This window comes from Companilactobacillus miaonis (genome assembly GCF_036913615.1).
Classification (GTDB): Bacteria; Bacillota; Bacilli; order Lactobacillales; family Lactobacillaceae; genus Companilactobacillus.
This window is the reverse complement of the sequence record NZ_JAYKTX010000016.1, coordinates 1-54,010: the sequence shown is the minus strand read 5'-3', so window position 1 is coordinate 54,010 and position 54,010 is coordinate 1. Positions and strand designations below refer to the sequence as shown.

Sequence of the window (54,010 nt, the reverse complement as noted above, 5' to 3'; positions counted from 1 at the left end):
ACTTTTGCTTTCAAATCAAAACTATATTTAACCATACAAAAAGTGCTCCATAATCATTAGATTTCTTGTCTAACAATTATGAAGCACTTCACTAATCGAAAAGATATTATAAAAAGCCCTGCCATTATTAATTAAATGACAGAGCTTTTTATAATATTTTTTATTGGAAGTCTACTCCCACTCGATCGTTGCTGGCGGCTTAGAAGTAATATCATAAACTACACGATTGACATGATCTACTTCGTTTACGATTCTTGTTGAGATCTTTTGAAGTACATCCCAAGGAATCTTAGCAAAGTCGGCTGTCATTCCATCAATAGATGTAACGGCACGGATACCGATTGTGTAATCATATGTTCTTCCATCACCCATAACACCAACTGAACGAATTCCTGGTAAGACTGTGAAGTATTGCCAGATTTCTTCGTCTAGGCCATTCTTGGCGATTTCGTCACGGAGAATCCAGTCACTATCGCGGACGATTTGTAACTTGTCTTCGGTAACTTCACCGATAACACGGATTCCAAGACCTGGACCTGGGAATGGTTGGCGCCATACTAATTCGTGTGGCATACCTAGTTTTTCACCTAATTCACGGGTTTCATCCTTGAACAATGTACGAAGTGGTTCAATCAACTTGAAGTGCATGTCCTTTGGAAGTCCACCTACGTTATGGTGAGATTTAATTGTTTGAGCAGTACTTGTACCACTTTCGATAACGTCAGTATAAAGTGTACCTTGTGCTAAGAAGTCAATACCATCAAGCTTTTGAGCTTCATCGTTAAACACTTGGATAAACTCGTTACCGATAATCTTACGTTTCTTTTCTGGATCACTTACACCAGCAAGTTTGTCTAGGAAACGTTTTTGAGCATCAACTTTGATAATGTTCAAACCAAACTTACCTTCCAAGCTGTCCATAACTTGTTGAGCTTCGTTCTTTCTCAAAAGTCCATGATCAACGAAGATACTTGTTAATTGTGTACCAATAGCTTTGTGTAGTAAAACACCAACAACAGAAGAGTCAACACCACCTGACAAACCAAGTAGGACCTTCTTGTCACCAACGGTTTCACGAATCTTTTGAATTTGTTGATCGATGAAATCATCCATTGACCAGTTAGCTTTTGCTTCACACACATCAAAAGCAAAATGCTTCAAAATTTCTGAACCGAATTCAGTGTTTCTAACTTCGGTATGGAATTGCACACCATACATCTTGCGTTCGTCGTCAGCAATTGATGAAATAGGCGCATTCTTACTTGTGGCAACTACTTTGAAACCTTCTGGAGCTTCTTTAACGAGGTCCCCATGACTCATCCAAACGTATTGCTTTTCAGGTAAGTCTTTGAATAATACAGCGTCTTTATCAGTTACTTCGATATCAGCGTGACCATATTCACGGTTACTTGCTGATTCGACTTTACCGCCGAGGTTGTAAGACATCAATTGCATACCGTAACAAATACCTAAGATAGGAATACCTAGCTTGTAAATGTCTTGGTCGATTGAAAAGGCACCCTTGTCGTAGACACTATCTGGTCCACCAGAAAGGATAATACCTTTAGGATTGATTTCTTTAACTTCTTTAGCAGTAATAGTATTTGGTAGTAATTCAGAGTATATACCGATATCTCTGATTCTACGCGTAATCAATTGATTGTATTGACTACCGTAGTCTAGAACAATGATGCTATCAGCATCAGGCCATTGCTTGCTCAAATCAATTTCCCCCACTTTTTTTATTTATTCTATTGTATACGAAATTTGGTTCCATGTCATATATTGTATACGCTTAATATTTTCTTAGATAAATTTTATCGATCTGATGGTCACTCGACTTGTGCAAAATCAAATCAGCTCGGTTCATCGTCGGCTTGATGTAATCACGCAAATTGGGATAGTTGATCGTTTCCCAAACATTTTTCGCCATCTCCATCGCTTCAGATTCCGGCATTCGAGTGAATTGATAATAATAACTGTTGGGGTCGTTGTGCGCCAAGTCTAGTAGCGTTTCAAAACGATCCAAGAACCACTCTTCAATATCAGACACTTTGGCATCAATATAGATAGAGAAATCAAAGAAATCACTCACATAAATTTGCTCATTATGCGGCAACTGTAAAACGTTGATCCCTTCCACAATTAAAATATCCGGATCATCTAGTTCCTCGTATTTATCGGGAATAATATCGTAAATATTATGGGAATAGAGCGGATACTTAATTTTGCCACCTTTAGTTTTGACTTCACCCAAGAAATCTAACAGTTTTTGCATGTCATAAGTTTCCGGAAAACCTTTTTTACCCATTAAATTACGTTCCTTTAAAATTTTACTAGGGTACAAAAAACCGTCAGTCGTCATCTGAGAAACTTTGTATTGTGGATAAGCTCTTTCTAGCATAATTTTCAACAGTCTGGCTGTGGTACTTTTGCCGACTGCCACTGAGCCAGAGACTCCAATAATGAAGGGAACTTTTCTGGTTTCGTTATTTAAAAATTCATTCTTTAATTTGGTTAATTTACGATAATTTTTTAAGTAAATATGTAAAAGATGACGAATCGGTGCATAGATCGAACGCACGTCGTCAATTGAAATTTCGTCATCTAATGATTTGATCTTACGCAATTCTCCATCCGTGATGGCTTGTTTCTTATATTCGCCATGAAAATTTTCCCATTCTTTTCTTGAGAACTCGTCATAGTTAGTTAAACTCTGCATATGTTAAACCTACCTAATATAGTAATTAACTTTTATTTATTTTCTGGTATTCTAGTATAGTATAGAACTTTTTTATAAAGGACAAAATATGAAAAGAATAGTATTATTTGGTGACTTCACTCTGATGGGTCTGATCGATGGCAAAGCTTACGATACGTTGGCTAAGCGGATTCGCAAGGACTTTCCCGGATATGAAGTTATTAATATGTCGATTGCTGACTACAAGACCAATAATGCTATGACACGTGTCGATCGTGTAAAAAAACTGCATCCTAAAGTGGTTATTTTAGGATTCGGTGTCAATGATATTTCGATAAACGATGAAATCAAGCCTGGTAAATTTGCGGCTAATCTAACCCACATGATTGAAACACTCGGTCATCAAAAGGTTATTTTACTCTCTCCTCCATTCACTGATTGGAAGAAAAATCCCACCAAACCGTGGACGCGCCAACTGCAATTTGAGTTAGTGTGCGAGCACTTAAGTAAACAACTAGACGTATCGTATATCGATTTGCTTCATATTATGGCAAACTGTAATAATCTGGACAAATTACTACAGGCAGACGGTTTGCACTTTAGTAAACTAGGTTATAATCTTTTAGAAGACGAATTAATACCAGAAATTAAAGCAACACTGGCCAATGAGTTAGTGTCGAATTAAAGGAGCACTTTATGGATTTAAATATTCCTCAAAAATATTTTATTTTATCGTGTAATGAAAAAGGTAGTATCCGGATCTTTAAGAATACCAGACGTCGCGCATATTTGGCTGAGAGCTCATTTTTCGACTTAGCAATCAACGATATCATCGACCTAACCGACAATAGTGTCATCATTAACAAGGTTTTACCGGAAGACAAGGCATATTTAAATGAGTTTTTCCAAATCATCAACAAGAACCAAGGTAAAAGTGTTACTCACGTTTTAAGAGCCATGGCTACGAACGAAAAAATCACGCGGATCATCTACAATGAAATAGGTGACTCACTAGTCAACAAAGTCGATGTGACCAAAGCAGTGACCGGCCTAGTTTTCAAAACTAACAACTATTTACCAAATCGTCGGATCAAACGTGAATTGGTTGCAGATCTGAGAAAAGAAATCCTGACTTCGGACAAGATTTCTCCTGAATCATTTGCACTACTGGCAACACTTTACGGAAATCACGACCTAAAATTTTATTTCTCCCAGTTCGAACAAAAACAACTGAAAGATAAAATTTTGATGTACCAAAAAGATCCAACTTATCAAAAATTATTCGAGCTATCAAAACGCTTGAACAGAGTAACTTTGACATTGCTCAGCTAAAAAAAGATGGTTTAGTAATCTGTAATAGATTGCTAAGCCATCTTTTTATTTTTGATGTTATTCTGCCGTCTTCCGCAACATTAGTACTCGTGATTTTCTATTTTTGTGATTACTTTTCTTGCATCATCAGTTGTCTTTGTTTGCATCAAATCGTTTCTAATCTCAGCTGCGTGCTTCATTCCTCGAACGTAAATTTTGAAAAATCTTTGTAGTGGTGCGAAATGTCCAGGAATTCCTTTGGCGACGAACTCATCGTACAAATCTAGTTGATAGCGTAACAAGTTTAAAAGTTCTTCACTAGAATGTTCTTTAGGTTCTTTTTCGAAAGCAAACGGATTTGAGAAAATTCCCCTGCCAATCATAATTCCGTCAACACCAGGGTGTTCTTTGACCAGTTTGATTCCTTGTTGATAATTCATGATGTCACCGTTAATTTGTAGCAGCGTATCGGGAGCAATTTCGTCACGCATCTTGACTAAATCATCGATCAATTCGTAGTGAGCTGGTACTTTACTCATTTCTTCTTTAGTCCGAACGTGGACAGTTAGAACAGGGATATCTTGTTCTAATAAAAATGGTATCCATTCTTTATATTCAGAGATTTCACTGAATCCTAAGCGAGTTTTGACACTGACTGGTAGTCCGGCAGTACGAGCGCCTTCAATGACTTCTTTAGCCGTATCAAAATGACGGATCAAATCACTTCCACTATGATTCTTAATTACCGCAATATCAGGACAGCCGGTGTTGATGTCGATTGCTTGATAACCTTGTTTTTTCACCTCAACGGCAGCTTTGGCAAAGTCCTCACCTGAATTTCCCCACAATTGGACTATTGGTTTCGGGTCTTCTTTGGGATCAATGTACAAGCGACCTTTGGTTGATTCTTTAGCTAACGGATGTGTGATGGCTAAAGCGTTGGTGAATTCTGTATAAAAAATATCTGGGGCGCTAGCTTTCATTACGACACGACGAAACACTGAACCGGTGACAGCTTCCATTGGTGCCAAACTAAAGAATGGACGTCCCTCTTTTTTTGCTTTTTGAGCAATGCGATTCCAGTAAGTTGACTGGGTCACAATCTCATCTCCAATCTTTTTAATTTCTCTTCAATTTGATTACAATACTCTCAACTATAGCTATTTTGATAACTTAATTGCAAGTTTTAGGTCGTTTCCACTAGAAAATGTTATAATGAAAGCGTTAACAAAGTAGACTGTGTTTAACATTTAGGGAGGAGAAACGGCATGAAAAGTAAAGAAACCACATCAGAAAAAATTACACGGCTAGTAATCACGTATATCTTTGTTTTCGTGGCCGTATTCCTAGGATTATTTGCACTTTACTTCCACATGACAACTTCCATGTCGGTTACATGGATGCTTGATCTATTATTTGTGGATCTAGTTCTATTGGGATTGGCTATTTTGAAGCCACTTTTCGATATGACAGTGGATTTCTTCAAAGATATTTTAAATTAGTCGTAAAAAAACTCTCATGCAAAATTGCGTGGGAGTTTTTTAGTATGCATTCAAAGTATTTGCCAACATATAATCGAAACTCTCTTTGGCGGATACCAATTCATCACTAAAGCGACCATTACCAACGTGAATAACTTCTCCCGTAATTAAATTACGTAAAGTCCTTGCTAAAATCAATCTGATTTTTTCATTAGCTTCCAAAGGTGTTAGTAATTTTATTAAAATATCGTGAACATCTAAGGCACTTCGGTCCAATTCCTTAGAATTTATTTTTCCTGAAGGAATACTAAAAACTTCTTGAGTTACTAAATACTTACTCAATTGAAAGCTGACACTAGTTTCACAAAATTTGATAACGGCCTCCTTACCTGACAAGCCTAATAAATCTGTTTGTAACTTGTATTTTAAGTCATGATAAAAAGAGATGGCAACTGCGATTTTCACCGCTAAAACATCTGGATAGTAGTTATAGATCGACTGTGATTTAGTTCCTAACTTCTTACCTAGATTGGTAAAAGTTAGATTATTTTGCTCATTAATCAGTTCGATTGCCGCTGCAATTATCTTTTCTTTTGATAATGTTCTTGAAGTCAAAAATTAACCCCCTACTTGAAATTTACAACTTGTAATTATATATTACTAATTGTAACGAATTTTTACAAATTTTATAATTCTTATCTTTAAAATAAACCACATGCTTATTATTAGACAAGTAATTATTTTGATATAGGGGTAATTAAATGACCACACTTTTATTAATTATTTTAGGAACTTTAATAGGTACGATTGTCATCGCTTTAGGTGGCGGTGGAGCTGCTTTTTACTTGGGAATTTTAACTTCTCTTTTTCATTTAGCCCCGGCTACTGCAGCAACTACATCCATCGTAACAGCCTTACCATCGTTATTAATTGGAACTATCATTTACATCAAACAAGGTCGAGTCAACTTCCATTATGGGAATAGAATGCTTGTTTCGTCTTTACCTGCTGTTATTGTTGGTTCTTTGCTTTCACCATTTATTCCTCAATTACTTTATACTTGGTTAATTGCCATTATTTTAGTCATGTTAGGAATTCAAATTATTATCAAACAAAGATCAACTAAAAAAGCCAAAATGCACGGTAAAAATTCAGCCATAGTCTATGGAATAATTGCCGGTTTGATGGTTGGAGTTGCCGGTCTAAGTGGCGGTGGAGCAACATTAGCTGGCCTACTTATTTTAGGTTTAAATACTTTCGACGCCACTGCCACATCTTCATACGTTTTAGTCGGAATGAGTGCTTTAGGCGGTTTAGTTCATATGACCAATGGAACTATTTATTGGCAAGCGGGTATCCCTCTAATTATCGGTGCTATTATTGGTGCTTTTATAGCTCCCTTATTAGTTAACCGTTTAGCTAAAAGCCGTCATGCTTACTTAGTTCAGTATTTTATTGCTCTTCTACTAATCATAATGGGAATAAAAACAGTCTTATAGCAAAATAGACAAAATCTGCCACTTAAGCAAATTTTGTCTATTTTTTATTTAACATAGTATTTTTCCGGTACTCGTTGCAATAGTTGTGATAATTCGCCAATCGAAGTGATAGTCAATTTGTGCATCGCTCTAGAAGCTATCGTATAGACTAATTGTTGCTCATCCATGTCAAACTTGTCTTTGGAAGCATCCCACATGATAACCGCATCGAATTCCAATCCTTTAGCCAAGAATGATGGCAAAACAATTGTCCCTGTGGCCAAACGCTGATTCTCGGAACGAATTAAGGTAGTTTTCACGCCACTATTTTGAAGTAATTTATTCAACTTCGTCGCATCTTCCAAAGTCTTGGCAATGATAGCCGTCGTATAATTACGCTGATCATTTTTCTTTAATTGACCAATAACTTGTTGAACCGAATCCGTTACGTTATCAGCTTGCAACAAATTAGGTAGATCACCGTCACGATTGAATGGTTCAATTTTTTGACCATTAGTCAAAATAGCTTTAGTAAAGTCAGTGATCTGTTTAGTTGAACGATATGAGTGGACTAATTGAACCACTCGTGTTTCGTCCGCTTCGAATAAACTTTGAGCTTCAGAAAGTAAGGTTTGACTGTTCTTTTTCGTGAAGATCGACTGATTCAAGTCTCCTAACATCGTGTAACGTGCTCGAGGGAATTTGTATTTCATGTAAGCTAATTGGAATGGCGTGTAGTCTTGAATTTCATCGATAAAGACAAACTTCATATCGAGTTCTCCATGACGTCCAGTAACTAAATCATATAGGTAAAGATAAGGACTCAAATTATTCATTGAGATCTGTTTGTTATTGAAATTCTTGATAAAACTATCTACGTACTGTTGCCATTGCGTGACAGTTATTGAATATTTTTCTAGTTCAACAATTTTTGGCACAGCCTTGAGGAAATTCAAATAATTGCTAGCGACATTTAAGAAGCGCAGGCGTTTGATGTGCTTGTAAACTCCTTGCATCGTGGCAGCAACAATTTTCCGAGCTAAGAACCTCTTCTCTTCGTCACCATTCTTGAATTCTTGGTCGGCGGCGTTATAAAGGGCCTGTAATTGTTCTTTATCTAAGTTTTCGATTCGTTCAGAAACCCACTTGGAACGCATTTCTGCTCCCATTTTACGATGTAACATCTTGATCAAGCGGTCAACGGTCGCATCGAGTCGATTTCCGAGGTTGTATTGAGGCCCATAACTATAATAGATTTCTTGAATCTTTTCTTTTGGAATGAAGACTTTGCCTTGGAATTTAATGTCTTTGAAGGCCATCCCACTTTGATTCAACAACTTGCTATAATTCGTCAAAACTTTGAAAAATTCAATATCAGAGACGAATTTGGCGACAGCTTTATTATCAGCATCGACGACTGTTTCGAATTGTTCCGACAAACTTTCAACTTTTAAATTAGGCAAACGACGAGCTAAAAACTGTTTGTAAGTCATCTGCACCATATTTTGTTCACCCATTTCAGGCAAAACATCTTTGATGTAATCGTTGAACAATGAGTTTGGTGAGAACATAACCACTTGACTAGATGTCAATGTCCCACGGTATCTATATAGTAGAAAGGCAATTCGTTGTAAAATAGCCGAAGTCTTCCCGGAACCGGCGGCCCCTTGAACAAATAAGAGCTTGGACTTCGTGTCACGAATGATTTTATTTTGTTCCTTTTGAATTGTCTTAACGATTCCCTTCATATGGGTCGAAGATTTACCGTCTAAGACTTCCAAAAGCATTTGGTCACCAATGGTCTCTTGGGTATCAAAGTAGGCTCTGATTTTCCCATTTTCGACTAAAAATTGACGTTTCAAATAAAGGTTAACTTCTTGTTCACCGTCTGGTGTCATATAAGTGACTTCGCCTAATTTTCCATCATAGTAAATAGAAGAAATTGGTGCTCGCCAATCATAAACCAAGAAGTGGTCATTTTTATCCGTGAACGAACTCAAACCAATGTAGACTGTTTCCTTCTTTGGTTCGCCTTTCTCTTGAAAATCGAGTCTGGCAAAGAAAGGATTCTTCTCCAATTTCCGCAAAATTCCTAGTCGTTGCTTGGATTGTTGCCAACTATTATTACGTTCATCCAACATTTGCTGCTGCTGATGAATTGAAAGTGCTGCATCCATTGAAATAGAATCTCCGTCCATTCCCAGATGAATGTCATCAAAAGCATTATTGATAACTTTTAAATCTTCTTCGGCAACTTCCATGTGTTCTTGGAGTTGGCCCTCAGACTTTTTAATCTTCTCAACCACATCGTCTAAATGTGCTTGTTCAATCTTCTTTTCGTCTAGTTCATTAATCTTCGATTTATCTGTCATAATAACCTCTTAAATTAAAGTTATATAATGTTACCACTATTTTTTACTGATTTCAAAAAAGTACATTTATTATATAGAAATTATTATATAAGGGGTTTATAAAAATATTTAACTGGGTGCTAGATGCCGTCTTCCGCAACAGCTCTGGGAAACGCTGGAACGCTCTGGGCACAACTTGACGCCAATTCCAAAAGCGGGAATTGTCTTCAAGATTGGCCTTCCACTAGGCGCTGAAAGCGCCAAGAGGAATTTCAGGGCTGAGCATTTCCCAGAACTGTTGCTCCAGACTAGATCTGATTCTTTGCGGCTACTGTTATAAATTCTGAAATGGATACGATTCATAACTGTCTGGATACGTTTTAACCTACTGTTCTTTAATTATTTTAATTTGATATAAGACCCTACAAAACTACTTTTCGACAATATCATCTGTCTACTTCGGAGCAAATGTTTGTATAAAATTATTAAATTGATTACCGTTTAATTGTAAATAAGTTTTACAGGAGGAATTTATTAATGTCAGATATAAACGCAAAAAATGCTGGTACTTTTGAATTTGATAAAGATTTCGTCGTCAACCGTCTCGGCTACGGCACTATGCAACTCACTGGTAAAGGTGTTTGGGGGGCATACAAAGATCCTGATCACGCAGTTGATTTGATCAAACATGCTTTTGACCTTGGTGTAAACTTTGTTGATACGGCTGATTCATACGGCCCTTGGACAGCTGACTCATATTTGGCTAAGGCTTTAAGTGAATATTCTGATTCAGACAAAATTTTTATTTCTGATAAAGTCGGTCAAGTTAGAACTGGTGAAAATGAATGGATTCCTGTTGGTGTTCCGGCTTATCTTCGCCAAGAAGTTGAATTATCACTAAGAATGTTCAATCGTGACCATGAAGACCTACTATTCTTACATCGAATCGATTCTCACGTTCCTATCGAAGATCAAATCGGTGAATTAAAGAAGATGCAAGATGAGGGTAAAATCAAGCACATTGGTATCAGTCAAGTTTCACTAGATGAACTAAAGGCTGCTCAAAAGGTAGCTAAAATTGATGCCGTTGAAAATATGTACAACGTCGGTCATCACAAAAATGACGATGCCATCGTCGACTATACAGCCGAAAATAACATCGCCTTTCTACCATGGTTCCCACTAGATACTGGTAATTTAGCCAAGAGCAACAGTCCTCTAGAAGACATTGCTAAGAAGTACAATGCAAGTCCTGCCCAGATTGCTTTAGCTTGGTTATTGAAACGTTCAAAGAATATCCTACCAATTCCTGGAACAAGCTCAGTCGATCACTTGAAAGACAACTTAAACGCTGCCAACGTAAGTTTGAGTGACGAAGACTTCAAGAAACTATCAAATTTGGAAGATTAAAATTTTCCCAACTTTAAAATTTATACTGAATCCAAAAAGACAGATATCAATAGGACAAATGCTCCTAATAAATACCTGTCTTTTTTTATAATTCTATTAACAAATAGAACCACTATCTAATCCTTAATAAAATCACGAACTTGCGAAACAAAGTACAACGAACCAGTCACAAACAAAACGTCTGCTTCTCCCATTTGGTCTTGTTTGTCTTCTAAAACTTGTTGCCAATTTGAATCGATTGTAATTCCGTCAAAATTTTGATAATCAGTTAACGTCAACGCATTTGGATAATCGAAGGTTGTTAATGTGAAATCCAACTGAGGTATGGTGAGGAGGTCTTTTAACATTGAATCGATATTCTTCGTCGTAATGGCTGAAAAGAGAATATGGATTCGTTTATCTTGATACTCGGTCAAGATATTGTCTTTGAGGCGTTTTATGGCATGTGGGTTGTGCGCTCCGTCCATAATTATCAAAGGATTTTGACTGACTACTTCCATTCTGGCTGGCCAAAAGACTTTTGACAGTCCTTGTTGTATCTGCGATTCGTCGAAAGAATATTTGTGGCTTTGACAGTATAGGTAGAATAATTCCAAAGCTACGGCCGCATTTTCAACTTGTTGATGTCCGGTGAGAGGAGTTTTTAAATTTTGGAGTTTAATGTATTGGTTTTGAAAGTTGAACATCTCAAATTGATCTTTGAAGCCTAAATATTCCGTTTTGTAATCCGTTTTCCAAACAAAGCTTGGAGCGTGCACTTTTTTAGCTGCTGTTTGAATCACTGTTTGGGCATTATTTGGGATATTTCCGGAAACTATTGGAATGTTTTGTTTGATAATGCCCGCTTTTTGTTCAGCGATTTTTTCTAAAGTGTCTCCTAAAATGTCAACGTGGTCTAAGCCAACGGTGGTGATGGCACAAAGTTCTGGTTTTACTACGTTAGTACTGTCTAACAAGCCACCAATTCCGGTTTCAATGATGGCAATATCGACGCGATCTTTGAAGTAATCAAACGCCATTGCGGTCAGGATCTCAAATTGCGTGATGCCAGAAAAGCTATCTTCTCTATCCATTTTTTCTACCAGTGGGGCGAATTTATTGGTTAAGTTGACGAAATCTTGTTCTGGTATCGGTTGACCATTGATGGCGATTCGTTCATAAAAACTTTCGATATAAGGTGATGTGAAGGTTCCGACGGTTAGATTTTTTTGTTCCAATAAAACTCGCAAATACATAACGGTCGACCCTTTGCCATTAGTTCCAGCAATGTGAATACTTTTGACATCATCTTCGGGATTACCTACTAATCTCAATAACTCTTTAACTCGAATCAATCCGGGACGAGATCCGTGTTTGGTCCGTGAATCGATCCACCCGATTGCTTCATCACCTGTCTGATACATCTTTATCCCCCCTATCTAGCAATGTATCTGTGAGCAATTGATTTGAATGGAACAGCTTTTCCAAAGAAAACAATTACACCGGTTTGAACTACTAGCATAACAATGGCTTTCACAATTCTGATGGCCCATAATTTTGGATCGGTAAATGGGATATTGTACATAATTGACAGCCAAAGTGGGGTGAGGAACAGACTGATGATAACGGTGTTGAGCAGAACACAGGTGAAGGCACTCTTTAACGTAATTTCCTTTTTATAGAAGAATTTTCCATACAACCACCCGGAAATAAATGAATTCAATGTGAATCCAATGAAGAAGGCACCCTTACCTAAAAGGGTTGAACCGATCAAGTCAGCTACGACGGCACACATTCCTGTCCAGAAAGGTCCAAATAAACTAGCTAAAACTAACTGTGGAATAAAATCGAAGGTGATTTTGATCAATTGCGTTTCAAAGCCAAATACTTGTGACAACACAATCATCAAAGCAACTAATAATCCCATTGTTGAAATCGAGTAAACACTAATCTTTTTTTCCATTTTGAGCATCTCCTTTTAGAGCTGCCACATGTGTCATGCAGCGAATGCGAAAACAAAACCGCGGATAAAGTTCCCTTCGTCCAAAAGCAACATCCCATCTTTTGACACTTGACGCTTTGTTTCCTACTCTGAATTTTTAACTGAAACTAAACAATATCGTTGTCCTTGAATTCACTCAAGATCAAAATGTCTTGAGAAACACTGACAAAGGCCTTGGGGTCGACTTGCTTCATAATCTCATCCAAGATTTCCATCTCATAGAACGTTATAACGGTGATCAAAACATTTTGTGAAGCATTTTTATACGCTCCATAAGCTGGCATAACGGTAATTCCCCGTGTAAGTTTCTCTTGCAAGGCAGTCGCCACTTCTTCAGGTTTTTGCGTGATGATCATCACCTGAACCTTGCGGTGCTTGACGTAGACTAAATCGGTAACTTTGCCACTGACGAAAATCGAAACTAAACTGTAAAAGGCATATGGCCAACCGAATAAATATCCGGCAGCAAGCATAATAACGCCGTTTAGTATCATCGAAATCACGCCGACACTTTGCCCGGTCAACTGCCTTAAAGTAACGACTAACGCATCCATTCCCCCAGTAGAAATACCATTTTTTAACGCTAATCCTAACGAATAGCCATTAATGACCCCACCAAAGACCGCACAGATGATTGGATCCTCGATCAGCACCATGTGCGGCATGATCGAAGTTGAAATCGAGGCAAAAGTTACGGCGACAATCGTGAAAATAACGAATTTGTGATTGATCTTAAACCAAGCTAATAAGATCATCGGAATATTCAACAAATAATAGATGATTGAAAATGAAAGATTGATCGATCCTGCTTTGTCCAATAAAGTAACTATTATTTGGGAAATACCCGTCAATCCACCGGCATAGATGTGTCCTGGTTGCCAAAAGAAATTTAGTGCTATGGCGTACAGGATGGCGTAAATCAAACAAACTGTTAATTTGGAGATGATGTCTTGCCATTGAATTTGGAGCTTTGACATTGATTTCACCTCTCTTTTTTGGGGGTAGTTTGAGGGTAGTTGTGGTGGTAGTTGAGAAGGTTTTGATTCCTTTTTCGATAGCCTTGTTCTTTTTTTGGGGATAACCATGGTTCTTTTTGGAATAACGGTTGTTCTTTTTTTTATAACCATGGTTCTATGCAATATAGTCAAAACGCGTTCCACAGGGGCAACTCCCTCCGAGATAACAAAATTTCCCAAATCGCCCGCAAAGTACAGCGTGCAATTCGTGAAATTACGTTATCCTCCGGGAGCTGACCGCCCCTGTTACACGCTCTGCCTTCGGCTCTTAGAATTCAATATCCAAACTAACTTCTTTCTCCACAGCTTCTAACAAAGTATTATCTGTCAATGTTTCTGTAGCTTTATTCAATTCGTCGTAAATTTCGATATCTTTATCATGTTCGATAAAGTCTACGGCTTTTCTGAATGTTTCATAAGCTGGTTTGGTTCCTTTTCCTAAGCCGTTTGTTCTTTCACTTAGGTCTAGTGCTTGGCAAGCTGCCATGATTTCTGTGGCTACGATTCTCTTGGAGTTGTCCACGATGTCTCTGGCTGTTCTTGCGGCTGTTGTTCCCATACTTACGAAGTCTTCTTGATTTTCACATGATGGGATTGAGTCGACACTGGCTGGATGTGCCAGGATCTTGTTTTCTGAGGCTAATGAAGCACAAGCATATTGTGTGATCATAAAGCCTGAGTTTAGTCCTGGATACTTAACCAAGAATGATGGCAATTTACTCAATTGGGTATTTACTAGGCGTTCAACACGTCTTTCAGATACGTTACCAATTTCTGAGGCAGCGATTCCTAAGAAATCAAATGGTTGAGCCATTGGTTCACCGTGGAAGTTACCACCTGAAATAACTTTGCCTTCGTGAGTGATGATTGGGTTATCAGTTACGGAGTTGATTTCAATTTCAACTTTCTTCTTAACGTATGCGACTGTATCCTTACTTGCACCGTGAATTTGTGGAATACAACGAAGGGTATATGGATCTTGAACGTGATCTGGTGTGGCTTCACCGATCAAGGTACTGCCTTCAATTAGGCGACGAATATTTCTAGCAGTTGCTAGTTGTCCACTTTGTGGGCGAATCGTGTGCAAGTTTTCTTCAAATGGACTAGAAATTCCTTGGTGAACTTCTAGTGACAAAGCTCCGGCAATATCTGATAATTTCAATAATTGAATTGAGTCATAAGTTGCTAAAGCACCGATAGCTGTTAGGACAGTTGTTCCGTTGATGAAAGCTAGTCCTTCTTTAGCACTGAGGCGAATTACTTCTAGGCCAGCACGTTCCATGGCAGTTTTACCTGGTAGTAATTCTCCTTTGTAATAAGCTTTACCTAAACCTAATAGTGGCAAGACCATATGTGCCAATGGTGCTAAATCTCCAGATGCTCCAAGTGAACCCTTTTCAGGAATGAATGGGTGAACCCCAGCATTTAGCATCCCTAGTAGAGCTTTAACTGTACTTAAACGAATTCCGGAATAACCTTTAACTAATGAGTTAACACGAATCAATATGATGGCACGAACCGTTTCTTCTGACAGTGGGTCACCGTAACCTGAAGAGTGAGTTCTGATCAAATTTTCTTGTAATTGTTCGGTATCTTCTTGAGAAATACTTACATTACAAAGTGAACCGAATCCAGTGTTAACACCATAAACAACGCGTTTTTCTTTAACAATATCATCAATAATTTTACGTGAAGCATTGATAGCTTCTTCAGCTTCTGGAGCGATTGAGACTGGAGCATTCTTTCTTGCGACTGCAACAACATCCTCTAGAGTCAAACTGTTCCCATCTAATACAATATTTTTAGTCATTTCTCATTTCCCCCGTACTGAATTTTTTATAAATTAATCTTCTGAAACAGAAGTTCTTGAACGATTCATTAAGAAATACAATCCACTAGCAACAATGACACCAATCACGCCGGCAATAAGGTTGATTGGATTTGCTGCGGCGACCATCCAAATACTTACGATAACTGAAATTATTGGAATAACTGGTCCCAGTGGTAATTTGAAAGCCGGTACGTTTTCCATTTTCTTTCTGCGCAAAACGATTACAGCAATAGCTGTTGGAATGTATTGGAAGAATCTGAAAACAACACTTAATTCAGCTAATTGTTCAAATGAACCACTTAATAGAAAGGCAATTGTAACTAAACCTGAGAAAATAATCGCTACGATTGGAGCACCTTTCTTGTTCTTCTTACCAATAGCTTTTGGCAACAAGCCCTCATCAGAAATGGAAGCTCCGTATCTTGGAATCATCATTGAATCACCCATGTTAAGACCGGCGATGGAAATTAAAGCACCGATGGAGATAATCCATTTACCAGCTGGTCCAATCATGTCAACAAAAGCATCTTGAACTGGCGCATTACTCTGTAAAATTCCTGTACCAAGCATGGCAATTGTCCCGGCGATAATCATGAAGTATAAGAATGAAACGATACTGATTGAACCCATAATAGCCTTAGGAACGTTTTTCTTAGGATTTCTCATTTCACCAGCGACGATTGGCAAAGCTTCAAATCCAATAAAAGCATAGAAAACAGTTAGTGAAGTTGAAGCCATCGCTTTAGATAGTGACATACCAGGGCTCAACTGGAGGAATGGTGTAAAGTTTCCACCGTTGATTCCGTGTTTGATGAAGAAAATCCCAAAGAGTGTAAAGGCAACGATTGGGATCAATTTGGCAATCGTAATTGTAATTGTGAAGATTTTTGAAGTCTTAATACCAGTACTGTTAATAATTGATAAAAGTAAAACCAAGGTAATACTGATCAGCGTGTTCTTCCCTTCGAGTGATGGGAATGTTTGGATTAATAATTTGGCAAAACCGGCTGCCATCGCTGCCCAGGCAACGATTGTTACAAACCAACCGAGTATTCCGACGTTGAACCCGACGAAATCACCAAAAGCGGTCTTGGAATATTGGAAAGCTCCTCCGTTTTTGGAGAAGTAACCTGAAACTTCCGCGAAACAGACGGCTAACATCAAAACTAATAACACATCAACGATCATTGCAAGTAATGAAGCTGGTCCCAGATCCTTATAAATATCACGGGGCAACAGGAAAATTCCTGAACCGATTACGGCGTTGATTCCGTATAGCGTGGCTCCACTGAGACTAAACTTGTCTTTTTCTAGCTCTGTTCCTACTTTATCTAACTCAGATGCACTAGCATCTGTGGTCCCGAGAACTTTTTCTTCAGCGTCCATTTATACGCACCTCTTTTTTTTAAGAACTCAAGTAACAGTCTTATCATTTTTGTCAATTAAAACTAACAGTGCCAATACTTCCGTGGTGTCTGTTTCATTTTTTGAAATAGTTAGCTTTGCTTTCTGTTTGACTGAATTAACTATTAAGGTTTCATTTTCATGAAGTTCTTTTTGAAGAGATTCAACTGGATCACGATATTCAAATGTGCAGTCAGTTAAGAAATAACAAACGATATCTATTCCTTTATCTAACTCAAATGACTGTTGATGGCGAATCGGGATTATTTCCCCATGGAAATTGCGACGGTAGATCAGATTAAAATCAATACACTTTCCATAGCTTTTTGTTTCGGTACCGCCATCAAAAGCATGTTGTTGATAAGGTACTAGACTAACTCGTTTTTGTTCATGTTCTAAAGCTAACTCCCCTTTTAACGGCAGAATAATCCGTTTATATCCTGGCAAGGAAGTAAAGGTGGTCGAATCTTGTTCGACTGTGGCACTGGAAATCCGGTAATCGAAATCATTAATTAAATACTTGCTGGTCTGTGGACGTAAGTACAATTCTTTAGTTTTACCTCCACTCCAGTCCGACACAAGATAATCATTTTCTGTTAATGTAATTAAATTAACGCTAGAAGAGACCTGTGATATTTCCTTCTTCATCAACGTCGATTCTTTCTGCAGCTGGTGATTTTGGTAATCCTGGCATTGTCATAACAGCACCTGTTAAGGCCACGATAAAGCCAGCACCGGCTGAAACTTTCAATTCATTGATGGTTACAGTGAAGTCTTTTGGAGCGCCAAGCAATTTTGCATTATCAGAGAATGAGTATTGTGTCTTTGCCATACAAATTGGGTAATCTGAAAATCCTAAATCGGCTAATTGTTTTATTTGTTTCTTAGCTTTTGGTGAGAATTCGACGCCAGATCCTCCATAAACCTTTTGAACGATCTTATTCAATTTTTCTTCGATTGAATCTTCTAGGTCGTAAACAAATTGGAAATTATTGTCTTGTTCAGCTAAATCAACGACCATATCTGCTAATTCCAGACCACCGTCGCCGCCTTTAGCCCAAACATCACAGAGTGACACACCAACGCCAAGTTTCTCACAGGCTGCTTTAACTGCATTGATTTCTGCATCAGTATCAGTTGGGAACTTGTTGATAGCTACTACTGCTGGCAAGCCGTAAACATTTTGGATATTATCAAGATGTTTTTCTAAGTTTGGCAAGCCTTTAATAACTGCCTCAACATTTTCTGGTCCTAAATCTTTCTTGTTAACGCCACCGTGCATCTTCAAAGCGCGAACAGTGGCAACTAAAACGACTGCACTAGGACGAAGGCCTGATTTACGGCATTTGATGTCAATGAATTTTTCAGCTCCTAAATCAGCTCCGAATCCAGCTTCAGTAACGGCATAGTCGGCATGTGTCAAAGCTAATTTAGTAGCGAGTACACTGTTGCAACCGTGGGCAATATTAGCGAAAGGTCCACCATGAATGAAAGCTGGTGTGTGTGCTAATGTTTGGACGATATTTGGTTGGATAGCATTTTTGAGTAAAGCTGTCATTGCGCCTTCAGCCTTCAAATCTCCAGCAGTAACAGGTTCATTGTCAACGTTGTAAGCAACGATAATTTTACGTAATTTATCTTTTAGTTCAGTAATATTGTTAGCGAGACATAAAATAGCCATAACTTCTGAAGCAACCGTAATGTCGTAACCATCTTCACGAGGAACTCCGTTGACACGACCTTGCAAACCGTTAACAATATGGCGCAGTTGACGATCATTCATATCAACAACTCGTTTCCAAGTGATGCGGCGAGTATCGATTCTCAAAGCGTTGCCTTGATGAATGTGATTGTCTAGTAAAGCGGCCAAAAGGTTATTTGCGGCACCAATAGCGTGGAAATCACCCGTGAAATGTAGGTTAATATCTTCCATTGGTACTACTTGAGCATGTCCACCACCGGCAGCTCCACCTTTGATACCGAAGACTGGTCCAAGGGATGGTTCACGAACAGCGATTGCTGCTTTCTTACCTTTTTTAGTAAGGGCATCGACTAAACCAACAGAAACAGTCGTCTTACCTTCACCAGCTGGTGTTGGTGTGATAGCTGTAACTAAAATCAATTTACCTTTCTTAGCATTCTCAAGTTTTTCATTGTCAATCTTGATCTTGGCTTTGTAATCCCCATACAATGAAAGATCCTTGCGTTCGATACCAATCTTGTTAGCAACTTTTTCGATTGGTTCCATTTCTACTTGATTTGCAATTTCAATATCTGATAATGCCATAGTGTCTCCTCCTCTAGATTGTTTTGACTACTTCGTTGTAGATATCATCAGCTAATTGACAACCTACTTCTAATAAGTCAGTTCCCTTTTTACGATATTCACTCACAAAAACTAAATCTTTAATACTTCCCAAATTGATCAAGACGTTCAGCCATGACCCTTGCAAAGCTGATTTTAGATTTAAGGCCGCAACTCCTAAGTCACTAGCGGCGTTAGTATTTGATTTACCAACGATTTTCTTCGTAACTGTTAAAGCCCGGACACAAGTTTCCATCATTTCGTATGGTGAAACAGCTGCTCCTTGCAATGCTTCTTGTAGGGCTCGCGTTCTAGCTGTTTTTTCTTCTGGTGTTGATTTTGGCATTGAAAAGACAGCTGATACTTTATTAAAAGCTTCTGTATCTTTATCAATTGCCATAAGTAATTCTTTTTGTAAAACTTGGGCTTGTTCTTGGGTTTCTTGAGCTAATTCTTCATGTTCAGCGTATTTTTTCTTGCCGATAGTTAGTTCAGTTACCATCTTGGTCAAAGAAATTCCCATTGCACCGGCTAAAGCAGAAGCTGACCCGCCACCTGGTGCTGGTTCATCTGAACCTAAAACACTCATAAATTCTGATACTTTCATGTCTGTCAGTTTCATATCTTTCTCCTTAACCTAATAAGTGATTTTCGAGAACTTGTTTTTGATAATCGAAGTCTTCGATTTGTAAGTAATATTCAGCACAGTCAACTAAAGCCTTAGCTGGTGTTAAACCGATAACTTCACTACCAATAATGTTTACGCCGTATCTCTTAGCTTCAAATTTAATAGTTTCAAAAGTTCGATATAATGGTGTTCCTTCGTAATTGACCATATTCATGGAAACTTGAGCGATGTTACGATCTTCTAACATGACACCGATAGCTTTGCAATACTTGTACCCGCCACTTGAACCACGGAGAACTTTAGCAATTTTCTTAGCAATTGAAAGATCACTTGTATCTAAGTTAACGTTAAAAGCAACTAATGGCATACGTGCGCCGACTGCTGTTACCCCGGCTGTTGGGTGAATCTTTCTTTCGCCGTAGTCTGGAGCCCAATCTTTTTCTTGAAGTTTTTCAGGCATTCCTTCGAATTGACCTTTTCTAACTTTTGCTAAATTTTTTCTCATTGGATTGCTTGCTGATTCTTCATACAAGAAGATTGGAATATTTAGTTCATCGTTGATTCTCTTAGCAACTTTCTTGGAGATCTCAACACATTCTTCAACTGTTACATCTTTGATTGGTACAAATGGCACAACGTCAGTCGCACCCATTCTTGGATGTTCACCATGATGTTTAGTCATGTCGATGTGCTCACTAGCATATTTAACTAATTGGAAAGCAACTTCTTGAATCCCATCTTCGTCACCAACTAAAGTGAACACACTACGGTTGTGAGATTTGTCCGATGAGTAATCAAATAAGTTAACGCCTGGTACGCTTTTAGCTACTTTTACTAAACCGTCGATTGTTTCTTGGTTTTGTCCTTCACTAAAATTTGGAATACATTCGATCAATTTTGCCATTTCAAACACCTCGTATTTTTCTTGTTTAATTAAAAAATCACTGGTGAAAAAATATAGCTCCAGAATCAATTAAATGGATTCTAACCTAAGGAGATACCCGGTGAATTCAAATTCACAGCGGCAGCAGCAAGTATCTGGTTAGCGCTTTCATTTTTTCGTAATCAGCATATCATCAGGCCAAATCCCCGTCAACTCCTTGTGCGACAAGGAAAAGAGCTATTCTAATAATTGAATTTGCAAAACGTCAAAATGAAAAATTGTGAATTGAATTGCTGAAATTTTGGCTTTGAAAATTTTTTGACACTAATTTGACTATAAATAATATAATGAAATTATCTTTGAGAATTATTTCACAACAGTCTTGCCATAAATCTTTATTTGATAAGGTTTTTTATTTCAAAAACCGATAAAGTCATTTTTTTCAATATATTCGGCTACTATCGTGTCTTCTGATATAAAAATGGAATAATTCGTCAAAAATGAATATTTTTATTAATCAAGTTTCGATTTCTCAAAAAAATCCATTTTACTTAAATTTGACGGTAAATAGATTTCTTTATTAGAAATAAACGTCGAAAAATTAATTTTTCTAATTTTTGTTTTGCTTCTTTTGAATAATTTCTTGGGGGGAATTAAAAATGTCAAAAATCGCTTTAATGATTGATTTTGGTAGTACTTATTCCAAATTCACAGCTGTGGATGTCAATGCGGTAAAAATTCTTGGTCAAGTAACTTTGCCTACTAACAGCCAAGAAAATCTAATGAAGTGTTATTCAGCAGGAAAAGAAAAAATTCTCCAAATGATTGACGTTGATCAACCAATTGAAGAATATTTTTGCTCGAGTGCTTGGGGTGGATTTAGAATGATTGCTATTGGTTTGACAGAAACTTTGACTGCTGAAGCGGCTAAACGGGCTGCTTTAGGTGCTGGAACAAGGATTTTGAAGACTTTCAGTTATCGATTAAAACCAGAACAAGTTGAAGAAATCAACAGTGCTGATCCCGATGTTATCTTATTGACTGGTGGAACCGACGGCGGCAATCACGATATCATCTGTGACAATGCGCAAATCCTTAACGACCAATTGCATCATGGCGTTATCCTTTATGCGGGTAATCGGGATGCGGTCGATAAAATGAAACAAATTTTCACAAACCGAAACATCACCGTCTACTACACCGAAAACGTTATGCCTTCGGTCAATGTCTTGAATGCCGTGCCAGTGAGGACAATTGCACAAGAAATATTCATGAAGAAAATAATCCAAACTAAAGGAATCAGCGACGTTGCTAAAAACAGTTCACTACCCGTTATCCCTACGCCAACGGCAGTTTTAAAAGCAGCTGAACTTTTAGCTGATGGTTTCGAAGAACAAACTGGCGTTGGTCCTTTGGTGATTCTTGATATTGGTGGCGCCACAACAGACGTCCACTCTGTTGGCAACGGCTTACCTACGACTGACGATACGTTCTTTGAAGGTTTGGAAGAACCTTATTTAAAACGGACTGTTGAAGGTGATTTAGGGATGCGTTCCTCTGCACAAAGCTTGGTCAAAAGTAAGGGCCTAGAAAAATTTAAAGAACAATTGGGCCCAGATTGGACAGACGAAAAAATCGAACAAGCTTGTCAGATTCGTATTAACAACGCCGACTACATTGCCAAAACACCAAGTGAAAAGTATTTCGACAACAATTTGGCTTCAGTAGCCTGTGATTTTGCGACGAATCGACACGCCGGCAGAATGAGAAAGCAACACAGTTTAAATCGGATTATCTACTATCAAACAGGTAAAGACTTACGCAAGTTCAAGACTATCATCGGAACCGGCGGCGTAATCGTCCACAACGACACTCCACAAAGAATCCTTCAAGAAGCGTTCCAAACCGACACCAAGGTCTTAAAACCAGTCGATCCTACCTGTTTAGTCGACAAACATTACATAATTTCAACACTGGGAATCCTAGCTCAAAAGTATCCTAAACAAGCACTCCAATTGTTAAAAGAGAATTTGATATAAATAACCAAACTTCTATTGTTTGGTAGTGCTTGGATGCCGTCTTCCGTGACAACTCTGGGAAACGCTAGAACGCTAAGTAGAATATCACGGCTGAGCATTTCCCAGAGTTGTCACTCCAGACTAGATTTCAAATCTGTGCAGTTATTACCGTGAACTTTGAACGGGCAAACATTTTCTATTTGGAGTAACTATTAAACTATTTTATAGCCAAGGTACATTGTTATATTTAACTAATTTAATTTTATACAAAAAATAACAAATAACGGAGAATCTTGTCAGAACTGCAGTAATGGCAAGACCCTTCGTTATTTTGTTTTATTACTTTATATTTTGAATAGGATAAAAATGATATCCATAGAAATTCTAAATTTTATTAAAAAAAGAATCGGTATTTCTAAATGAATAGAAAGCATATAAATCATAGAAACGTTATTCAGTCTGGAGCACAATCTCTGTGATGGCTCAGCTGCCAAATTATCCTTAGCGCTTTAGCGCTTAGGATAAGGCCAAGCTTTGAGATTTTTCCGGGCTTGAAAAAGCTCAAAGTTGTGCCGGCAGCGTTCCAGTCCATCACAAAGATTGTGCGGAAGACGGCATCCAGCACACACACCAAAAAGAACCAAATCTATTCAGCAAAAACCTCATCCAAGTGCTTCAATTCAAACACATCTCGATACTTATTGAGATTCTCTTTAGCTTTTTCATAATAAAACTCTTCGCTTTGTGTCAACATACTAGATAAATCAGTGTTTTCGATTCTTTTAATATTCAACAGATGCTTAATAATCGCCCGCAACATGTAAACCATCCCTCGGTCACGTGGATTAGTAATACTTTCTAAACGACTATCTAAAATAACAAAATAATTTAAAACTTTTTCAAGATTACCGTTTCTTAATTCAATCAAAGCTTGATAAACGTTTAACTGGGTTCTCTTCCAAGGTGACGTTAAATTATCATACAGCTTGTTGGCTTTCTTGAAATAGACCATCGCCTCTTCATAATCCCGTTTGGCAAACAGCGACATCCCCATGTCCACATAAAAAATGACTAGACTGTTATTCAGCCCTAACTCTTCACACAACTTTATCGCCTTTTTTTGATAAACAACTGCTTGGGTGTAATTGTCTTTTAGTCGTTCAATTTCAGCTAAGTAATCAAAGGCAGCAGCGATGTTGCTGGAATACTTTTCCCGGCTATCATTCGAAATTGAAAATATCGTGATCGATTCGCGTGACAGTTCTTCAGCATCGTGCAAGTTACCAATCATTAAATTGTATAGGCCCTTCAAACGTAGCAGGATTCCAATTGATTCGTGGTCGTTGTTTTTAATTGAGATATCCATTGCTAAATCGATGTAATGTGCCATGTCGTTGGCTTTGTCGGTTTGGATGAAGTAGTAGATCATCTGACGGTAACCGCGGACGAGGTATTTTTCGTTGTGATAATTTTTGGCTTTGACGATAACGCGTTGAATGTTGTCGATTCCTTTGTCGTAGTCGCCGAGGTTGATCAAATAGCGTCCTTCCAAATATAAATACTTCATCAATAAGTGTTGGTATTCACTCGACCCTTCATACTGCTTAGCTAATTCATCCATTCGTTTGCCGACTTTTTGGAACCGTTCAAATTCATGCTGGATCTCCAAAGGTTGATAGTCAAAACTCGTATCTTGCGTTTCATTATAGATTGGAAAGAGTTCGTGTTGGAACTTTAAAGCTATTTGTAAGTACGACAATTCATATTCGAGTGATTTCAATTCCTGATTAGCCCGTTTGTAGTGATAAGCAATGCGTGACATTAAAATTTCATCATTATCCGCACCACTTTGTTTCTCAAGGAGTTCGGCAATTGATTCGTGAATCACTCGCAATCTCGACGGGGTCTGTTCACGATAAATCATTTCCTGGAGTTTCTTTTGGCCGAACTGGACGTTGACTTCATCACTGATGACGAATTCTTGCAAAATCCCTTGTTTTTCTAAACTATAGATTCCCGCAACTAATTCTTCATTGGTCATATCTAGTAGTTGTTGCAACATATGAATCGGCGCAGCGTTAGGAAAGAAGGTCACTATTTGCAAGATTCGCCGTTCTTGGTCGGTGATATCAATAATTGAAAACTCGAGTTCTTCCCGAATTTTTTTCGGTAAGTAATCCATCTTCAAATTATGCCAAATTTGTTTTACATATTCGGTTAAGAACAGCGGATTACCTTGAGACTCTTGCCAAATTTTTTTAATCAACTCTGGCTCCACTTTCTTGTTCGGAATCTGGCGCTGAATAAATTCAAGGGTTTCTTCTTTGTTGAATGGCTTTAATTCTAATAAAGTTAAATGATTGTAGTGGCTGACAGAATTGATAAAATCGACCACTCGACGGCGATAATTAGTTCTTAACGGAAAAACAAACAGCGCTGATTCATTGTGCAACAAAATACTTGTCATTAATGACAAACTAGCCTCATCCATCCACTGCAAATTTTCCACGTAGATAACAATTTTTTCGGTCTTTAAAGCCTTCAGAGCTTCCAAAATGATTTGTGACAGGCAATTGATATTGTTAGCAGTAATTTCTGGTTGTTGATTCTTCTCATTGGAATACGACGGGAAAAATTTTTGATATAAAATCTGCCAATTCTTCGGTCGAACGATCTCATTTTTAACCAGCAAAGTGTTCAACTGATCCAAAATATCTCGCCACGGGCGCAGCAAAAAGTCCCGTTCAGTTTGAAAACAAGTTGCTTTGATCAAATTAATTTTTCCACCAAGGTTATTCAGTAACAAACGGCATAACGCGGTCTTGCCAACACCCAAATCACCCTTGATGACGACAGATTTGAATGATTTCTCGCTCAAGAAACTCTCAAAATTAGCTTCCAATTCTTCAATTTCTTCGGTCCGACCGAAAAAGCGTAATTCGTTGGCTTTCTGGCGGCGTTCCTTGGCACAATTAACAATTTTGAGTGTCTTCTCATAAATTTCACGCGTCTTTTCACTCGGTTGAATTCCGAGTTCTTCAGTTAAGATACTGGAAAGTTCGTAATAAACTTCGATAACTTTCCCATTACTGTTTTGATCTTGATAAAATTGCATTAATAATTGGTAATTACGTTCGTCGAATTCATCCAAAGATATTAATCGACGAATATTTTTTTCAACATCAATAAAATGTTTAGCTTCAATATCTTTGATAACTTTTTGATAACAAAATTGCATGAATTTTTGCTCATAAAAATTGCTCATTTTAGTCGACCAGAGATCGAAATTTTCTGAATCTTTCAAAAAGAATCCTTTTAAGAATTCATCTTGATATTCGTCGAGGTTATTCTCCGGATCAGACATAAAGGTTGCGACGTCACTTTGAACAACTAAAGCTTCGTTCAGCTGCAAAATTGACTTGTTAGGTGAAACTATATACTCTGCGTCCAAAGCTTTATTAGCTTGGTAAATGGTGTTACGAAGGTTCTTGCGAGCACTTTGTTCGGATTTATTAGGCCATAATAATCCAGCAATTTCATCCCGGCTGATAACGGGATTGACTGCCAAATAATAGAGCAGTGCATTAATTTTAGAAAATGAGAAAAATACTGGTTCGTCTTCAAGATAAATTTGAGGATTACCAAATAATTTAAATTTCAAAATCTTGCGCATCGTTTCATCCCCCTTGGTCGATATCAATCTCATAATTAATTTTACGATATTGACCATACAAAGACTACCACGTTTTGAAATCGGTTACATTATTTGGGGAGGATTATTTCTATTTTTTGGTTAGCGTGAGCTGCTGTCTTCCGTACGAGCCCTGTGATGAGCTGGAACGCTGCCGGCGCTATTCCCTTCTTAGTCCATCATCGAAATCAACGCTATTTTTCATTAGATTTAATCCTTTCAACACTATTTTGAAGTATATTATAATAACATTTTCCTAATCTCACAAAAAACAGCATCTATCTTTTATACGCATTAATTGATTCTTTACGTATACAAAAATAAATGCTGTTTACTTTTGCTTTTTTAAAAATCATAAGAAATCCCTGAATAGAACGGTTATTCCTAAATCATTAGAAAGAAATAAACCATAGAACCACTATTCAGTAGCGTTCCAGTCCATCACAGGGATTGTGCGGAAGACGGCATACTTCCTCCCTCTATTAAACGAGTTGTCTATCTTGAACGACTAATTTTCCATCTTTGTAGACTGATCCTACTAGATTGGTTGCGAAGAAATAGAATGGATAATCGATATTTGGGGCGTCGAAGATGGTGATGTCGGCGTTCTTTCCTTCGTCAAAACTTCCAATTTTATCAGCTTGGCAAACTGAATAAGCGGCATTGATCGTTACGGCGTTGAGAATTTGGATTGGCGTCAATTTCATCATGAAACAGCCTAATTGCATGATGAATTGTAAGTTAGCGGTTGGACAACTGCCGGGATTGCTGTCGGTCGTTAATGTGATGGCCATGCCCTTTTCGATCATCTTTTTGGCTGGAGCGTAGGTGTCTTCCATCAAACTGAAAGTTGTCCCTGGTAGCAAGTTTCCAATCACGTGAGCTTGGCTTAGTTTATCGATGCCTTCGTCGGTGATCATCATCAAGTGTTCGGCACTAGTGGCATTTAGTTCAGCGGCAACATCAACACCGCCGATTGAGTCGATTTCGTCTGCGTGAATTCTCAATTTGAAGCCTAAGTCTTTAGCTGCTTGTAACAAACGCTTTGATTGAGCTGCTGTGAAGACGCCGGTTTCGCAGAAAATGTCGCAGAATTCTGCCAAGTGTTCTGCTTTAACTTTTGGCAACATTTCTTCAATTACTAAATCGATGAATTCGTCACTCTTTCCTTTATATTCTGGTGGAATCGCATGAGCGGCCATGAAGGTGGAAACAAGGTTGATAACGTGATCTTGGTTGAGTTTTTCGACTACTTTCAACTGGCGTTCTTCGGTTTCCCAATTCAAGCCATAGCCACTCTTGGCTTCAACCGTTGTCACCCCATGAATGACCATTTCGTTCAACAAATCGTTGGTCTTGTCGTACAATTCGTCAAAACTTGCTTGGCGAGTCGAATTAACGGTACTCAAAATTCCGCCACCTTGAGCGAGGATATCCAAATATGGTACGCCATTTAATTTTTTGGAGAATTCATTTTCACGACTACCACCATAAACTAGGTGAGTATGACAGTCGATCAATCCTGGAGTAGCCATTTTACCAGTGTAATCAATTATTTCTGTCTTATCGTCGATTAATTCGGCATCGGGTTTTCCAGAAGCGATTTTTAAAATCTTCCCATTTTTAATTGCAATATAGCCATTTTCAATAATGTTAGCTTCACTCATCTGAGAACCTCTCAACTGATGTCCCTTGTCGATTGGTGAAAAAATCTGCTTAAAATTAGTTAGAATTTTATCTGCTTTCATCACAAACACTCCTAATTCTAGTTTTTCTTCATTCTACTGGCTATTTGTCAAATTTCTGTCAAAAATATTGTAAGCGTTATCTCAAAGTGCTTGAAGCAACTTTTTTATTTAATAGACTGTCTATTGACTGTATCTAGATATAATTCAAATTGCAGCAGCACTTAATGATGAATTCAGTACTGGGAGGTTAACATAATGATCGATTACAAAAATGAAGATGCTATCACAATTCAACTCGATGATGTATTACCAGAAAAAACCGTTTTCCAAGAAGGAATTAGACGTGCTCCAGATAGAGGTTTCCGTCTAACGAAAAATCAAACTGAACTCGCTTTGAAGAATGCTTTACGTTACGTAAATCCTAAATTCCACGATATCGTAATTCCAGAATTCTTAGAAGAATTGAAGACTCGTGGTCGTATTTACGGTTACCGTTGGTATCCAAAAGAAAGAATCTACGGTAAACCAATCGACGAATATAAAGGAACTTGTACAGCTACTAAAGCTATCCAAGTTATGATCGACAACAACTTGAATTTTGACGTTGCCCTTTATCCATATGAATTAGTTACTTATGGTGAAACTGGTTCAGTTTGTGCTAACTGGATGCAATATCAATTGATCAAGAAATATTTGGAAGTTATGACTGACGAACAAACATTAGTTGTTGAATCAGGTCACCCACTAGGGCTTTTCAAATCAAAGAAAGATGCTCCAAGAGTTGTCATCACAAACGGACTTTTGGTTGGTGAATATGACAATATCAACGACTGGGAAGTTGCTGAAGAAATGGGCGTAACTAACTACGGTCAAATGACAGCCGGTGGTTGGATGTATATCGGCCCACAAGGTATCGTTCACGGTACTTTCAACACCCTTCTAAATGCTGGACGTCTCAAATTAGGTATTCCTGACGATGGCGACCTAAAAGGTAAACTATTCATTTCTTCCGGACTCGGTGGTATGAGTGGCGCTCAAGGTAAAGCTGGTGAAATTGCTAACGCCGTAGCCATCATTGCCGAAGTCGACAAATCTAGAATCGACACGCGAATGGAACAAGGTTGGATAAGTAACTTAGCTGAAACTCCAGAAGAAGCTATCAAGATTGCTCAAGAATACCTCGACAAGAAAGAAAAGACTTCAATTGCCTATCACGGAAACATTGTTGACTTACTAGAATACGTTGATAAAAACAATATTCACGTTGATCTATTATCCGATCAAACATCATGTCACAATGCTTACGAAGGTGGCTACTGTCCAGTTGGTATCAGCTTCAATGAAAGAACTGAACTCTTGGCAACTGACAAACCTAAATTCCATAAATTGGTCGACGAAACACTTCACCGTCACTTTGAAGTCATCAAATCCCTTGTAAGCAAAGGTACTTACTTCTTTGATTACGGTAACTCCTTCATGAAAGCTGTTTATGACTCTGGCGTTAAAGAAATTTCTAAGAACGGTATCGACGACAAAGACGGTTTCATTTGGCCATCATACGTTGAAGATATCATGGGACCAATGCTCTTTGATTACGGATATGGCCCATTCCGTTGGGTATGTCTAAGTGGTAAACACGAAGATCTTATCGCAACTGACCATGCCGCAATGAGTGCTATCGATCCTAACAGACGTTATCAAGATCGTGACAACTACAATTGGATTCGCGACGCTGAAAAGAACCAACTAGTTGTTGGTACTCAAGCACGTATCCTCTACCAAGACTGTATCGGTCGTATCAATATCGCCTTGAAGTTCAACGAATTAGTTCGTGAAGGCAAGATTGGTCCAGTTATGCTTGGACGTGATCACCACGACGTATCAGGTACCGATTCTCCATTCCGTGAAACATCAAATATCAAGGACGGAAGTAACGTTTGTGCCGACATGGCTACACAGTGTTATGCCGGAAACGCTGCCCGTGGAATGACGATGATTGCTCTTCACAATGGTGGTGGAGTTGGTATCGGTAAGTCAATCAACGGTGGATTCGGATTAGTCTTAGACGGCTCAGAAAGAATCGACGAAATCATCAAATCAGCTATTGCTTGGGATACAATGGGCGGAGTTGCTCGTCGTAGTTGGGCAAGAAACGAACACGCCATCGAAACCTCAATCGAATATAACAAGACTCAAAATGGCTCAAGTTATATCACAATTCCATACCTAGCAGACCAAGACAAAGTTGATAAAGCAGTTGCTACACTATTCAACTAAATAAGTGTCACCCAACAAGTTTTGCCTTATAAATTACAAACTATTTTAGTTTTCACACCCTCCTTCATAAAACACAAATAAACGTAATAATCCTAGTCAGATTATTACGTTTTTTATTTGTTTTTGATTTTCAAAAATACATTTCTCATTAATTAATCATACCAATCAATTTAATTTCATTGCTTTTTAAATCAACTTTGCACCTATATTTTTTATGACTATCGGCATCTGTTGCCACTACATCTATATCCCTTACATTTCTAAATTTGAATTCACTCAGAGCAACAGCAGCAAACCTACGTTTAAATAATGATCTGACTAACAATTCATAATTGGATTTATCTATAACTCTAGAATTTCTCCCTCGTTTCTTTTTCTTCTCAAGGACTTTAGAGATTTCCCATTCATATCTTTCATGAACTGCTCTTCTAGTAAGATCCCTTCCCTTTGCATAAGGTGATCCATATATTGATCCATGTCCTGTTCTATTTTTCGGCATGTCAGTACTCCAATAATTTCAATGTTTATATCATTGTAGCATTGATACATCAACGTTTTTATGATTAATCCTTTTATCAAAATTTAAATCAATTTAAACTAATTTGGCCTTATTTGAATTATTGATAAAAACATAAAAATGATGAAAATTCTCTCAAAAAGTTAAAATAACAGTACTTATTTATAAAAATTCCGGGACTCTTTCAAATCTATAGCTAAAATAAATATCGTCATCCTTGTTATTCATCTAAAGCTTTCCCATTAGTCTCAATAATTCTCTTCATCCAGTTATAAGACTTCTTCGGTGTCCGCTTCAAAGTACCGTTTCCTTTGTCATCCATATCAACATAAACAAAGCCATAGCGTTTCTTCATTTCACCGGTTGATAAGGAAACTAAATCAATTGGCGCCCACATTGTATAGCCCAAGCAAGGTACGTGATCGAGATTGATGGCGTCGGCCATAGCACTAAGGTGATCTTTTAAATAATTTATTCGATAATCATCTTCGACGTAGCCATTTTCATCCGCCTTATCGATTGCACCCATTCCGTTTTCAACAATAAAAATTGGTTTTTGAATGCGGTCGTAAATTTCATTCATCGTATATCGCAAACCTAATGGATCAACTGGCCAGCCCCAAGGCGTTTCTTTCAAATAAGGATTGGAAGAGCCACCGACATTGAACCAGTCATCGCCTGCTTTGGTCGTGCTGGAACGATAGTAACTAAAGGCAATAAAATCAAGTTGTCCTTCTTTGAGAATCTTCTCATCGTCAGGTTCCATCTGTAAATCTTTAACGCCATGACGTTCCCAAATCTCTTGAGCATATCTAGGATAATACCCGCGACCCATGACATCGATAAAATACCAATTCTCACGATTTTCTTGCAAAGAATGGAACATATCTTCCGGCTCACAAGTAGCAGCATAGGCAGCGCTCATCGCAAACATCGTCCCAAATTGACTATCAGGCATTAATTTGTGCCCCATTTTAACGGCTTTAGCAGAAGCAACGAACATATTGTGATCCGCTTGATAACGATCTTGACCAAATGAATTATGCACACCAGTTGGCCCAAAACCGCGCACAGCATTGATTTCATTAAAAGTGAGCCAATACTTACAACGGTCACCAAAATGTTCAAATAGGACTTTGGCGTATTTTACATAATCGTCGATCACGCGTCTTGAATTCCAACCATCATATTTTAAAGCTAAATTAATAGGCATTTCATCATGACAAATTGTGATCAGCGGTTCCATATTATATTTAGCCATCTCGTTAATAACATTGTCATAAAATTTTAAACCGGCTTCATTTGGTTGGTCTTCTTCCCCAGTTGGAAAAATTCGACTCCAAGCAATTGAGAAACGATAAACGTTGAATCCCATACCGGCCATGAGTTTAATATCTTCTTTGTAGTGATGATAAAAATCAACCGCCTTGTTACTTGGATAATACTGATCATCTAAAAATACTGGTTGAGCATCTTTAGGAACAGAATCTGCCAAAATAAAGGAACTGTTAGGCTCAATAATCGTACCATCAGGCATCTTCATTGTGTGATGGCGTGGCTGCTTTTTAGACCCATCAGTTTCATAATCGTGTGATGAAATTCCACGTCCACCTTCGTCAAAGCCACCTTCATACTGAAAGTCAGCGGTTGCGCCGCCCCAGAGAAATCCTTTTGGTAATTCTTTTGACATATTATTATTCTCCTGACAATTTTATCATTTAATTTTGATAATTTTATCTTAGAATATCTATCAGCTCATTGTCAACAATATTGTTAGATTTAATTGACAATATTTTCATCGGCAAGTAAAGTTAACTTAATTAATTCCCTTGGAGTAAATAAATCATGAACATTATCGACAACATTAAAAAGGAACAAAACTTCTCTAAATCCGAACAAAAGGTCAGTGACTATATTGTTGAATATCCCGAGAATATCGAGACCTTCACCATCACCAAATTAGCCGCTGAAGCTCAAACCTCAACCTCAGCAGTCTTGAGATTTTGCCAAACGCTCGGTTTTCAAGGTTATAAAGATTTTCGTTTTGAAGTCATTCACTTCTTGCACAGTGGCAAACAAAAAAAAGATGCCGACAGTCTCGTCAGCACCTTTTTAAGTGATTATGTCAAAGTCATCAATCAGATTTCGCAAGTCGACAAAAGTAAAATCGACAATTTAATCAACTGTTTAATGAATGATGAATTAAATTATTTATTAGGAACTTACTATTCGTCATTCCCCGCCAAAGAGTTGTATTACGGCCTATCCGATTTAGGCAAGCCATCCCTTTACTCAAACGACTACATCAACTCATCCCACGTTGCCTTAACGATGACCGAAAAATCAACCTTAGTACTCTTTTCAGCTAGCGGCAACAAGCGCGATTTCGTACAGTTCTTACCAGATATTGTCAGCAACATGCCTAAGAATTCCTTTTTAATAACAACCAATCCCAAAGCCGAATTAACAAAGGTTTTCCCTAATACAATCGTGCTACCCGGATCAACCTTCGCCAGTCGCTCATTCACAGACGGCCAATCGATTCCAATTGTTTTTGTGGAGTTGATTTTGAGCTTGATTCACGAAAAACTGTAAAACTAAACTTCTATTTTGAGGTAGTGTTGGATGCCGTCTTCCGTAACAGCTCTGGGAAACGCTGGAACGCGGTGGGGCGACTTGGAAATGCCGCGCACTTTACGGTAGTTTCAAGTCGTGCCCAGTACGTTCCAGGCAAAATCGAGTTTGTTGCGGAGGACGGCATACTTCACCAACCTCCAAAAAATCCTAACTCTTCTTTTGATAACTCAAATAATAAAATCCAGCTACAAAAATCGTACCACCGATAATATTGCCCAGATAAACTGGTATCAAGTTTTGGATAAACAAACTCCACGTGCTGCCACCTTCAAAAATAGCTGCAGGAATAATGAAACAGTTAGCGATACTATGTTGGAAACCGATAGCCACGAAAATCATAATTGGGAACCAGATTCCCATGATCTTGCCAGCCGCATCCTTTGCCCCATAGGACAACCAAACGGCTAATCCAACCAACCAGTTACAACCAATTCCAGAAATAAAAGCCGCTAGAAAACTAGCACTGGTCTTACTTGCAGCCGCAGCAATCACGCTTTGTCGAAATGGTGCCGCATGCGTTAATCCGACTACATGACCAAAAAAGTAGGCTACAAAAACTGCTCCGAGAAAATTAAATAAAGTGATTATCGCTAAATTTTTCAAATAGTCCATAACCGAAGCTTTTTTAGCAAAGATAGCTGATCCAACTGCCATCATATTTCCTGTCGCTAGTTCCCCACCAGCTAACAAAATAATAATCAAACCAATCGGAAAGACAGTCGCTCCTGCAAAAGCTTTTACACTCGCTAGGTCTTTAGGAATCGAAGCACTAACTCTGACGTAAGCTAAAAAACCAATCGAAATCATTGCTCCACCGATAAAGCCAAGAATCATCTTGGCAATCAGTGATTTTTTCAATTTACCCACGCCGGCATTGATACTTTTCTCTAAAATCTCTTCAGGCGTAAACATATTATTTCTCCCATATATTCATTTGTTGCATTAAAGATAGCTTGTTTCACGAACTAAGTCAACGGGATTTTAATAGATTGTTCGGATAATGTGTTTGCATTAATTTTGTTGTTTCAGGTATGATTTTTGTATTTTAAAAGCCATCAAATATCTTCTTTTCTGATATTTGGTGGCTTTTAGTTTTTTTAAGTAACCATGGGTTCTGGCGATATAGTCAAAATGCGTTCCAGCCAACAGGAGTCAACATATAGCTATGCTTCCCAAATCGCCCGCAAAACCGGCGGGCAATCCGTGAAGCTAGGCTATCTGCTGACTCCTAACCGTTGGCTTCCACGCTCTAATCTATCATCATTAATCGGTCTTCATCTAAAATCTTAAACTTATTATTACTGATTTTCTCAATCATACCTTGCTTAGCCAGTGAACTTAACTTTCGACTAATTGTTTCAGGGGTAGTTCCAAGGTATGTTGCGATGTCTTTTTTCTTCAATGGTAAGGTGAAAACTTCTTCATCTAAACCGGCGCTTGTTTCTAACAAGTAGTTTGCCAATCGGCTTTCGACGCTGGCTGTTGTTACTTCAGCGGTTTGTTGTTCCAATTGGACGATTCTTCTACCTAGAGCATTGACCATATTTACTGCCAATGCTGGGGACTTTTGCATTAACTTTTGAAAGTCACTGCGGGAGATCTGACAAACTTCGGTGTCCATTAGGGCTTGGGTGAAATTGTTGTGTTCAGAATCTGAGAACAAAGTAGCTTCACCTTCAAAGTCACCTGTCTGCAAAACTCTTAACATTTTTTCTTTACCGCTTGCGGAAACTTGGAAAACTTTAGCTTGTCCATGAGCTACGATACTTAATGAATCAGCAACATCCCCAGCTGAAAAGATATATTCGCCACTTTTATAATGGTGATGTGTTACTAGAGTTGCCACTGTTTCAATATCCTCTTGCGACAAGGTCTTAAAAATTGGAACTAACTGAACACAATCCTCAGCTGTATGGTCATGCGCTAATTTAGCCATTAATTATCTCTCCTCAATTAAATTAATCAAAATCTTCGTCGTCTTCTTCTTCAAAACCTTCTTTAGCAGATTTGCCAAGAAGTGCTTGGTAAACTCTGATTTGGTGGTTATTGAAGCCAAGTAATTGAACTAATACTTGAGCCATGAATGGACGGTCTTCGTTTTCTGCCAACTTGATAGCACGTGTAATAAACATGTTGTCAGTAGCAAAGTCATTAACGATTGTTTGAATCATATCTTCAGCCTTCAAATACTTGTTCTTACCGTCTTCTTCAAGCATTGAGTAGTCTGAATATTCCTTCATTGTTGATGGTGGCAATTCGCCTTCGTCTAACAATTCATCAGCAATCTTATCATACCAAGCGTTGTTTTCGTCAATTGTTTGATTCAAAACATCTTTATAAGAGTTGGCATTAGGGCCTTTGATGAACCACTTGATTTGGTGCAACTTGATGTTTAGTAGGAAATGATTAGAAACGATATGTCCTGTCATTGCTCCTGCGGTTGGTTTGTGGTGATCTGCATCGGCTTGTTTTTGTTCTGCAGCGAACTTTTCATCGATTGTTAATTCTGTCATTACTTGCTCTCCTTAACCTTAACTTTTTTAACTTCATATCCTAAATCTGTAATTACATCTGAAATCTTATCTGCTGAAGTTTTAGCTTCATCAAAATCTGCTCTAACTTTACCAGCGTTGAAGAGGACCTTGACATTTGAAACGCCATCTTGGTTTTCAACACCCTTTTGAATCTTTGTTAAACATGATGGGCATGTTAATTCACCTAGTTGTAAAATTGCTTTTGCCATAATTGATTCCTCCATATATCTTTAATCTTCGCTAGTATTGTCGATACTCACGAGCTATAAATGCTCCAGGTTGAAGCACTTATAGCTCGCAAGTATCAAACGAATACTTGCTTATCTAACTTACAAATACTATCTTAATCAGTTTGCTGTTTTAAGAACTTGATTTGAATCAAGTTTTTGAGATTTATTTCTAATTAATCTCATTGCGTTGAAAATAACTACTAAAATACTTAATTCGTGAACGAACATTCCACTACCCATATGAATTACACCGATGATTAAACCGAGTAATAGTAAAGCTACGGTACCAACGGCGATAATGATATTTTCTTTGGTGTTGGCAACGGTCTTCTTGGATAAGGTATAAGCATGTGCTAAAGCGTTGAAACTTGATTTAACTAAGATGATGTCAGAAGTTTCAATGGCAACATCTGTTCCGGTACCCATTCCGATACCAATATCAGCGGTAGCAAGTGAAGGTGAATCATTGATACCATCACCAACAAAGGCTACGGTACTACCTTGTTCCTTGAATTTCTTAACATATTCAACTTTATCTTCAGGAAGAAGTTCGGCGTGAACTTCATCGATTGGTAATCTATCAGCGACACGTTGAGCAGCGACTTTATTATCACCAGTCAACATAACGACACGTTTCAAACCAGCATCTTTCAAAGCTTGTAGTCCGGCTCTAGCATCTGGTCTTAGTTGATCATTAACACCAACGACTAAGCGAAGTTCTTGGTCGATAGCCATCAAGACAACTGAATCTCCTTGGTTCATGCGGGCATCGATAGCTTTTCTTTGTGCTTTTGAGATCTTGACGTTGTTGTTCTTCATCAAACGTTCGTTACCAACTAAAATCTTGAAATCGTCATTTTGACCAACTAATCCTTGGCCTTTAACTGTATCTAATTCTGGTAGTTCAACCGCTTGCGTGACACCTGAGTCAGCAACATACTTGACGATAGCTTGACCCAAGGGGTGATCAGAAGTCTGTTCAACGGCTGAAAGTAGTGCCATATCTTTTGTCTTATCTGCGCCGAAGTTATCGACGTTTGTGACTGACATCTTGCCGGTTGTTAATGTACCGGTCTTATCAAGAACTAGTGTATCAACGTGTGAGAAGGTATTAACGGCGTTTCCACCTTTCATCAAAATACCATTCTTGGCACCATTACCGATTCCGGCAACGTTAGAAACTGGAGCTCCGATAACCAAGGCACCAGGGCATCCGAGAACGAGGACAGTGATTGCTAGTGGGAAATCTCTTGTGATGGCCCAAACTAAAATTCCAATCACTAATACAGCGGGGGTGTAGTATGTAGCAAACTTATCAATAAAACGAGCAGCGGGTGATTGACTATCTTGTGCTTCTTCAACTAATTCGATAATTTTACCGAAAGTTGTATCTTCACCAACTGAGGTTGTTTCAATCGTAATAGTTCCATTATCGGTGATCGAGCCGGCGAAAACATTGTCACCAACAGTTTTTTCAACGGGTGTTGATTCACCTGTAATTGAAGCTTCGTTCATATATCCTGTACCATCAATGATTTTTCCATCAACGGGAATTTGACCACCAGGTTTTACAACAACGTGATCTCCTTCATCAAGGTCATCGACATCAACTTCTTCAGTTGTGCCATCTTCATTGATTAGTAGAGCAGTCGTTGGTGCCATCTGTGTCAAACTTCTAACAGATGAACGAGTCTTCTCCAAAGTCTTTTGTTCCAAGAAACTTCCAAAGAGAAAGAGGAATGTAACAACAGCTGATTCTTCATATTCTCCAATAATGAAAGCCCCAATAACAGCGATCGTTACGAGTAGTTCAATACTGATAACTTTATTTTGTAATGCTGAAAATGCATGTAGTGCCACCGGAATAGCTCCGATGATACTGGCAATGATCATTGCCACTGTTCCCAAGGTTTCTAGTTGGAAAACTTTTCCCAAGAGTAAACTTAAAACGATGAGGACGGCAATTGTAGCGGTCATTTTGTTTTGATGCTTTTGAATCCAAATGTTTAATTTATTCATTTCAATTACCTCTCCTAATTTATATATGTTTAATTTCTCGCTTGCTTAACTTACAAGACATATATTAACGGGAATGTGGTGATTAGAACTTGATGTTGGTCAAGTTTCTGATTTTTTTTGGATTTCTTTGGATTTTTGTTGGGTGTAGTAGTATGCCGTCTTTATTTAAAATAGAAGTAATAATAGAAATAGAAAAAGATCCTACTAGATTGCAGTATTTTCCTGCGACTCTAGTAAGATCTTCTATTTTTTTACATCAAATTAAATCAATTAAAAGAATTAAACATTTTTCCTATTATGCAGGTATTTCTTCAATGGTGGGTAAATCTTATTTGAAATAGCTTCTGCTATCACAAAACCGATTGCTAATGACATCCCGATTGTTAATGCTTTGACTAATCCGTGGGCGGCCATTTTGTCGTATCCTAGTGTGAAGTTTTTCATACTGTCATAGATGATGGCTCCTGGAACGAGTGATACTAAACACGGAACATAAAAAATATTGACGGGAGCTTTGACTAGAATGGCCGATAGATTCCCTAAAATTCCGATGACGATGGCCGCTAATAGATTAGGAACGATGACGCCGTGATTATACCAACCGGCAATTATGTAGACTACCCAGGCAATGGCGCCAATCCAACCAGCTGGAATCAGCGTTCTTTTGGGATTATTCGTCACGATTCCAAAACCGACACTGGATAAAAATCCGAAAACAAAACCTAATGTTATTTGCATTTCTACCCTCCCATTACCATTTTGACTATGATTTGGCCAATGACAACGCCACTTCCGATTGAGATTCCAGCCATGATAGCGTCAGTTGCGCGGACAAGTCCGGAAATAGTGTTTTTTTCAATAATTTCTCGTAGTGAGTTAGTCATTGCTACCCCAGGAACTAGTGGCATTAGAGCACTGATGATGATATTGTTGGCATCAGTTGCAACTCCTAAATTCATCAAAACGTGCGCCAAAAGGCTGATAGTCACTCCACCAACGGCTACTGAAATATAAGGGATCTTGGAGTGATGCCCGACGAATTGAGCGGCGATGAACCCGAAAATTCCCACGAAAAAGGATAAGAAAAGGTCGAACCAAGTTGCCTTAAATAACAACATTGGTGCAACTGAGACTAGTCCTGCTCCGAGCCATTTTTGCCACCAGGTGAAGTCGGACGTATCATATTCTACTTCTAAAACGGCTTCTTTTAATTCGGCAAAATTTAATTCGTGATTGGAAAATTGCCTTGATAATGTATTTATTTTGTCCACTTTTTGTAAATTGAAATCACCTACGCGCACCTTGAAGATCCGGGTGGTGGCACTCTTTTCTGAATTAACAAAAACAGCGGTCATAGTGGCGTGACAGACGATTGGAATGTTAACAGCTCGGCCAATATATTCGACTGTTCCCTCAACCCGAGAAGTTTCCGCACCATTTTCTAACAGGACTCTTCCTATTTGACCGCAGAGTGTAACGACATCTTTTTCATCGAAATCACTCATATTTTTTCTCCTTAAAGGGATTTTTTCTTATCATACAACAAAAGCGAGACATTGCCAGATTTTGACTATGCCTCGCATTATTTTTATTTTTTCACGTATGTTTCTTTGATCAAAGCTATCCACATGATTAAAAGCAGACCACCAATGACAGCTAAACCATTGTTAGTCTCATTTCCTGCTTGGGGTAACGTTTGTTTTTTAGGTTCCTTAACGGTTTCTATTTTAACATCGCCTGTTTTCAACCCACTCATATTTGACAATAAACCTGACAAATCAGAATCATCGGTCAAATTTGAAAGATCACTTGGATTCATACTGTCAAAATCTAAATTAAAATCGACATCTTTATCAATTCCAAAATCAGGAATATCCAGAGAAATATTTCCTGGAATCAAATTGCTTAAATCAGTTAAATTGTTAATTGGAAAATCAAATTTCAAGTAATTACTGTCCCCGATACTAGTAAAACTCAAATTAACTGGTTTAGCATTATTCACATAGTTAACTTTTACAGCTGTATTACCAAATTTTTTTGGATACTTGACGGTTACTTCTGCATAGTAACTGCCATCTGGATTTTGGATAACTTTAGCCGTATTAGTGAAATAAGGTGAAATCAAAGCGCCATCACCATTGTTTTTGGCAATTTTGTAAGTCAATTCCTTTAAAATAGTCTTATTATCACTATTCTTTGCCGTTTGTGGCGTATCAATAATATCCTCATCGTCATTTTCATCGGTGTCATCTGTGGTATTATCCAAGACATCATTAGCGGCGTCCAAATTTGTTTGAACTTGGTTCTCGGCCTCGGTTATCTTGTGTAAACTGGCCGCAAAAGAACTCGCTGCTCCACTAGAGTCGAGTGAACTGGAATCAAATTTAAAATCAACACTGTTTTGATCCATTTTAAAATTCAATAACTTTGTTTGAACAGTTCCATCAATTGAATTGTTTAAATCAGCTAATTTATTAACTTTGAAACTGATATCCACGTACTTTTTACCATCCCGAGTATAAGTTGCCGAAACACTCGGTTTTTGACCATTGATCGTCGGTATCTCTAAGCCTGTCAACTTTGAAACTTCCGCCGTCATTGTTACTTTATGCGTTCCGTCTGAATTAGTTGTAACATCAGCACTTTTAGTAAAGTAAACATCAGCCGGCGATTTATCATCTGAACCGGTTTTATAAACTTGATAATTGATAGTTCTTTCATTATTATTCGTGTCTGCTTGTACAATACTTTGATTAGGCGCGACTGAATTGAAACCAGTTGCACTAAATACACCTAAGAGCATCCCCACAGACAATAGACTAATTACCCACTTTTTCATCGTATCATCCCTCTTTAAACGTATACCAATTTTATCATATATATTATATCTTCTTAAATATTACGCTATATTATTCCATAATTAAAATAAGTTTTTCGTTAGAATAATTAAAGGTAGATTATAGATAATTTGAAATAACCTTAGAATTAGCGATATACTTAGGAATATCATTTGCAGGAAGGTGAAATTCTTATGAAACAAGGAACAACAATTTTAACCTTGGATAACGGTTACCATTTGTGGACCAACACTCAAGGACATGGTGACATCCAATTGCTTTGCCTCCACGGTGGACCCGGTGGAAATCACGAATATTGGGAAAACTTCGGTGAAAAATTAGCCGACTTAGGCGTTCAAGTAACAATGTACGACCAACTAGGATCATGGTATTCAGATCAACCCGACTATAGCGACCCCGAAATCGCTAAAAAATATCTGACATACGATTACTTCCTAGAAGAAGTCGAAGAAGTTAGACAAAAATTAGGACTAGATAATTTCTATCTAATTGGTCAATCATGGGGTGGCTTACTAGTTCAAATGTACGCTGCTAAATATGGTCAACATCTAAAAGGTGCCATCATTTCAAGTATGGTTGATGAAATTGACGAATACGTCACTAACGTTAACAAGTGCCGTTTAGATACTTTAGGCCCTGATAAAGTTAAATATATGGAAAAAATTGAAGCTGAAAATAATTTGTCAGACCCAACTTACCAAAGTTACGTCGACATTTTAAACGCTGAATACGTTGACCGTAAACAACCAACTGCTATCAGACATTTGATTGACACAACAGCTACACCAGTTTACAATGCCTTCCAAGGCGATAACGAATTCGTCATCACAGGTAAATTAAAAGACTGGCATTTCAGAAAACATCTCAAGGAAATCAAAGTGCCAACATTATTGACATTCGGTGAACACGAAACAATGCCAATCGCCACAGCTAAAATCATGCAAAAGGAAATCCCACATGCAAGATTAGTAACAACACCAAATGGCGGACACCATCATATGATCGATAATGCTCCAGTTTATTTTGATCATTTGGAACAATTCATCAAAGATGTTGAAAGTGGTGAGTTTTAGAGCTAGAGCATGAAAGCCAACGATTATTAAAATAGAACCATAGAACAAAAAAGAATCAAAAAAACAAATCATCTAAAACAAAACCAAAAGATTTCTCCCTTAGCAAAGCATTAAAAAACATGTTAAACTAGGGCTTTCAAATCTAACAAAAAAACTGCCTATCAATTAATTTTGATGGCAGTTTTTTTATTCCCATTTTTGAGGCAAAAAAAAATAGAACTCATGACGAATTCTATAAAAAATCCCCAAAATCTAATTTGTTTTAATGTATTTTCTCCATTTCAAACGACTCAGCCAAGTTTGTTGCGCTGAAACTCCATTTTCAACATCTTCTTTAACATAGTCGCCGTCAGAATTGAGCCAATACGAATTTTCTGTATCCTTTTCAAAAATCTTAATAATCTTTGATAATTTCAATTTAGCCTTATCCTCAATGACAGGCACAGCAATTTCTACTCTTCGTTCTAGATTTCTTGTCATCATATCGGCTGAAGAGATCCAGACATCTGTGTGATCATTACCATATTGGAACTTAAAGATGCGACCATGTTCCAATAATTCCCCAACAATACTCTTTACACGAATATCTTCTTTTGGACCACAAATGCCAATTTTCAAAGAACATGGACCCCGAACAATTAATCTAAATGGTAAACCTTGACGTGCAGCCACATAAATAGCCCCGATAATATCAACATCCGTTAAACCATTAACTTTCATGAAGACCTCACCTTGACCATCACGCAAGTATGCTTTTGTAGCGTCTTTAATATTTTGAATTATCATTCTTTTTATATTATCCGGTGATGTAACGATTAAGTTGTAATCAACTTTAGTTCCATTAACTAAGTGATCGAAGAACTTAGTTGCATCATCAATATACATTTGATTACTTGTAAAATAGCTCAAATCGGAGAAACCTTTAGCCGTAATAGCATTATAATTTCCCGTTCCAATTTGAACATACCCTCTATTGTCGCCATGTAAAACCAAACAAATCTTTGAGTGAACTTTATTGACCTTGTCACCAAAGAGAATCTTCACTCCAGCTGCCTTCAAGACTTTGGCAACCTCAATATTATGAACTTCATCAAATCTGGCTCGCAATTCTACCAAAGCTGTAACTTGAATTCCTTTTTGAGCGGCTTCTTTTAATAGACGCAACAAATCAGAATTCTTTTCTGTCCGATAAATTGTAATAAAAATTTTGGTCGTCTTAGGATCATTAACAGCAGCTTCCAAATAATTAATGAAGACACTGTAAGAATCATAAGGATATTGCACAAATATTGGTGAGTGTTGTAAATATTCCAAAATATTCTTAGAAGGATTCCATTGCAAAGCTTTGAATGGCGAAAAAACTAATTCAGAATGATTCTTGTACTTTTTAACCAATGTATTCAAAAATCTAAGATCAACTGGTCCTGGAATTTTATAAACACTTTTCTTACTAATATCAAATAATTTTGTAAAGTAATTGCGTCCCTTTTTCTCTTCATCACCATCAAATTCGACTCGCATGATTTTTCGTAATTCACGCGTATCTACATAGTTGATCATTTTCTGCAGATATTCTTCATCCGACATATTTTTATCGAGAAAATCATAAGGTTTATTTTGATCATAAGTTACCCGAAAAACATAAGCTTTAGAAACTTTATACTTACGTTTCAATTCCTTAGAGGCATTTTGAATTAAATCCTCGATCAAAACATAATGATCATCAACGCCAGTTTCAATCAATCTGCCTAAATCTTCGGGAACTGGACATGTATAAATATGATGTGGTGTTTCCATTAAAAAGTTCAAATTGTGACGATACTTGTATACTTTGGAGAACCTTTGCATATCAAGTCTTGGCAAAATTTTCTTTTCATAAAATTTAGTAACATGCTTCTTTTCTTCGTCACTCAATTCATCATATTTCAAAATGTAAAACAAACCACGATCTTTGGCATCCTGCATAGATGAATCATACTTCTTATATTGTTTAGCAATATTATGAGCATTAAAATCATAAACAAGATCTAGAATCTCATCCCCACTGAGATTAGTCCGCTTATCATTTTTCTTATTTTCCATTAAATTATCAATATTATGCATTCTAACACGGAAAAATTCATCAAGATTATTCGATGCGATGGACAAAAATTTTAATTTTTCTAGTAATGGAACATCACTGTCATAAGCTTGATCTATTACCCGATTATCGAATAGAATCCAGCTTAAATCCCTATTATAAAATTTTCGTTTCATGTAAAAACTACCCTTCGTCTTTCAAATCTTTCAAAAACGATTCATAATCATACTCAACTTGCTGGACATAACTATTAGTAAAGTTCATAAATGAATTAGCTATATCAGAGTATTCAGCACCAAAACCTATAATTAATGGATAGTTAGGTGAATGGGAGTGGGCTCTAGCAAGTAAGATGACACAAACCTTTGTATAATCTTTGAAAGATTCAAAATCTAATTTATCTAAATTAATAGATGATTTCATATCTTTAAACTGGCGCATGTAAAAACTATATTGCTCCGTATCAAAAGCCCCTAAAAATGGATCCGATGCACTTTGCAAAATCAATTGACTATTAACAATATTCTGGCCCTGACTAACTTTTGAGTCAAAATACAATTCGTCATTATTATAGATAGGAAGAGCCTGCTTAGCTTGTAAAACCAAGTAGTTACTATCAAGGTCACGAAGTAAAATAAGATAACAAAGTGTCCCCACACTACCTACACCTACGCTGTGACGAACAATATCAATGATTTTAAAGTCTTCTAGGAATAGTCTAACATCACTGCGCTGGTTTTTCTTATATTTTTCGTAGCCTTTCGCTACACTTTGGTAATCTTTTTTACTGATATGTTGCGTAACTGGTTTATTTTCGACAAAACGACGATTTCCAGCATCATCTACTTCAGTATATTTTTCAATCACTAAATTTGAATTACTCTTTTGCGCTTTTTTGATACTTTTAGCAATCATTTTGTTAAAAGATTCTTGGAAGTATTCTTCGTTATCCTTTAACTGTCCAAATATTTCAGTGATATTTTGAAGCGTGTTGGGCAAAATAAATCGTTTCATCTCAGAAATTTTTGTCATGTGCTTGAGGGTATCAAAATAAGTATCAACGACTGTTAGTAAGTACTCTTGCACTTCTGTTTCGTCAAACTTATGAGATCTAGCCACTAGTAAGGCACTGACTAATAAACGCTTCAAATCGTATTCCCAGTGACCCAAATGAGCCTCATCGAAATCGTTCATATCGAACAGAAGTTGTCCTTCAGATGAGCCATAAAAACCAAAGTTACCTAAATGAGCATCCCCGCCGACTAAAACTTTAATGCCACTATTTTCATTTTGAGATAAATCATAGTGCATTACATCAACTGTTCCTCTAAAAAAGGCAAAAACAGACTTGGACATTCGTTCTCTTTTTACCGCTAACAATTCTGGAACCAATAATTTGTTTTTTATATTCAAAATTTTATGTATGTTTCTCTTTTTAGGTTTAAAAGTATTGAACGCCTCTGATACGGCTGTAGCGAAAAAGCGCCCTTTAATAATCAGACGTTCCGTACTCTTAAACGCATCTGTATCCTGAAAAGTATATGGTGTATTAATCATGCTTTTATCACCTCACGTTGTATTATACAATAGCTAGATCTGATAACCGTTGACTTTGAGCACTTTTTTCAAAAAATATTATATTAGCCAAATATAATTTTTAAGTATAGTTTAACTTTTATCAGAAATAAAAAATTTCATCTTATATTAATATATTATCTATTCAAAAAAACGCAAAGTAATGAATACTTTGCGCTTTTTTTGTAAATTTTTAATTTTGACACTTCGTCTAGCTAATTTATCAGTTTTTGATACTTTTTTATTTAACATCCTGTCATCATAGAAGATAGATAAGAAGGTGTAACATATGTTAAAAATTTCAGAAGCTAGTAAAAAAGTTGGGCTATCTGTTCCTACAATTCGCTATTATGCTGAATTGAATATGATACCTTCGTTAAAAAGAAATATCGAAAATCAACGTGAATTTGATGATGAATCAATAATGTGGCTGCAAGGCATCAAATTCTTTCGTGAATTAAACATGCCCTTAGGCGAGATCCAAGATTACATTAAACTCTGCCAAAAAGATGGTAAAGCCTCGTTACTAAAACGGCACAAACTTTTATTGAAGCAGCAAAAACAAGCGGAAATCACGGCTGCAAATAGTCAAATGAGACTAGCTGAGTTGAAAAGAAGGATCAATTTAGAAGAAGAAATCATTAATGGTAGAAAACGTGACAGTCTCAGTGCTGCCCGGAGATTCAATCAGTAAATCACCAAATAGCTGTCACAGTACTTGTGAATCTTTGTTGACGCTGTTTAATTGTTATTTGATTCCAATTAGCATTTTTCAAAGTTTTAGCTAACTCTTGATTGGCATTTAATTTTGAAAGTGACAATTGCTTGATTAATTCATTGATATTTTTGAAATCCTTATTGCTCAATTTCTTTTCTAAAATCGTCCAATTACCGATCAATTCCTTGTACTCATCAATCTGATTATCCGTTCCAATTTGTATCAGTCGATAATCGTCATCATCAAAAATTGGTGTATAAATTCCTTCAGTAAAATCATCATAACTTGCTTCATATAACTTGGCTAACAAATAAACCAATGTCCACTTCTTGGGTCCACGCTGTCCACCAGTTTTTTCTAACACAGAAAAGCTTGCCTTAGTCGCTTCAGAAGATGGTAACAGTCTTTCACTCATTTCTTGATTAATTTCTTCAACTGTTTTTAGTTGATAATTCCAGATCTTATGTGCAACATCTGAAAAACCTTTTTCTAATTTGTTAGTTCCATCATTGATGATTGTTCTATGACGAACAAAGACTTGAGTGATTTTGAATACAACTTTCAAAATACTTTTTTCATGGTAATTATTGTAATACATCGCCATAATTACAGGATAATAGAGTTTTACACCTAAATGATTCAAAGCATCTATTGATTCTAAAACTTGTCGATTTTGGAAAAATTTTACATGACTACGTGGACTAGTTGGTGACACCAAGACTGAATACAATTCGACTAAAGTTAACAAATCATCTAAGAACTTTTGAGCTTCATTGACAGAATTAATTTCTGAACTAATTTCTCGATACAATTTTGCCTCTGGAACAATTTTCTTCTTAGATGCCCAATAAACTCTGATAAATTTAGTAATTTCATCACTACTATTATTTAGTTTATCTGCTAACTGATTCCATTTCTCATTACTATCTTTCAAATCTTCACTCAAGATTGACATTAAATGATTTTTGATAATATCAGAAGCCGTCAAATCTCTACCTCGGCTATTCAAAGTTTCAAAAATCGTAAACGAGTCCCGCCTAGTTGGTGCAGCAATCATTACAACATAAAAATTATTAATGAAAGAATCAAAAATCAACCGCAATTTATCAATTCTTTCTTTTAGTTCTTTTTCTGTTTTTAAATAAGTGTTAATTTCTTTAATAATATTTTGATAAGCTTCTCTCATTTTTTTCATTGGCTCATAATTTGAATTTGCCACTGTTTTACTATGAGTTAAGTTAAAAAAATAAGGTTGCATGTTATCTTGAACTATCAAAGCTGATTTATTACCATCATTGCCCTTGATTGATTTGTCGGCTTCACGTCTAATATCACGAAGCGTATCACCAATTTCTCGAACTGTTTCATCTTGAACATTTCTAAAATTATCGTCATACATTTTTTGGGCAATATCACGAGTTGCTGCTAAAAAAATAATACTCGTGGTAATCCTTTGTTGACCGTCAATAATTTCTTGATCCCGAGTTTGATTACAGTAAGTAACAATTTGACCAAAGAAATGTGACGACCGCTTGCCCTCTACTAACTCTAAAAGATCCTCCCAAAAATCGACTACCTCATTTTTACTCCAAGAATAGTTTCTTTGATACAGTGGCACTAAAAAATTATTATTGCTAAATAATTCACCGATTCGTGCTTGCGATGGTGATGGAATTGACACTGATAACATAGACTTCTCTCCCTAATTTGTGCTCTTTTAAACTAATATAACTAGAAAAAATTTCACGATCAATTCGGCTTTGATATAGTAGATTATTCCATTTTTAATGTTAACGAGATCATGCCTTGAGACAGTAAAAAAGAACTAGCCATTTTGACTAATCCTTTTTTACTGTCTCTTTTTTAACAATTATTTCAAACTACTTAAAACTGCATCAGCTAAGCGATTAATTCGCTCAAAGTCACTTTTATCAGGATCTTGGTCAATTTTCACTGAGTCAGCAACTTGCTCACCATTACTTGAGTTCAATTGCATAGTGAAATAATCAACTGCCCTGCCAAAATGCAAATGGGTCTTCGAACTTGACCCTAAAACAGCAAATTTAGTTCGATGCAAATCGACATCTGCTAAATCATCGAAGAAATCCTTGGCTTCATCAGGAACTTCACCATCGTTATACGTATACGTATCGACTATAACGGCGTCATAGTCATCTAATTCATAAGCATCCGCATCGATGATTTGCATCAATGTTACATTTGCAAGATTTCCTTCCAAATATTCAGCCAAATACTTGGCAATCTTTTCATTGCGTCCCGTCATGCTTGTATAAGCTACTAAAATATTCATTTTCTACCTACCATCTAACGCTAATGCGTTCTTTTTGATGTTTTGCGGAAACTATTTCATCGACCATCGCAATCGCAAAGTCCGCATAACTAATTTCACTCTTACCACTGTCGTCATAAGTTAATTCTTCACCAGCAAGTACATACTTACCTGTTTTCTCACCTTGAGCTTGAAAGTCAGCGGCTGGACTGATGTATGTCCAATTGATTGAACTATCACGTAAAACATCAAGCGCCTTACCCATTTCTTCACTCAATGGTTTAACTGCTTCTGGAAAATCAGCAGTTTGATAAAGCTGCTTAGTATGATCCTTATCGAGATACAACGAACCCGCTCCACCGACTACTAACAAACGTGTCTTTGTTCCTTTTAAAATATCAATTAAATGTTTTGTCGAAGGCACATATTCTTTGACATTTGGTCCAAAGAATCCTAAAGCATCAACTAAAACGTCAAAATCTTCGATGTCTGCCTTTTGAAGTGTGTAGACATCCCGAACTAAAAATTTATCAGTCACGGCCTTTTTACTATCACGAACGATTGAAGTGACGTCTAAATTTCGACTCAAAGCTTCTTTAACTATTAGTGAACCTTCTTTACCATTAGCACCAATTACTGCAATTTTCATTAATTATTACCTCCACTACTCAATAACTTTACTTTAAACAACCGCAAGCAAAATTACTAAAGATAAGACTCATATATAGTAAAATGGGCGTACTAGGAGGCGTTTCTTATGGCATATCAAATTTATTTAGTTAGACATGGGAGAACTTGGTACAACGAATATCAGAAAATGCAAGGTTGGTCCGACACACCTTTGACTGATCAAGGAGTAGAAGTCGCTCAAAAAGCTGCCGAGACTTTAAAGAATGTTGATTTCGCGGCAGCATTAACTTCCGATATGAAGCGAGCTGTCGATACTTGCCGCATTATCACTCGACGGAATAAAAATCATCTCGTTCCAAAAGAGTTATCCGAATTCCGTGAACAATTTTATGGATATTATGAGGGACGGGGTATCGATGAATCTTGGTTTGTGATCGGTAAACCCCATCATGCTAAAAATTTTGCGGAAATCGTAACTAAGTATGGATTTGACGCTACCATGGATTTCGTTAAAGACGCTGATCCACTTCACGATGCTGAAAATTCTACTGAATATTGGAATCGCATCGACCGTGGTTTCAAGAAAATTGACCAAATCGCTAAAGACGGCGATAAAATCTTACTAGTCACTCACAGTATTACTATCTTAGGCCTTGCATATCGCTACAAGGCTGGCGATTTTGAATTAAATGACGTCCCCGCAAATGCTAGTTTAACAATCATGGAACGCGATAATGGTGTAAATCGAGTAACAAAATACAATCAATCTCTTCTCTAATGTAGTAAAATGAAAATTACAAAGTTTGAGGAGGAAAATATGGCTAAATACCAAATTTACATGATTCGCCATGGAAAAACTTGGTTTAATAAATACAACAAAATGCAAGGTTGGTCCGATACCCCCCTTGCTCCAGAGGGATTAGAGGGTGCAAAGTTAGCAGCTAAGGCTTTGAAGGATGTTGATTTTGATCTGGCTTTTTCATCAGACGCTAGACGTGCCATCGACACTTGCAAATTGATCGTTGATGAAAATAAAAATAAAGAACAATTAAAGCCAACTAAATTGATGGAATTTAGAGAACAATTTTATGGCTACTTTGAAGGTATGAACTCTTCCGAAGCCTGGTTTATCGTTGGTCAACCTCATGGAGAGACTAATTTTGGCGACATCTTGACTAAATACGGTTTAGATGCAACTAGAGACTTCATGAAAGCTGCCGATCCTTTCCACGATGCTGAAAATGCCGAAGAATACTGGACTAGAATCGACCGTGGTTTCAAGAAAATCGATGAAGTTGCTAAAGATGGCGACAAAGTCTTGTTGGTTTCTCATGGAACAACTATTCGTTCAATTACTGAACGCTACGGTGGTGGCAAATTCGATTTGACCCAAAGTCCAAAAAATTCAAGTTTAACTTTACTAGAACGTGATAATGGCGTTAACACCGTCACAAAATACAGTCAAATTTTAGGTTAAATAAAAACACCTCATTTACGGGGTGTTTTTTAATTACAGCGATTTTAATCAAATGATTTTATTTTTCAAAAAAGAATTTCTGTCAACTCAAAAGCAGTGTCACGCTAGCCTTTATCACTCTACATCTTTAAATAGTATTAAATTACTTCTAATCTTTTGCTATCAGTTTTCTGAAAAATGATATAAACTATTATTTAAGTCCAGTATTTGAAAGGAGAACTTAGTATGTCAAAGTCACCAGAAGCAATGGAATCTAAGGCGTTTTATATTAACCCTGACCGATCAGTTGCTGTAATTAACTACAGTGAGGAATATATCCAAAGCTTAGTCCAATTAGTTAATAGTCAAGGTTTCTACAATCTAGTAGATCTATATTTGGAAGAGAGCCAACGTGCTGCTGCTAATAAAGTTGAAGGCCTTACTGCCAAAGTTTACATCGATATGTTAAAGGCAATTCTAATCGATGATAAAGTTAATTATGAAAAATATGGCAATGAACAGATTCTCAAAAGTATTGAGGATTTTTATTCATACTACCGTTCCTATTTCCGTGTTTCCATCATTAACAAGCACAACAGTGCCATTGTTAAAGGAAACTTCATGAATATTGATAATCGCTTCAATGAGGTGGTCATTCAATTATATCGAACTATCGAAGAGAAAATCCAAGGATTTTCAAATCGTGCCTACCGTCAAGTCAACGCTGGTACCAATGCTTGTGTTTTAACACAAACAATTGAATGGAATACCCCACAAAAATATGAATCACTCAAGAGTATTCGTTTCTTGGATACTTTAATGTTACGCCCACCAATGATGATGCACACTAAGAGTAACAAACGTGAAGGTGTCTTCAGTGAAGTCTTTACTAACCCTATCGATAAATTCGATGGTACGCAAAAAGATTGGTTCTGCTTCCCTGCAAAAATTGGTGAAAGTCTAGCCTTCATTTACTTCCACCGTGATTACTTTGTCAGTGGAATTGCTTTGGCTAACTTGTTTGAAGTCGCTGATCAAGAAAGTATTAAAGGTCAAAAACCTGATGAAATCTTACTCTTTGGTTTAAAGGAAACTGAAGGTGACGTTTGCCATTATTATCACGATACCGACAATAACATCTGGGTCGGTGAAGTTCCTTATAACGATAAGACTACTTACTTCGGTTACATGAAGAAGATGTGTCTAACACTTCACAACCTTCATATGATTTATGAAGACCGCTTGCCAATTCATGGTTCTATGGTTAATATCAGTTTCTCAAATGGTAAAACTAAATCTGTTGTCTTCTTTGGTGATTCCGGTGCCGGTAAATCAGAATCGATCGAAGCACTTCAAGAAATTGCTGACGATAAGATCATCAATATCGAAACTATTTTTGATGATATGGGTAGTTTTGCTTTCGACAAAGATGGCAACGTCTATGCCCAAGGAACTGAAACCGGTGCTTTCGTTCGACTAGATGATTTGAGCAGTTCAGTCGCCTTCAACAACATGGATCGCGGAATCTATTTGAATCCTGAGTTAAAAAACGCCCGAGTTATTTTGCCAGCCAACACTTACAAACATGTGGTTGAACATCACTCAATCGACATGTGGGTTTATGCCAACAACTACGATGCAGAAATTGGGTTACATCAATTCCCTAATGAGGAAAAAGCTAAAGCTACTTTCATTGCTGGAAAACGTAAAGCCTTAGGAACAACCGATGAAGTCGGCATGAGTACAACCTTCTTTGCCAATCCATTTGGACCTGTGCAAGAAGAAGAAAAAACTCGTCCAATTATCGATAAAGTCTTCAACAAACTTTATCAAGACAAAGTCTATGTTGGTGAAATTTATACTCATCTAGGCTACGATAAATCAAAAGATAGTCTCCATGAATCAGCTAAAGAATTACTTAATGAATTAATGGAAAATTAAAGAAAAGGACAAGATCACTGAATCAGTGGTCTTGCCCTTTTTGTGTTGTATTATATTTTTGATTGATTTCGTTCGTTAATTTCTGTAGTGATTTGGCTAAATTATCTTCACTATTTCTTAACTTAGGATTATTCAATTGATACTTCGAATCTTTTGGATTCTTGACCCAGAAATTGTATTGAGGAGTATTAATTGCAAATGAATTTTGACTAGTAAAGCCACTTTCTCTCAACGCTTGATTGTATTCTAAAGGCTCGTCTAAATTGTGGGGTATCAGACCAGTAATAATCTGTGAACCTATTTCTGGAAGGAGAAATTCATCATTTTTGATCAACATTTCCCGATCTCCATTTCTTTTCTCACCATACCAGTGATCGAATGAAACTAACCCACCTTCTAAAGCTAAGAAAATCTTTTTATTTACTAATGAGTCGTCCCCACTCAAAACTCGATCAACGCAAACTGTGGCTTTCGTATAAACCATACCTTTAGGACTATGCATTTTTTCCAAATTGTTGACAGTACCCTTAATAACTACCTGATTATGGTTCTTTAAATTATCTAACGTTCTACTAACAGGTTGCTTGGTAACTTTGAATTCACTATGAACAATATCAGCTTTAGCAATTTTAGATTGCCACTTCTTCTGATTTTTCTTGATAACAAATTGATTATTATTAGCATCATCTGTATCAGTCACTTGAGAAGTTTTAGCACATGCTACGGGTAAAACTAAGAACAAGAGAGTCAACATCATCAGTAATTTTCTCATTCGCATTTCTCCTCACCCATATTATCGCACGTGCCAAATCATTGTTGTACCGCATTTTCTTTATTTTTTTTACTTAATTATTTGTCAAAATTTGATAGAGGATTCACTAAAATAGCCATCACTCACTTATTATATTTGAAGTGCTTCATAATTGTTAGACAAGAAATCTAATGATTATGGAGCACTTTTTGTATGGTTAAATATAGTTTTGATTTGAAAGCAAAAG

45 protein-coding genes and 1 riboswitch are annotated in these 54,010 nt (G+C 37.2%); of the genes, 13 read left to right on the top strand and 32 right to left on the bottom strand.

The window, feature by feature from the left end; translation table 11 throughout:
- Nucleotides 1-171 precede the first annotated feature (171 nt).
- Both guaA and coaA read right to left on the bottom strand, forming a co-directional pair.
- Nucleotides 172-1,722 (bottom strand): glutamine-hydrolyzing GMP synthase, encoded by a 1,551-nt coding sequence (gene guaA / locus U8521_RS11995; RefSeq protein ID WP_334333470.1) that lies wholly within the window; start codon nucleotides 1,720-1,722, stop codon nucleotides 172-174.
- 73 nt (nucleotides 1,723-1,795) lie between these two features.
- Complete coding sequence (coaA, locus tag U8521_RS11990) at nucleotides 1,796-2,722, bottom strand: type I pantothenate kinase (RefSeq protein WP_334333471.1); 927 nt, start codon at nucleotides 2,720-2,722, stop codon at nucleotides 1,796-1,798.
- 88 nt (nucleotides 2,723-2,810) lie between these two features.
- Here coaA and U8521_RS11985 point away from each other — a divergent pair, with 88 nt between their 5' ends.
- Nucleotides 2,811-3,386, top strand: coding sequence for an SGNH/GDSL hydrolase family protein (locus tag U8521_RS11985; RefSeq protein WP_334333472.1), 576 nt, complete (start codon nucleotides 2,811-2,813; stop codon nucleotides 3,384-3,386).
- An 11-nt stretch (nucleotides 3,387-3,397) separates the two neighbouring features.
- Complete coding sequence (locus tag U8521_RS11980) at nucleotides 3,398-4,033, top strand: GPP34 family phosphoprotein (RefSeq protein WP_334333473.1); 636 nt, start codon at nucleotides 3,398-3,400, stop codon at nucleotides 4,031-4,033.
- Nucleotides 4,034-4,113: 80 nt separating this feature from the next.
- On the opposite strand, the gene U8521_RS11975 is transcribed toward U8521_RS11980, so the two are convergent.
- Complete coding sequence (locus tag U8521_RS11975) at nucleotides 4,114-5,112, bottom strand: tRNA dihydrouridine synthase (protein WP_334352855.1); 999 nt, start codon at nucleotides 5,110-5,112, stop codon at nucleotides 4,114-4,116.
- A 168-nt stretch (nucleotides 5,113-5,280) separates the two neighbouring features.
- Between U8521_RS11975 and U8521_RS11970 the strand changes: the two genes are divergently transcribed.
- Nucleotides 5,281-5,514, top strand: coding sequence for a hypothetical protein (locus U8521_RS11970; protein WP_334333475.1), 234 nt, complete (start codon nucleotides 5,281-5,283; stop codon nucleotides 5,512-5,514).
- A 39-nt stretch (nucleotides 5,515-5,553) separates the two neighbouring features.
- Here U8521_RS11970 and U8521_RS11965 read toward each other — a convergent pair whose 3' ends face one another.
- Nucleotides 5,554-6,108, bottom strand: coding sequence for a TetR/AcrR family transcriptional regulator (locus U8521_RS11965; RefSeq protein ID WP_334352854.1), 555 nt, complete (start codon nucleotides 6,106-6,108; stop codon nucleotides 5,554-5,556).
- Nucleotides 6,109-6,254: 146 nt separating this feature from the next.
- Here U8521_RS11965 and U8521_RS11960 point away from each other — a divergent pair, with 146 nt between their 5' ends.
- Nucleotides 6,255-6,992 (top strand): sulfite exporter TauE/SafE family protein, encoded by a 738-nt coding sequence (locus U8521_RS11960; RefSeq protein WP_334333477.1) that lies wholly within the window; start codon nucleotides 6,255-6,257, stop codon nucleotides 6,990-6,992.
- A gap of 44 nt (nucleotides 6,993-7,036) precedes the next feature.
- Here the strand turns inward: U8521_RS11960 and helD are convergent, their stop codons facing one another.
- The gene (gene helD / locus U8521_RS11955; protein WP_334333478.1) at nucleotides 7,037-9,343 is read right to left on the bottom strand and encodes an RNA polymerase recycling motor HelD; all 2,307 of its coding nucleotides are present in this window, start codon (nucleotides 9,341-9,343) and stop codon (nucleotides 7,037-7,039) included.
- Nucleotides 9,344-9,859: 516 nt separating this feature from the next.
- On the opposite strand from helD, the gene U8521_RS11950 reads away from it, so the two are divergent.
- A complete protein-coding gene (locus U8521_RS11950) occupies nucleotides 9,860-10,732 on the top strand; it encodes an aldo/keto reductase (RefSeq protein WP_334352853.1) in 873 nt (290 codons plus the stop codon).
- A 116-nt stretch (nucleotides 10,733-10,848) separates the two neighbouring features.
- Here U8521_RS11950 and U8521_RS11945 read toward each other — a convergent pair whose 3' ends face one another.
- From U8521_RS11945 to ftcD, 9 genes are all read right to left on the bottom strand, one after another.
- Nucleotides 10,849-12,135, bottom strand: a complete 1,287-nt coding sequence (locus U8521_RS11945; protein WP_334352852.1) for a bifunctional folylpolyglutamate synthase/dihydrofolate synthase — start codon at nucleotides 12,133-12,135, stop codon at nucleotides 10,849-10,851.
- A gap of 11 nt (nucleotides 12,136-12,146) precedes the next feature.
- Nucleotides 12,147-12,674, bottom strand: a complete 528-nt coding sequence (locus U8521_RS11940) for a folate family ECF transporter S component (protein ID WP_334352851.1) — start codon at nucleotides 12,672-12,674, stop codon at nucleotides 12,147-12,149.
- Between the two features lie 36 nt (nucleotides 12,675-12,710).
- A riboswitch (THF riboswitch) is annotated at nucleotides 12,711-12,807 on the bottom strand.
- Nucleotides 12,808-12,820: 13 nt separating this feature from the next.
- A complete protein-coding gene (locus tag U8521_RS11935; RefSeq protein ID WP_334352850.1) occupies nucleotides 12,821-13,690 on the bottom strand; it encodes a YitT family protein in 870 nt (289 codons plus the stop codon).
- A 307-nt stretch (nucleotides 13,691-13,997) separates the two neighbouring features.
- Nucleotides 13,998-15,539 carry a histidine ammonia-lyase gene (gene hutH / locus U8521_RS11930; protein WP_334352849.1) on the bottom strand — a complete coding sequence of 514 codons (1,542 nt, stop codon included), beginning with the start codon at nucleotides 15,537-15,539 and terminating at the stop codon, nucleotides 13,998-14,000.
- A gap of 33 nt (nucleotides 15,540-15,572) precedes the next feature.
- Nucleotides 15,573-16,946, bottom strand: coding sequence for an APC family permease (locus tag U8521_RS11925; RefSeq protein ID WP_334333484.1), 1,374 nt, complete (start codon nucleotides 16,944-16,946; stop codon nucleotides 15,573-15,575).
- Between the two features lie 27 nt (nucleotides 16,947-16,973).
- Nucleotides 16,974-17,543: a HutD family protein gene (locus U8521_RS11920; protein WP_334352848.1), complete on the bottom strand. Its 570-nt coding sequence runs from the start codon at nucleotides 17,541-17,543 to the stop codon at nucleotides 16,974-16,976.
- 37 nt (nucleotides 17,544-17,580) lie between these two features.
- On the bottom strand, nucleotides 17,581-19,251 hold the full coding sequence (locus U8521_RS11915; protein WP_334352847.1) for a formate--tetrahydrofolate ligase: 1,671 nt from the start codon (nucleotides 19,249-19,251) through the stop codon (nucleotides 17,581-17,583).
- Nucleotides 19,252-19,264: 13 nt separating this feature from the next.
- Nucleotides 19,265-19,891, bottom strand: coding sequence for a cyclodeaminase/cyclohydrolase family protein (locus tag U8521_RS11910; RefSeq protein WP_334352846.1), 627 nt, complete (start codon nucleotides 19,889-19,891; stop codon nucleotides 19,265-19,267).
- 10 nt (nucleotides 19,892-19,901) lie between these two features.
- Nucleotides 19,902-20,801 carry a glutamate formimidoyltransferase gene (gene ftcD, locus U8521_RS11905; protein ID WP_135374061.1) on the bottom strand — a complete coding sequence of 300 codons (900 nt, stop codon included), beginning with the start codon at nucleotides 20,799-20,801 and terminating at the stop codon, nucleotides 19,902-19,904.
- A 638-nt stretch (nucleotides 20,802-21,439) separates the two neighbouring features.
- On the opposite strand from ftcD, the gene glmL reads away from it, so the two are divergent.
- On the top strand, nucleotides 21,440-22,819 hold the full coding sequence (gene glmL / locus U8521_RS11900) for a methylaspartate mutase accessory protein GlmL (protein ID WP_334352845.1): 1,380 nt from the start codon (nucleotides 21,440-21,442) through the stop codon (nucleotides 22,817-22,819).
- Nucleotides 22,820-23,444: 625 nt separating this feature from the next.
- On the opposite strand, the gene U8521_RS11895 is transcribed toward glmL, so the two are convergent.
- Together U8521_RS11895 and hutI are read right to left on the bottom strand one after the other, a co-directional pair.
- Entirely contained in the window at nucleotides 23,445-26,528 is a 3,084-nt protein-coding gene (locus tag U8521_RS11895) for an AfsR/SARP family transcriptional regulator (protein ID WP_334352844.1), read from the bottom strand.
- 443 nt (nucleotides 26,529-26,971) lie between these two features.
- A complete protein-coding gene (hutI, locus tag U8521_RS11890) occupies nucleotides 26,972-28,237 on the bottom strand; it encodes an imidazolonepropionase (RefSeq protein ID WP_334352843.1) in 1,266 nt (421 codons plus the stop codon).
- Between the two features lie 195 nt (nucleotides 28,238-28,432).
- Here hutI and hutU point away from each other — a divergent pair, with 195 nt between their 5' ends.
- Nucleotides 28,433-30,454 (top strand): urocanate hydratase, encoded by a 2,022-nt coding sequence (gene hutU / locus U8521_RS11885; protein ID WP_334352842.1) that lies wholly within the window; start codon nucleotides 28,433-28,435, stop codon nucleotides 30,452-30,454.
- Between the two features lie 148 nt (nucleotides 30,455-30,602).
- On the opposite strand, the gene U8521_RS11880 is transcribed toward hutU, so the two are convergent.
- Together U8521_RS11880 and U8521_RS11875 are read right to left on the bottom strand one after the other, a co-directional pair.
- Nucleotides 30,603-30,953, bottom strand: a complete 351-nt coding sequence (locus U8521_RS11880; protein WP_334352841.1) for a hypothetical protein — start codon at nucleotides 30,951-30,953, stop codon at nucleotides 30,603-30,605.
- Between the two features lie 238 nt (nucleotides 30,954-31,191).
- Nucleotides 31,192-32,661 (bottom strand): glycoside hydrolase family 1 protein, encoded by a 1,470-nt coding sequence (locus U8521_RS11875; RefSeq protein WP_334352840.1) that lies wholly within the window; start codon nucleotides 32,659-32,661, stop codon nucleotides 31,192-31,194.
- A gap of 155 nt (nucleotides 32,662-32,816) precedes the next feature.
- On the opposite strand from U8521_RS11875, the gene U8521_RS11870 reads away from it, so the two are divergent.
- A complete protein-coding gene (locus U8521_RS11870) occupies nucleotides 32,817-33,566 on the top strand; it encodes a MurR/RpiR family transcriptional regulator (RefSeq protein ID WP_334352839.1) in 750 nt (249 codons plus the stop codon).
- Nucleotides 33,567-33,755: 189 nt separating this feature from the next.
- On the opposite strand, the gene U8521_RS11865 is transcribed toward U8521_RS11870, so the two are convergent.
- The 8 genes from U8521_RS11865 to U8521_RS11830 all read right to left on the bottom strand — a co-directional run bounded on the left by U8521_RS11865 (nucleotide 33,756) and on the right by U8521_RS11830 (nucleotide 41,230).
- A complete protein-coding gene (locus tag U8521_RS11865; protein WP_334352838.1) occupies nucleotides 33,756-34,520 on the bottom strand; it encodes a formate/nitrite transporter family protein in 765 nt (254 codons plus the stop codon).
- A gap of 337 nt (nucleotides 34,521-34,857) precedes the next feature.
- A complete protein-coding gene (locus U8521_RS11860) occupies nucleotides 34,858-35,544 on the bottom strand; it encodes a Crp/Fnr family transcriptional regulator (RefSeq protein WP_334352837.1) in 687 nt (228 codons plus the stop codon).
- A gap of 22 nt (nucleotides 35,545-35,566) precedes the next feature.
- Nucleotides 35,567-36,121, bottom strand: a complete 555-nt coding sequence (locus U8521_RS11855) for a ferritin-like domain-containing protein (protein WP_135372545.1) — start codon at nucleotides 36,119-36,121, stop codon at nucleotides 35,567-35,569.
- Nucleotides 36,121-36,351 (bottom strand): heavy-metal-associated domain-containing protein, encoded by a 231-nt coding sequence (locus tag U8521_RS11850; RefSeq protein ID WP_334333496.1) that lies wholly within the window; start codon nucleotides 36,349-36,351, stop codon nucleotides 36,121-36,123. The genes U8521_RS11855 and U8521_RS11850 overlap by 1 nt, the downstream gene beginning before the upstream one ends.
- 138 nt (nucleotides 36,352-36,489) lie before the next feature.
- Entirely contained in the window at nucleotides 36,490-38,391 is a 1,902-nt protein-coding gene (locus U8521_RS11845) for a heavy metal translocating P-type ATPase (RefSeq protein WP_334352836.1), read from the bottom strand.
- A 279-nt stretch (nucleotides 38,392-38,670) separates the two neighbouring features.
- A complete protein-coding gene (locus U8521_RS11840; RefSeq protein WP_334333498.1) occupies nucleotides 38,671-39,129 on the bottom strand; it encodes a threonine/serine exporter family protein in 459 nt (152 codons plus the stop codon).
- Between the two features lie 2 nt (nucleotides 39,130-39,131).
- Entirely contained in the window at nucleotides 39,132-39,896 is a 765-nt protein-coding gene (locus U8521_RS11835) for a threonine/serine exporter family protein (protein ID WP_334333499.1), read from the bottom strand.
- 83 nt (nucleotides 39,897-39,979) lie between these two features.
- Nucleotides 39,980-41,230, bottom strand: a complete 1,251-nt coding sequence (locus U8521_RS11830; protein ID WP_334333500.1) for an NEAT domain-containing protein — start codon at nucleotides 41,228-41,230, stop codon at nucleotides 39,980-39,982.
- Nucleotides 41,231-41,422: 192 nt separating this feature from the next.
- Here U8521_RS11830 and U8521_RS11825 point away from each other — a divergent pair, with 192 nt between their 5' ends.
- Nucleotides 41,423-42,322, top strand: coding sequence for a proline-specific peptidase family protein (locus U8521_RS11825; RefSeq protein WP_334352835.1), 900 nt, complete (start codon nucleotides 41,423-41,425; stop codon nucleotides 42,320-42,322).
- Nucleotides 42,323-42,574: 252 nt separating this feature from the next.
- On the opposite strand, the gene ppk1 is transcribed toward U8521_RS11825, so the two are convergent.
- On the bottom strand, nucleotides 42,575-44,578 hold the full coding sequence (gene ppk1 / locus U8521_RS11820; protein WP_334352834.1) for a polyphosphate kinase 1: 2,004 nt from the start codon (nucleotides 44,576-44,578) through the stop codon (nucleotides 42,575-42,577).
- Nucleotides 44,579-44,585: 7 nt separating this feature from the next.
- Nucleotides 44,586-45,959, bottom strand: a complete 1,374-nt coding sequence (locus tag U8521_RS11815) for a DUF2252 domain-containing protein (protein WP_334333503.1) — start codon at nucleotides 45,957-45,959, stop codon at nucleotides 44,586-44,588.
- Nucleotides 45,960-46,266: 307 nt separating this feature from the next.
- Between U8521_RS11815 and U8521_RS11810 the strand changes: the two genes are divergently transcribed.
- A complete protein-coding gene (locus tag U8521_RS11810; RefSeq protein ID WP_334352833.1) occupies nucleotides 46,267-46,671 on the top strand; it encodes a MerR family transcriptional regulator in 405 nt (134 codons plus the stop codon).
- A gap of 1 nt (nucleotide 46,672) precedes the next feature.
- On the opposite strand, the gene U8521_RS11805 is transcribed toward U8521_RS11810, so the two are convergent.
- The 3 genes from U8521_RS11805 to U8521_RS11795 all read right to left on the bottom strand — a co-directional run bounded on the left by U8521_RS11805 (nucleotide 46,673) and on the right by U8521_RS11795 (nucleotide 49,634).
- Nucleotides 46,673-48,385, bottom strand: coding sequence for a DUF262 domain-containing protein (locus U8521_RS11805; RefSeq protein WP_334352832.1), 1,713 nt, complete (start codon nucleotides 48,383-48,385; stop codon nucleotides 46,673-46,675).
- A gap of 180 nt (nucleotides 48,386-48,565) precedes the next feature.
- Nucleotides 48,566-49,006, bottom strand: a complete 441-nt coding sequence (locus U8521_RS11800; RefSeq protein WP_334352831.1) for a flavodoxin domain-containing protein — start codon at nucleotides 49,004-49,006, stop codon at nucleotides 48,566-48,568.
- 7 nt (nucleotides 49,007-49,013) lie between these two features.
- The gene (locus U8521_RS11795) at nucleotides 49,014-49,634 is read right to left on the bottom strand and encodes an NAD(P)-dependent oxidoreductase (protein WP_334352830.1); all 621 of its coding nucleotides are present in this window, start codon (nucleotides 49,632-49,634) and stop codon (nucleotides 49,014-49,016) included.
- 108 nt (nucleotides 49,635-49,742) lie between these two features.
- Here U8521_RS11795 and U8521_RS11790 point away from each other — a divergent pair, with 108 nt between their 5' ends.
- The 3 genes from U8521_RS11790 (at nucleotide 49,743) to U8521_RS11780 (ending at nucleotide 53,012) form a co-directional block, all read left to right on the top strand.
- A complete protein-coding gene (locus U8521_RS11790; protein ID WP_334333509.1) occupies nucleotides 49,743-50,393 on the top strand; it encodes a histidine phosphatase family protein in 651 nt (216 codons plus the stop codon).
- Between the two features lie 39 nt (nucleotides 50,394-50,432).
- Entirely contained in the window at nucleotides 50,433-51,092 is a 660-nt protein-coding gene (locus U8521_RS11785; RefSeq protein WP_334333510.1) for a histidine phosphatase family protein, read from the top strand.
- Nucleotides 51,093-51,317: 225 nt separating this feature from the next.
- Nucleotides 51,318-53,012 carry a phosphoenolpyruvate carboxykinase gene (locus U8521_RS11780; protein WP_334333511.1) on the top strand — a complete coding sequence of 565 codons (1,695 nt, stop codon included), beginning with the start codon at nucleotides 51,318-51,320 and terminating at the stop codon, nucleotides 53,010-53,012.
- 22 nt (nucleotides 53,013-53,034) lie between these two features.
- Here the strand turns inward: U8521_RS11780 and U8521_RS11775 are convergent, their stop codons facing one another.
- Entirely contained in the window at nucleotides 53,035-53,784 is a 750-nt protein-coding gene (locus U8521_RS11775) for a hypothetical protein (RefSeq protein WP_334352829.1), read from the bottom strand.
- Nucleotides 53,785-54,010 lie beyond the last annotated feature (226 nt).

Bases quoted from the DNA above. Each gene is read 5' to 3' on its own strand.
- coaA (WP_334333471.1), bottom strand. From the start codon at position 2,722: ATGCAGAGTTTAACTAACTATGACGAGTTCTCAAGAAAAGAATGGGAA.
- U8521_RS11985 (WP_334333472.1), top strand. From the start codon at position 2,811: ATGAAAAGAATAGTATTATTTGGTGACTTCACTCTGATGGGTCTGATC.
- U8521_RS11980 (WP_334333473.1), top strand. From the start codon at position 3,398: ATGGATTTAAATATTCCTCAAAAATATTTTATTTTATCGTGTAATGAA.
- U8521_RS11970 (WP_334333475.1), top strand. From the start codon at position 5,281: ATGAAAAGTAAAGAAACCACATCAGAAAAAATTACACGGCTAGTAATC.
- U8521_RS11960 (WP_334333477.1), top strand. From the start codon at position 6,255: ATGACCACACTTTTATTAATTATTTTAGGAACTTTAATAGGTACGATT.
- helD (WP_334333478.1), bottom strand. From the start codon at position 9,343: ATGACAGATAAATCGAAGATTAATGAACTAGACGAAAAGAAGATTGAA.
- U8521_RS11950 (WP_334352853.1), top strand. From the start codon at position 9,860: ATGTCAGATATAAACGCAAAAAATGCTGGTACTTTTGAATTTGATAAA.
- U8521_RS11945 (WP_334352852.1), bottom strand. From the start codon at position 12,135: ATGTATCAGACAGGTGATGAAGCAATCGGGTGGATCGATTCACGGACC.
- U8521_RS11940 (WP_334352851.1), bottom strand. From the start codon at position 12,674: ATGGAAAAAAAGATTAGTGTTTACTCGATTTCAACAATGGGATTATTA.
- U8521_RS11935 (WP_334352850.1), bottom strand. From the start codon at position 13,690: ATGTCAAAGCTCCAAATTCAATGGCAAGACATCATCTCCAAATTAACA.
- hutH (WP_334352849.1), bottom strand. From the start codon at position 15,539: ATGACTAAAAATATTGTATTAGATGGGAACAGTTTGACTCTAGAGGAT.
- U8521_RS11925 (WP_334333484.1), bottom strand. From the start codon at position 16,946: ATGGACGCTGAAGAAAAAGTTCTCGGGACCACAGATGCTAGTGCATCT.
- U8521_RS11915 (WP_334352847.1), bottom strand. From the start codon at position 19,251: ATGGCATTATCAGATATTGAAATTGCAAATCAAGTAGAAATGGAACCA.
- U8521_RS11910 (WP_334352846.1), bottom strand. From the start codon at position 19,891: ATGAAACTGACAGACATGAAAGTATCAGAATTTATGAGTGTTTTAGGT.
- ftcD (WP_135374061.1), bottom strand. From the start codon at position 20,801: ATGGCAAAATTGATCGAATGTATTCCAAATTTTAGTGAAGGACAAAAC.
- glmL (WP_334352845.1), top strand. From the start codon at position 21,440: ATGTCAAAAATCGCTTTAATGATTGATTTTGGTAGTACTTATTCCAAA.
- U8521_RS11895 (WP_334352844.1), bottom strand. From the start codon at position 26,528: ATGGTCAATATCGTAAAATTAATTATGAGATTGATATCGACCAAGGGG.
- hutI (WP_334352843.1), bottom strand. From the start codon at position 28,237: ATGAAAGCAGATAAAATTCTAACTAATTTTAAGCAGATTTTTTCACCA.
- hutU (WP_334352842.1), top strand. From the start codon at position 28,433: ATGATCGATTACAAAAATGAAGATGCTATCACAATTCAACTCGATGAT.
- U8521_RS11880 (WP_334352841.1), bottom strand. From the start codon at position 30,953: ATGCCGAAAAATAGAACAGGACATGGATCAATATATGGATCACCTTAT.
- U8521_RS11875 (WP_334352840.1), bottom strand. From the start codon at position 32,661: ATGTCAAAAGAATTACCAAAAGGATTTCTCTGGGGCGGCGCAACCGCT.
- U8521_RS11870 (WP_334352839.1), top strand. From the start codon at position 32,817: ATGAACATTATCGACAACATTAAAAAGGAACAAAACTTCTCTAAATCC.
- U8521_RS11865 (WP_334352838.1), bottom strand. From the start codon at position 34,520: ATGTTTACGCCTGAAGAGATTTTAGAGAAAAGTATCAATGCCGGCGTG.
- U8521_RS11860 (WP_334352837.1), bottom strand. From the start codon at position 35,544: ATGGCTAAATTAGCGCATGACCATACAGCTGAGGATTGTGTTCAGTTA.
- U8521_RS11855 (WP_135372545.1), bottom strand. From the start codon at position 36,121: ATGACAGAATTAACAATCGATGAAAAGTTCGCTGCAGAACAAAAACAA.
- U8521_RS11850 (WP_334333496.1), bottom strand. From the start codon at position 36,351: ATGGCAAAAGCAATTTTACAACTAGGTGAATTAACATGCCCATCATGT.
- U8521_RS11845 (WP_334352836.1), bottom strand. From the start codon at position 38,391: ATGAATAAATTAAACATTTGGATTCAAAAGCATCAAAACAAAATGACC.
- U8521_RS11840 (WP_334333498.1), bottom strand. From the start codon at position 39,129: ATGCAAATAACATTAGGTTTTGTTTTCGGATTTTTATCCAGTGTCGGT.
- U8521_RS11835 (WP_334333499.1), bottom strand. From the start codon at position 39,896: ATGAGTGATTTCGATGAAAAAGATGTCGTTACACTCTGCGGTCAAATA.
- U8521_RS11830 (WP_334333500.1), bottom strand. From the start codon at position 41,230: ATGAAAAAGTGGGTAATTAGTCTATTGTCTGTGGGGATGCTCTTAGGT.
- U8521_RS11825 (WP_334352835.1), top strand. From the start codon at position 41,423: ATGAAACAAGGAACAACAATTTTAACCTTGGATAACGGTTACCATTTG.
- ppk1 (WP_334352834.1), bottom strand. From the start codon at position 44,578: ATGAAACGAAAATTTTATAATAGGGATTTAAGCTGGATTCTATTCGAT.
- U8521_RS11815 (WP_334333503.1), bottom strand. From the start codon at position 45,959: ATGATTAATACACCATATACTTTTCAGGATACAGATGCGTTTAAGAGT.
- U8521_RS11810 (WP_334352833.1), top strand. From the start codon at position 46,267: ATGTTAAAAATTTCAGAAGCTAGTAAAAAAGTTGGGCTATCTGTTCCT.
- U8521_RS11805 (WP_334352832.1), bottom strand. From the start codon at position 48,385: ATGTTATCAGTGTCAATTCCATCACCATCGCAAGCACGAATCGGTGAA.
- U8521_RS11800 (WP_334352831.1), bottom strand. From the start codon at position 49,006: ATGAATATTTTAGTAGCTTATACAAGCATGACGGGACGCAATGAAAAG.
- U8521_RS11795 (WP_334352830.1), bottom strand. From the start codon at position 49,634: ATGAAAATTGCAGTAATTGGTGCTAATGGTAAAGAAGGTTCACTAATA.
- U8521_RS11790 (WP_334333509.1), top strand. From the start codon at position 49,743: ATGGCATATCAAATTTATTTAGTTAGACATGGGAGAACTTGGTACAAC.
- U8521_RS11785 (WP_334333510.1), top strand. From the start codon at position 50,433: ATGGCTAAATACCAAATTTACATGATTCGCCATGGAAAAACTTGGTTT.
- U8521_RS11780 (WP_334333511.1), top strand. From the start codon at position 51,318: ATGTCAAAGTCACCAGAAGCAATGGAATCTAAGGCGTTTTATATTAAC.
- U8521_RS11775 (WP_334352829.1), bottom strand. From the start codon at position 53,784: ATGAGAAAATTACTGATGATGTTGACTCTCTTGTTCTTAGTTTTACCC.